The organism is Chitinimonas prasina (assembly GCF_030160395.1).
In the GTDB taxonomy this organism is placed as follows: domain Bacteria; phylum Pseudomonadota; class Gammaproteobacteria; order Burkholderiales; family Chitinimonadaceae; genus Chitinimonas; species Chitinimonas prasina.
In genome coordinates this window covers 1,474,990-1,530,965 of the sequence record NZ_BSOG01000001.1, presented here as the reverse complement: position 1 = coordinate 1,530,965, position 55,976 = coordinate 1,474,990, and the positions used below count along the sequence as shown (strand labels likewise).

The 55,976-nt window shown below is 63.7% G+C and carries 55 protein-coding genes, 2 tRNA genes and 1 other RNA gene (2 of these 58 only partly in view); 24 read left to right on the top strand and 34 right to left on the bottom strand.

Going from position 1 to position 55,976, the window contains the following annotated elements; genetic code table 11:
• From ftsA to mraZ, 14 genes are all read right to left on the bottom strand, one after another.
• Positions 1–271, bottom strand: partial view of a cell division protein FtsA gene (gene ftsA / locus QQK16_RS07080; RefSeq protein ID WP_284195724.1) — the 5' end (the start) only. 968 nt of this gene lie to the left of the window's left edge; 271 of the gene's 1,239 nt are visible here — the first part of the coding sequence; it begins with the start codon at positions 269–271; its stop codon lies beyond the left edge, outside the window.
• Positions 272–338: 67 nt separating this feature from the next.
• A complete protein-coding gene (locus QQK16_RS07075; protein ID WP_284195723.1) occupies positions 339–1,073 on the bottom strand; it encodes a cell division protein FtsQ/DivIB in 735 nt (244 codons plus the stop codon).
• A gap of 445 nt (positions 1,074–1,518) precedes the next feature.
• Positions 1,519–2,439 carry a D-alanine--D-alanine ligase gene (locus QQK16_RS07070; RefSeq protein ID WP_284195722.1) on the bottom strand — a complete coding sequence of 307 codons (921 nt, stop codon included), beginning with the start codon at positions 2,437–2,439 and terminating at the stop codon, positions 1,519–1,521.
• The gene (murC, locus tag QQK16_RS07065; RefSeq protein ID WP_284195721.1) at positions 2,436–3,830 is read right to left on the bottom strand and encodes a UDP-N-acetylmuramate--L-alanine ligase; all 1,395 of its coding nucleotides are present in this window, start codon (positions 3,828–3,830) and stop codon (positions 2,436–2,438) included. Before murC ends, QQK16_RS07070 begins: the two co-directional genes overlap by 4 nt.
• Before the next feature lie 99 nt (positions 3,831–3,929).
• Positions 3,930–5,021 (bottom strand): undecaprenyldiphospho-muramoylpentapeptide beta-N-acetylglucosaminyltransferase, encoded by a 1,092-nt coding sequence (gene murG / locus QQK16_RS07060; RefSeq protein ID WP_284195720.1) that lies wholly within the window; start codon positions 5,019–5,021, stop codon positions 3,930–3,932.
• On the bottom strand, positions 5,018–6,178 hold the full coding sequence (gene ftsW / locus QQK16_RS07055) for a putative lipid II flippase FtsW (protein WP_373322444.1): 1,161 nt from the start codon (positions 6,176–6,178) through the stop codon (positions 5,018–5,020). Before ftsW ends, murG begins: the two co-directional genes overlap by 4 nt.
• 9 nt (positions 6,179–6,187) lie before the next feature.
• Positions 6,188–7,561 carry a UDP-N-acetylmuramoyl-L-alanine--D-glutamate ligase gene (murD, locus tag QQK16_RS07050; protein WP_284195718.1) on the bottom strand — a complete coding sequence of 458 codons (1,374 nt, stop codon included), beginning with the start codon at positions 7,559–7,561 and terminating at the stop codon, positions 6,188–6,190.
• 136 nt (positions 7,562–7,697) lie between these two features.
• Positions 7,698–8,783: a phospho-N-acetylmuramoyl-pentapeptide-transferase gene (gene mraY, locus QQK16_RS07045; RefSeq protein ID WP_284195717.1), complete on the bottom strand. Its 1,086-nt coding sequence runs from the start codon at positions 8,781–8,783 to the stop codon at positions 7,698–7,700.
• Between the two features lies 1 nt (position 8,784).
• A complete protein-coding gene (locus tag QQK16_RS07040) occupies positions 8,785–10,161 on the bottom strand; it encodes a UDP-N-acetylmuramoyl-tripeptide--D-alanyl-D-alanine ligase (RefSeq protein WP_284195716.1) in 1,377 nt (458 codons plus the stop codon).
• An 8-nt stretch (positions 10,162–10,169) separates the two neighbouring features.
• Positions 10,170–11,666: a UDP-N-acetylmuramoyl-L-alanyl-D-glutamate--2,6-diaminopimelate ligase gene (locus QQK16_RS07035; protein ID WP_284195715.1), complete on the bottom strand. Its 1,497-nt coding sequence runs from the start codon at positions 11,664–11,666 to the stop codon at positions 10,170–10,172.
• Entirely contained in the window at positions 11,663–13,402 is a 1,740-nt protein-coding gene (locus QQK16_RS07030) for a peptidoglycan D,D-transpeptidase FtsI family protein (protein WP_284195714.1), read from the bottom strand. The genes QQK16_RS07035 and QQK16_RS07030 overlap by 4 nt, the downstream gene beginning before the upstream one ends.
• Positions 13,402–13,677: a cell division protein FtsL gene (ftsL, locus tag QQK16_RS07025; RefSeq protein WP_284195713.1), complete on the bottom strand. Its 276-nt coding sequence runs from the start codon at positions 13,675–13,677 to the stop codon at positions 13,402–13,404. Before ftsL ends, QQK16_RS07030 begins: the two co-directional genes overlap by 1 nt.
• Positions 13,678–14,637, bottom strand: coding sequence for a 16S rRNA (cytosine(1402)-N(4))-methyltransferase RsmH (gene rsmH / locus QQK16_RS07020; protein WP_284195712.1), 960 nt, complete (start codon positions 14,635–14,637; stop codon positions 13,678–13,680).
• Positions 14,634–15,080 (bottom strand): division/cell wall cluster transcriptional repressor MraZ, encoded by a 447-nt coding sequence (gene mraZ / locus QQK16_RS07015; RefSeq protein ID WP_284195711.1) that lies wholly within the window; start codon positions 15,078–15,080, stop codon positions 14,634–14,636. Before mraZ ends, rsmH begins: the two co-directional genes overlap by 4 nt.
• Before the next feature lie 287 nt (positions 15,081–15,367).
• On the opposite strand from mraZ, the gene QQK16_RS07010 reads away from it, so the two are divergent.
• From QQK16_RS07010 to msrP, 3 genes are all read left to right on the top strand, one after another.
• Positions 15,368–15,703 (top strand): hypothetical protein, encoded by a 336-nt coding sequence (locus QQK16_RS07010; RefSeq protein WP_284195710.1) that lies wholly within the window; start codon positions 15,368–15,370, stop codon positions 15,701–15,703.
• Positions 15,704–15,727: 24 nt separating this feature from the next.
• Positions 15,728–15,913: a protein MIGRI gene (locus QQK16_RS07005; RefSeq protein WP_284195709.1), complete on the top strand. Its 186-nt coding sequence runs from the start codon at positions 15,728–15,730 to the stop codon at positions 15,911–15,913.
• A 103-nt stretch (positions 15,914–16,016) separates the two neighbouring features.
• Entirely contained in the window at positions 16,017–16,952 is a 936-nt protein-coding gene (gene msrP / locus QQK16_RS07000) for a protein-methionine-sulfoxide reductase catalytic subunit MsrP (RefSeq protein ID WP_284195708.1), read from the top strand.
• A gap of 59 nt (positions 16,953–17,011) precedes the next feature.
• On the opposite strand, the gene rnpB is transcribed toward msrP, so the two are convergent.
• Positions 17,012–17,439: RNase P RNA component class A (gene rnpB, locus QQK16_RS06995), an RNA gene on the bottom strand.
• A 92-nt stretch (positions 17,440–17,531) separates the two neighbouring features.
• Complete coding sequence (pyrC, locus tag QQK16_RS06990; protein WP_284195707.1) at positions 17,532–18,569, bottom strand: dihydroorotase; 1,038 nt, start codon at positions 18,567–18,569, stop codon at positions 17,532–17,534.
• A gap of 224 nt (positions 18,570–18,793) precedes the next feature.
• On the opposite strand from pyrC, the gene QQK16_RS06985 reads away from it, so the two are divergent.
• The gene (locus tag QQK16_RS06985; protein ID WP_284195706.1) at positions 18,794–19,222 is read left to right on the top strand and encodes a DUF1801 domain-containing protein; all 429 of its coding nucleotides are present in this window, start codon (positions 18,794–18,796) and stop codon (positions 19,220–19,222) included.
• Here the strand turns inward: QQK16_RS06985 and QQK16_RS06980 are convergent.
• A complete protein-coding gene (locus QQK16_RS06980; protein WP_284195705.1) occupies positions 19,219–19,455 on the bottom strand; it encodes a sulfurtransferase TusA family protein in 237 nt (78 codons plus the stop codon). The two genes, QQK16_RS06985 and QQK16_RS06980, sit on opposite strands and share 4 nt — an antisense overlap.
• Positions 19,456–19,507: 52 nt before the next feature.
• Entirely contained in the window at positions 19,508–20,092 is a 585-nt protein-coding gene (locus tag QQK16_RS06975) for a HutD/Ves family protein (protein WP_284195704.1), read from the bottom strand.
• Positions 20,093–20,154: 62 nt separating this feature from the next.
• Here QQK16_RS06975 and QQK16_RS06970 point away from each other — a divergent pair, with 62 nt between their 5' ends.
• The 10 genes from QQK16_RS06970 to QQK16_RS06925 all read left to right on the top strand — a co-directional run bounded on the left by QQK16_RS06970 (position 20,155) and on the right by QQK16_RS06925 (position 28,392).
• Complete coding sequence (locus QQK16_RS06970; protein ID WP_284195703.1) at positions 20,155–20,484, top strand: hypothetical protein; 330 nt, start codon at positions 20,155–20,157, stop codon at positions 20,482–20,484.
• The gene (chrA, locus tag QQK16_RS06965; RefSeq protein ID WP_284195702.1) at positions 20,481–21,671 is read left to right on the top strand and encodes a chromate efflux transporter; all 1,191 of its coding nucleotides are present in this window, start codon (positions 20,481–20,483) and stop codon (positions 21,669–21,671) included. The genes QQK16_RS06970 and chrA overlap by 4 nt, the downstream gene beginning before the upstream one ends.
• A 48-nt stretch (positions 21,672–21,719) precedes the next feature.
• Positions 21,720–22,463, top strand: a complete 744-nt coding sequence (locus QQK16_RS06960; protein WP_284195701.1) for an NRDE family protein — start codon at positions 21,720–21,722, stop codon at positions 22,461–22,463.
• A 3-nt stretch (positions 22,464–22,466) separates the two neighbouring features.
• Positions 22,467–23,453, top strand: coding sequence for a cation diffusion facilitator family transporter (locus QQK16_RS06955; protein ID WP_284195700.1), 987 nt, complete (start codon positions 22,467–22,469; stop codon positions 23,451–23,453).
• A 114-nt stretch (positions 23,454–23,567) separates the two neighbouring features.
• Entirely contained in the window at positions 23,568–23,867 is a 300-nt protein-coding gene (locus QQK16_RS06950) for a putative quinol monooxygenase (RefSeq protein WP_284195699.1), read from the top strand.
• Between the two features lie 58 nt (positions 23,868–23,925).
• Positions 23,926–25,080: a glycosyltransferase family 4 protein gene (locus QQK16_RS06945; protein WP_284195698.1), complete on the top strand. Its 1,155-nt coding sequence runs from the start codon at positions 23,926–23,928 to the stop codon at positions 25,078–25,080.
• Between the two features lie 111 nt (positions 25,081–25,191).
• Positions 25,192–25,608, top strand: a complete 417-nt coding sequence (locus QQK16_RS06940; protein ID WP_284195697.1) for a CoA-binding protein — start codon at positions 25,192–25,194, stop codon at positions 25,606–25,608.
• Between the two features lie 78 nt (positions 25,609–25,686).
• Complete coding sequence (dapF, locus tag QQK16_RS06935) at positions 25,687–26,520, top strand: diaminopimelate epimerase (RefSeq protein WP_284195696.1); 834 nt, start codon at positions 25,687–25,689, stop codon at positions 26,518–26,520.
• Positions 26,521–26,790: 270 nt separating this feature from the next.
• Positions 26,791–27,447, top strand: coding sequence for a DUF484 family protein (locus tag QQK16_RS06930; protein WP_284195695.1), 657 nt, complete (start codon positions 26,791–26,793; stop codon positions 27,445–27,447).
• Between the two features lie 48 nt (positions 27,448–27,495).
• Entirely contained in the window at positions 27,496–28,392 is an 897-nt protein-coding gene (locus QQK16_RS06925) for a tyrosine recombinase XerC (protein WP_284195694.1), read from the top strand.
• Between the two features lie 28 nt (positions 28,393–28,420).
• Here the strand turns inward: QQK16_RS06925 and QQK16_RS06920 are convergent, their stop codons facing one another.
• From QQK16_RS06920 to QQK16_RS06905, 4 genes are all read right to left on the bottom strand, one after another.
• Positions 28,421–29,926, bottom strand: coding sequence for a tripartite tricarboxylate transporter permease (locus QQK16_RS06920; RefSeq protein ID WP_284195693.1), 1,506 nt, complete (start codon positions 29,924–29,926; stop codon positions 28,421–28,423).
• 41 nt (positions 29,927–29,967) lie between these two features.
• Positions 29,968–30,429, bottom strand: coding sequence for a tripartite tricarboxylate transporter TctB family protein (locus QQK16_RS06915; protein ID WP_284195692.1), 462 nt, complete (start codon positions 30,427–30,429; stop codon positions 29,968–29,970).
• A gap of 86 nt (positions 30,430–30,515) precedes the next feature.
• Complete coding sequence (locus QQK16_RS06910) at positions 30,516–31,487, bottom strand: tripartite tricarboxylate transporter substrate binding protein BugD (RefSeq protein ID WP_284195691.1); 972 nt, start codon at positions 31,485–31,487, stop codon at positions 30,516–30,518.
• A 142-nt stretch (positions 31,488–31,629) separates the two neighbouring features.
• The gene (locus QQK16_RS06905) at positions 31,630–32,631 is read right to left on the bottom strand and encodes a TRAP transporter substrate-binding protein (protein WP_284195690.1); all 1,002 of its coding nucleotides are present in this window, start codon (positions 32,629–32,631) and stop codon (positions 31,630–31,632) included.
• A 309-nt stretch (positions 32,632–32,940) separates the two neighbouring features.
• Between QQK16_RS06905 and QQK16_RS06900 the strand changes: the two genes are divergently transcribed.
• Positions 32,941–35,256, top strand: a complete 2,316-nt coding sequence (locus QQK16_RS06900) for a PAS domain-containing sensor histidine kinase (RefSeq protein ID WP_284195689.1) — start codon at positions 32,941–32,943, stop codon at positions 35,254–35,256.
• Positions 35,257–35,284: 28 nt separating this feature from the next.
• Positions 35,285–35,890, top strand: coding sequence for a response regulator transcription factor (locus QQK16_RS06895; RefSeq protein ID WP_284195688.1), 606 nt, complete (start codon positions 35,285–35,287; stop codon positions 35,888–35,890).
• 83 nt (positions 35,891–35,973) lie between these two features.
• Here the strand turns inward: QQK16_RS06895 and secA are convergent, their stop codons facing one another.
• Both secA and QQK16_RS06885 read right to left on the bottom strand, forming a co-directional pair.
• Entirely contained in the window at positions 35,974–38,682 is a 2,709-nt protein-coding gene (gene secA, locus QQK16_RS06890) for a preprotein translocase subunit SecA (protein ID WP_284195687.1), read from the bottom strand.
• A 171-nt stretch (positions 38,683–38,853) separates the two neighbouring features.
• A complete protein-coding gene (locus QQK16_RS06885; protein ID WP_284195686.1) occupies positions 38,854–39,762 on the bottom strand; it encodes a M23 family metallopeptidase in 909 nt (302 codons plus the stop codon).
• Between the two features lie 108 nt (positions 39,763–39,870).
• Here QQK16_RS06885 and QQK16_RS06880 point away from each other — a divergent pair, with 108 nt between their 5' ends.
• Positions 39,871–40,317, top strand: a complete 447-nt coding sequence (locus QQK16_RS06880) for a DUF721 domain-containing protein (RefSeq protein ID WP_284195685.1) — start codon at positions 39,871–39,873, stop codon at positions 40,315–40,317.
• A gap of 38 nt (positions 40,318–40,355) precedes the next feature.
• On the opposite strand, the gene QQK16_RS06875 is transcribed toward QQK16_RS06880, so the two are convergent.
• Genes QQK16_RS06875 through waaC form a run of 3 tightly spaced genes read right to left on the bottom strand, consistent with a single transcriptional unit; the run spans position 40,356 to position 43,570 of the window.
• On the bottom strand, positions 40,356–41,312 hold the full coding sequence (locus QQK16_RS06875) for a ribonuclease Z (protein WP_284195684.1): 957 nt from the start codon (positions 41,310–41,312) through the stop codon (positions 40,356–40,358).
• A gap of 42 nt (positions 41,313–41,354) precedes the next feature.
• Positions 41,355–42,614 (bottom strand): lipid IV(A) 3-deoxy-D-manno-octulosonic acid transferase, encoded by a 1,260-nt coding sequence (waaA, locus tag QQK16_RS06870; protein WP_284195683.1) that lies wholly within the window; start codon positions 42,612–42,614, stop codon positions 41,355–41,357.
• Positions 42,611–43,570 carry a lipopolysaccharide heptosyltransferase I gene (gene waaC, locus QQK16_RS06865; protein WP_284195682.1) on the bottom strand — a complete coding sequence of 320 codons (960 nt, stop codon included), beginning with the start codon at positions 43,568–43,570 and terminating at the stop codon, positions 42,611–42,613. The genes waaA and waaC overlap by 4 nt, the downstream gene beginning before the upstream one ends.
• 216 nt (positions 43,571–43,786) lie before the next feature.
• Here waaC and QQK16_RS06860 point away from each other — a divergent pair, with 216 nt between their 5' ends.
• Together QQK16_RS06860 and QQK16_RS06855 are read left to right on the top strand one after the other, a co-directional pair.
• Complete coding sequence (locus QQK16_RS06860) at positions 43,787–44,551, top strand: glycosyltransferase family 2 protein (RefSeq protein WP_284195681.1); 765 nt, start codon at positions 43,787–43,789, stop codon at positions 44,549–44,551.
• Positions 44,548–45,519, top strand: coding sequence for an NAD-dependent epimerase/dehydratase family protein (locus tag QQK16_RS06855; RefSeq protein WP_284195680.1), 972 nt, complete (start codon positions 44,548–44,550; stop codon positions 45,517–45,519). Before QQK16_RS06860 ends, QQK16_RS06855 begins: the two co-directional genes overlap by 4 nt.
• Before the next feature lie 19 nt (positions 45,520–45,538).
• Here QQK16_RS06855 and ybaL read toward each other — a convergent pair whose 3' ends face one another.
• Together ybaL and QQK16_RS06845 are read right to left on the bottom strand one after the other, a co-directional pair.
• Positions 45,539–47,257 carry a YbaL family putative K(+) efflux transporter gene (ybaL, locus tag QQK16_RS06850; protein WP_284195679.1) on the bottom strand — a complete coding sequence of 573 codons (1,719 nt, stop codon included), beginning with the start codon at positions 47,255–47,257 and terminating at the stop codon, positions 45,539–45,541.
• 59 nt (positions 47,258–47,316) lie between these two features.
• Positions 47,317–48,723: a TAXI family TRAP transporter solute-binding subunit gene (locus QQK16_RS06845; RefSeq protein WP_284195678.1), complete on the bottom strand. Its 1,407-nt coding sequence runs from the start codon at positions 48,721–48,723 to the stop codon at positions 47,317–47,319.
• Between the two features lie 201 nt (positions 48,724–48,924).
• On the opposite strand from QQK16_RS06845, the gene QQK16_RS06840 reads away from it, so the two are divergent.
• The gene (locus tag QQK16_RS06840; RefSeq protein WP_284195677.1) at positions 48,925–49,407 is read left to right on the top strand and encodes a VOC family protein; all 483 of its coding nucleotides are present in this window, start codon (positions 48,925–48,927) and stop codon (positions 49,405–49,407) included.
• 99 nt (positions 49,408–49,506) lie between these two features.
• On the opposite strand, the gene QQK16_RS06835 is transcribed toward QQK16_RS06840, so the two are convergent.
• The 5 genes from QQK16_RS06835 to QQK16_RS06815 form a co-directional block, all read right to left on the bottom strand.
• A tRNA-Lys gene (locus tag QQK16_RS06835) sits at positions 49,507–49,582 on the bottom strand.
• Between the two features lie 22 nt (positions 49,583–49,604).
• Positions 49,605–49,680, bottom strand: a tRNA-Lys gene (locus QQK16_RS06830).
• Positions 49,681–49,881: 201 nt separating this feature from the next.
• The gene (locus QQK16_RS06825; protein WP_284195676.1) at positions 49,882–50,301 is read right to left on the bottom strand and encodes a VOC family protein; all 420 of its coding nucleotides are present in this window, start codon (positions 50,299–50,301) and stop codon (positions 49,882–49,884) included.
• A 150-nt stretch (positions 50,302–50,451) separates the two neighbouring features.
• A complete protein-coding gene (locus tag QQK16_RS06820; RefSeq protein ID WP_284195675.1) occupies positions 50,452–51,096 on the bottom strand; it encodes a thiol:disulfide interchange protein DsbA/DsbL in 645 nt (214 codons plus the stop codon).
• 48 nt (positions 51,097–51,144) lie between these two features.
• On the bottom strand, positions 51,145–51,795 hold the full coding sequence (locus QQK16_RS06815; RefSeq protein ID WP_284195674.1) for an SPOR domain-containing protein: 651 nt from the start codon (positions 51,793–51,795) through the stop codon (positions 51,145–51,147).
• Between the two features lie 210 nt (positions 51,796–52,005).
• Between QQK16_RS06815 and argH the strand changes: the two genes are divergently transcribed.
• From argH to QQK16_RS06795, 4 genes are all read left to right on the top strand, one after another.
• Positions 52,006–53,394 carry an argininosuccinate lyase gene (argH, locus tag QQK16_RS06810; protein WP_284195673.1) on the top strand — a complete coding sequence of 463 codons (1,389 nt, stop codon included), beginning with the start codon at positions 52,006–52,008 and terminating at the stop codon, positions 53,392–53,394.
• The gene (locus tag QQK16_RS06805; RefSeq protein ID WP_284195672.1) at positions 53,394–53,852 is read left to right on the top strand and encodes a GNAT family N-acetyltransferase; all 459 of its coding nucleotides are present in this window, start codon (positions 53,394–53,396) and stop codon (positions 53,850–53,852) included. The genes argH and QQK16_RS06805 overlap by 1 nt, the downstream gene beginning before the upstream one ends.
• Positions 53,853–53,879: 27 nt before the next feature.
• Complete coding sequence (hemB, locus tag QQK16_RS06800) at positions 53,880–54,881, top strand: porphobilinogen synthase (protein ID WP_284195671.1); 1,002 nt, start codon at positions 53,880–53,882, stop codon at positions 54,879–54,881.
• A 212-nt stretch (positions 54,882–55,093) separates the two neighbouring features.
• A protein-coding gene (locus QQK16_RS06795) for a sensor domain-containing diguanylate cyclase (protein WP_284195670.1) crosses the window boundary here: on the top strand, positions 55,094–55,976 show its 5' portion. The gene runs 1,043 nt beyond the window's last position; the window shows 883 of its 1,926 coding nt (coding positions 1–883); its start codon is at positions 55,094–55,096; the stop codon falls past the right edge of the window.

The following is a 55,976-nucleotide window of genomic DNA, read 5'->3' as shown; positions in this document are numbered from 1 at the left end:
TACGGATATGGCTGCCGGCGATGCCGGTCAGCACTTCGCGTATCTTGCAATCCGCCATCAGCTCGGCTTCTTCCAAAGCCCGCTGTATGGCGCTCACGGTGGACTCGATATTCACCACCACGCCCTTTTTCAGGCCCTTCGAGGGAGCCTGACCCAGGCCGATGATCTCCATGCGGCCATCAGGCTGCACTTCAGCCACCAGCGCCACGATCTTCGAGGTACCGATATCGAGGCCGACCAGCAGGTTCTTTGTTGTACTCGGTTTATTCACCGTATTTCTCCAGACTGCTTTGCCTTGTTCGCCGCGCCTGTCATCGCGGCGTCGTTCCTAATCATCTTCATGCGGCCACCTCGGGCGGCTTGACGAGCGGTACCATGCCCGGCGGCACCCGCACCGAAAAGCCGTTGGGGTAGCGCAGATCCACATAGCTGACCGGTCGCTTGATGACCGCCAGCGTGGTGGGGTAGGCCTTGATGAACTTGCCCAGGCGGGCGTCCACATCATCACGGCCTATCTCCACCGTCAGGCTGTGATCCAGCTGCACCCGCCAGGCCCGGCGTGCCGACAGCCACACATGGGTAGGCTTGCGCTGCACTACCGCCAGCCTGTCCCGAAAACTCACATAACCCTTGGCCATGTCCGCCTCGCTGCCCTCCGGCCCTTCCAGCACCGGCAAGGGCTCGTTGGTGGCAGCGTCAAAGCGTTCGCCCAAGGTGTTCACCAGGCCCACCGACCCCCAGCGCGCAAGCGCCACATGCTCCTCTATGGTGACGTCCAGCCTATCGGGCCAGCGCCGCCGCAGATTGACCTGGCGTACCCAAGGCAGTTTCTCGAAAGCCTGCCGGGTCTTGTTCAAATCCAGGGTAAAGAACGTGCCTTTCAGCTCGTTCTTCACGATGTATTGCAATTGCTCGCGCGTCACATGGGCCAGGCTGCCATCCACCTTGATCTGCCTAACCGGAAACAGCGGCGAATGCACCACGACCAGCAGGGCGGCATACAGGAACAGCAGCACGGCCAGGCCGAACAGCAGATTGGCCAGCCAGTTGAGGGCCTGGGGCTTATCCCACATCGCGATGTCCCCTCTGGGTTAACCGCAGCTTGCGACAAGCAAAGCTTGCCGGGATAGACCGTCGTGGCAGCGTCGCGATGTGCCCTTGATGGACTCCCACTCCCCCCGCCCTCGCCCGCTGGCGAGGGAGCCTCGCTGCGCTCGTGGCGGCGCAAACATCCCCCTGAGTTAACTGCCGTGCGCGACAAGCAAAGCTTGCCGGGATAGACCGTCGTGGCAGCGTCGCGATGCGCCCTTGATGGACTCCCACTCCCCCCACCCTCGCCCGCTGGCGAGGGAGCCTCGCTGCGCTCGTGGCGGCGCAAACATCCCCCTGGGTCAAGCACTGCTTTGCCGGTTGCGGCCTGCAAGGCGCGTGCGCGGGTGCGCCGTACCGGCTGGTACGGGTGGCACACACATCAGGCCTTGTCTTTACCGCAATGCTCACGTTCTGCCTTTCAAACACTTACAGCGTCGTATCCAAGATCATCAGCACCACATCCTCATAGCTCATGCCTGCGGCACGGGCGCCCATGGGGAAGAGGCTATGGCTGGTCATGCCGGGGGCGGTGTTGACCTCCAGCAGATAGGGTTTACCGGCTTCATCCATCAGGAAATCCACCCGCGCCCAGCTGCGGCCGCCTATGGCCCAGAAGGCCTTTTCCACCAGGGCGGCGATGGCGGCCTCCTGCTCTGCAGGCAGGCCGCAAGGGCAGCGATATACCGTGTCGTCGCGGAAATACTTGGCCTGATAGTCATAGAACTCGGTAGCCGGCTCGATCTTGATGGCCGGCAACACGGTGTAGCCGCGCACGGCATCGCCCAGGATGGGTGCACTGTATTCACCGCCGCCGATAAAGCGCTCTGCCAGCACCACCCTGTCGTACTTGCGGGCCTCCTCAAAGGCAGCCTTCAGTTCGCCCGCAACCTTGACCTTGGTCACGCCTATGCTGGAACCCTCGATATTCGGCTTCACGAACAGCGGCAGGCCCAGCTTCTGCTCGATGGCGGCAAAGTCGCTGTGCTCGTCCACCAGCTCAAAATCCGGCACTGGCAGGCCCAAAGCACGCCAGATCAGCTTGCTACGCAGCTTGTCCATGCCTATGGCCGATGCCATCACGCCGCAGCCGGTATAAGGCATACCCATGGTTTCCAGCGCGCCCTGCAGGGTGCCATCCTCGCCAAAGGGGCCGTGCAATATCAGAAAGACCCGGTCAAAGCCTTCCGTCTTGAGCGCCGACAGGGGCTGGTCACGCGGGTCGAATGCATGCGCATCCACCCCGCGGGATTGCAGGGCACCCAATACGCCGGCACCACTCATCAGCGAGACCTCGCGTTCCGCGCTGGTTCCGCCCATCACGACGGCGACTTTTCCGTACTTGTTCATGCCTTACCTACCAGTTTTGCGGGTACGCCACCGATGGTGCCTGCGCCCATGGTCACGATCACGTCCCCATCTCTTGCGTGTTCCAGAATGGCTGCCGGGAGTGCATTGATATCCTCCACGAACAACGGTTCCACCTTGCCCTGCACGCGGACCGCACGGGTCAGCGCCCGGCCGTCTGCCGCCACAATGGGTGCCTCGCCGGCGGCATACACCTCGGTCAGCACCAGGGCATCCACCGTGGACAGCACACGGGCGAAATCTTCAAAGCAATCACGGGTGCGGCTATAGCGATGCGGCTGGAAGGCCAGCAACAAGCGGCTGCTGGGGAAGGCCCCCCGCACAGCGGCCAACGTGGCGGCCATCTCCACCGGGTGATGGCCATAATCGTCGATCACCGTGGCACTGCCGCCTGCAGGCAGGCTGGCCTGGCCATAGCGCTGGAACCGCCGCCCCACCCCGCCAAACTCGCTCAAGGCCTTCTGGATAGCGGCTTCGGATGCCCCCACTTCCAGGCAGACGGCGATGGCCGCCAGGCTGTTCAGCACGTTGTGGTGGCCTGCGGCATTCAGTTCGATGGGTATCCGGCTTTCCACACCATTGCGCCAAACCGCGGTAAAGCGCATACGGCCGCCAGGCAGGGCCTCGATATGCTCCGCGCGTAGCATGGCGTCTTCGCTCACCCCATAGGTCGTCAGCGGCTTGCCTACCTGGGGCAGGATGGCGCGCACATTGGGGTCGTCCAGGCAGACTGCCGCCCGGCCATAAAACGGCAGGTGGCCAAGAAAATCGAGAAATGCCTGCTTGAGCCGCTCGAAGTCATGACCATAGGTATCCATATGGTCGGCATCGATATTGGTGATGACGGCCAACACCGGCTGCAGCATCAGGAAGGAGGCATCCGATTCGTCGGCCTCCACCACGATGAAATCGCCCTTGCCCAGCTTGGCATTGCTACCGGCGGCGGTCAGCCGGCCACCGATCACATAGGTCGGGTCCAGCCCCGCCTCGGCCAGGATGGAGGCGATCAGGCTGGTGGTGGTGGTCTTGCCATGGGTGCCCGCCACGGCGATGCCCTGGCGGAAGCGCAGCAACTCGGCCAGCATCATGGCACGTGGTATGACCGGCACCTGCCGGGCGCGGGCCGCCACCACCTCGGGGTTGTCTGCCTTCACTGCGGTGGAAGTCACCACCACATCGGCATGCTGCTGGTGGGCTGCGTCGTGCCCCAGGAACACGGTGGCACCCGCCGACCGCAGCCTTGCCGTGGTAGCAGATTCGCCCAGGTCGGAACCCGATACGGTAAAGCCCAGGTTGAGCAGCACCTCGGCAATGCCGCTCATGCCGGAACCGCCTATGCCGACGAAATGTATGCGTTTGACCTTGTGTTTCATCTCTCTACTCGTGCCACGCAAGGGGTGCTGCGCCACCGCGCCACCGTGGTGAAAGAGGGCTTGAGCTCACTTTTCACGTTCCACCCCTTGTCTGGCGCCTTAGGCGCCCAGTTCTTCAATCACATCTGCCACAACGCGGGTTGCGTCGGGCAAGGCTCGGGTCCGTGCTGCCTCGGCCATGGCCAGCAGGCGGGTACGGTTCATCTCTTTCAGTTGCTGCGCCAGCCACGCCGGGCTCAGCTCCGACTGCTGGCGCAGCACGGCCGCGCCAAAATCCGCCAGGTAGGCGGCATTGCCGGTCTGGTGGTCATCCACCGCGCTGGGGTAGGGCACTAGGATGGCAGGCACGCCCACGGCGGACAGCTCAGACACCGTCAGCGCACCAGCCCGGCAGATCACCAGGTCAGCCTCGGCATAGGCGCTGGCCATATCATCGATAAAGGGCACGCAAACGCCGGCCACACCAGCCTCGCTGTAATGCGCCCGCAGCTGTTCAAGCTGTTTGCTGCCGGACTGATGCGTCACCAGCGGCCGTTCGGCCGCATCCATCAGCGCCAGCGCCTTGGGCACCACTTCATTCAGTGCCGCTGCGCCCAGGCTGCCGCCCACCACCAGCAGTCGCAACGGGCCGCTACGGCCACGAAAGCGCTCGGCAGGCGCGGGCAGGGCCGCGATGTCCTCGCGTACCGGATTGCCCACCACTCGCCCCTTGCCGGCAAAGGCCGAAGGGAAAGCAGTCAGCACGCGATCAGCCAGCAGGGCCAGCACCTTGTTGGTGAGGCCGGGCACCGAATTCTGCTCATGCACGATCAAGGGCTTCCACAGCATGGTGGCTGCCAGGCCGCCTGCAAAGCCGGTAAACCCGCCAAAGCCGATGACCGCATCGGGCCGGTGGCGGAAGATGGCGGCCACGGCAAGCCACAGCGCCACAGCCTGCTCAACCGGCTGCACCAGCTTGCGTACCAGTCCCTGGCCGCGCACGCCACCTATGGGCAGCAGTTCGATGGCGATATGGTGCTTGGGCACCAGTTCTGCCTCCATCTTGCCGCGCGCGCCCAGCCACACCACCTGCCAGCCACGGGCCTGCATGGCCTTGGCCACCGCCAGGGCGGGGAAGATATGACCGCCCGTACCACCGGCCATCACCATCAGGGTGCGCCGGGCCTGCGGCGTGGATTTCACCTGGCTCATACCGTGTACCCCCGCATCATTTGCCGGTTTTCCCAATCCACGCGCAGCAGGACAGCCAGGGCAATCAGGTTGAACAGAATGCCGGACCCGCCAAAAGACAGCAGCGGCAGGGTAAGACCCTTGGTGGGCAGCAGGCCGACGTTCACGCCGACATTGATGAAGGTCTGTATGCCTAGCCACATACCTACGCCCTGGGCCACCAGGGCCGAGTAGTAGCGCTCCAGCTTGGCCGCCTGTATGCCGATGGCGAAGGCGCGGAACACTACCCAGGCAAACAGCACCACCACGACCGCCACGCCGACAAAGCCGAATTCCTCGGCAATGATGGCCATCAGGAAATCGGTATGAGCCTCGGGCAGGTAGCTGAGCTTCTCCACCGAGCCCCCCAGACCCACACCGGTCCATTCGCCCCGGCCAAATGCAATCAGGCTGTGACTGAGCTGGTAGCCTTTGCCATAGGGGTCCTGCCAGGGGTCCATGAAGCCGATCACCCGCGCCATGCGATAGGGCGAGGTGAGAATGAAACCGACAAAGCTGATCAGCAGCATGACCACCAGACCGGCAAACAAGCGCCAGTCAAAGCCACCGAGGAACAAGGTGCCCATGGCAATGGCGGTGATCACGGCCAACGCGCCGAAGTCGGGCTCGGCCAGCAACAGCACACCCGTCACCAGCATCACCACGAACATGGGCACAAAGCCCTTGACCAAGCTGTGCATGTAGGCGGCCTTGCGTACCGTGTAGTCGGCGGCATACAGCACCACAAAGAACTTCATGGCCTCGGAGGGCTGGAAGTTGACCACGAACAGGCTGAGCCAGCGCTTGGAGCCATTCACTTCCCGGCCTATGCCCGGTATCAGCACCATGATCAGCAGGGCGATACCCAACAGGAACAGATAAGGCGCGTACTGCTGCCAGATGCGTATGGGGATCTGGAAGGCCACAAAGGCGGCCATAAAACCCACCCCCAGGAAAATGCCGTGGCGCCAGAGGAAATAGCTGGAGCGAAAACCCGTGTCCTTATCCACTTCAGCCGCCGCGATGGAAGCCGAATAGACCATCACCAGGCCGATGGCGAGCAGCGCCAACACGGCCCAGACCAGGGACTGGTCATAGCCATGCATGGCGGGGCGGCGCTTGAGGGCCTGATAGAACAGCTTCACGTCTTATTGCTCCAACGCCTTCACCGCCGCGATGAATACCTCGGCGCGATGAGCGTAGTTCTTGAACATATCCAGGCTGGCGCAGGCCGGCGACATCAGCACAGCATCACCGACCTGGGCCTCGGCTGCCGCCAGGGCAACCGCTTCTTCCATGCTGCCAGCCGTGATCAACTTGACCCCAGTGCGGGCGAGGGCGGCGGCCACCTGCGGGCCATCCCGGCCTATCAGCACGGCGGCCCTGACCTTGCCCTGGCAGGCTGCGGCCAGTGGGCTGAAGTCCTGCCCCTTGCCGTCGCCGCCGGCGATCAGCACCACGGCTTGGCTCATACCCTTGAGGGCAGCCTCGGTGGCGCCGACATTGGTTCCCTTGGAGTCGTCGTAGTAATTGACGCCGCCGATCTCGGCCACCCACTCCACCCGGTGTGGCAAGCCATGGAAACGTCGCAAGGCCTGCAGCAAGGGCAAGGTGGGCAGGCCGATGGCCCGCGTCAGCGCTAGGGCAGCCAGCGCGTTGGCGGCATTGTGCAGACCCGCCAGCGGCAGCTCGGAGGCCAGCATCAGCGTAAAGTCGCCGCACACCAGCTCATGGCCCGAGCCAAAAGCCTTGAGGCCGTATTCGGTAGGCGAGCGCGGCGCGTCCAGGCCAAACCAGAACACCTGCCGGCCTGGCCGGGCCATGCCACGGCAGTAGCCATCCTCGCGGTTCAGCACCATGGCGCCCAGGCCTTCAAAGATGCGCGCCTTGGCCATGGCGTAGTGCAGCATGGTGTCGTAGCGGTCCAGGTGGTCTTCGCTCACGTTCAGCACCGTCGCCGCATCGGGCGCCAGACTGCTGGTGGTTTCCAGCTGGAAGCTGGACAGTTCCAGCACCCACACATCGGGCAGTGGCCGTACCTCGGTTTCTATCTCCAGCAGGGCATCGAGCACCGGCAGGCCGATATTGCCGGCCACCACGGTGCTCAGTCCGGCGGCCTCGCACATGGCGCCCACCATGCTGGTGACGGTGGACTTACCGTTGGAACCGGTAATGGCGATGATCTTGGCGCGGGACTGGGTCGTCGCATGGGCGCGAGCGAACAGCTCCACATCGCCGATGGCTTCGATGCCACGGTCCACCGCAGCCGCAATGGCCGGCTCGGCCAGCGGCACGCCCGGACTCACCACCAGGTATTCCGCACCGGCAAAAGTCGTGCTGGTAAACGGCCCCAGCTTGACCGGCACCTGTGGCAAGGCGGCCTGCAGCTCGCTCAGGCCAGGCGGATTGCTACGGCTGTCGGCCACGGTCACGACCGCCCCATGGCGGGCCAGCCAGCGCGCAGCTGAAAGTCCAGTGGCCCCCAGGCCTACCACGGTGATGTGCTTTGCTTCCCAGTTCATTGCCTCTCTCCAACCGCAACGCTATTTGGCAGGACATCACGGGCCAGACCGGATGCAAGGCCATTGCGCCGCCCCGCTCCTTGTTTGCCCAGGCTGCTTTGCAGCCGATGATGTCCCACGTTCTGCATGTTTCTTCTCAGCGCAGTTTCAGCGTGGCCAGACCGGCCAGCACCAGCAGCATGGTGATGATCCAGAACCGCACCACCACCTGCGTTTCCTTCCAGCCCTTGAGCTCGTAGTGATGGTGCAATGGGGCCATTCGGAAAACCCGCTTGCCGGTCAGCTTGAAACTGGCCACCTGTATCATCACGCTGAGTGCTTCCATCACGAACACACCACCCATGATGAACAGCACGATCTCCTGCCGGACGATCACTGCCACCGTGCCCAGGGCCGCGCCCAGCGCCAGTGCGCCGACATCGCCCATGAATACTTCGGCCGGGTAGGCGTTGAACCAAAGGAAACCCAGCCCAGCTCCGGCCATGGCGGCACAGAACACGGCCAGCTCGCCGGCACCGGGGATATGGGGCAGCAGCAGGTAGCTGGCGAACTTGGCGTTGCCAGCCACATAGGCAAAGATCGCCAGTGCGCTGGCCACCATCACCGTTGGCATGATCGCCAGGCCATCCAGGCCGTCTGTCAGGTTCACCGCATTGCTGGTGCCGACGATGACGAAATAGGTCAGCACCATGAAGCCTATGCTGCCGAAGGGGTAAGCCACGTGCTTGAAGAAGGGCACGATGAACTCGGTATTGGCCGGCAGGGTGGCGGTGTTGGCCAGGAAGTAGCCGGTGGCAATGGCGATGATGGATTGCCAGAACAGCTTCTGCTTGCTGGACAGGCCCTTGGGATTCTTCAGCGCCACCTTCTTGTAGTCATCCACAAAGCCGATGATGCCGGTGCCCAGGGTGACGCCCAGCACCACCCAGACAAAGCGGTTGCTCAGATCCGCCCACAACAGGGTGGTCAGGCCTATGGCCAGCAGGATCAGGGTGCCACCCATGGTAGGAGTGCCGGCCTTGACCAGATGGGTTTGTGGGCCGTCGTCGCGTACTGCCTGGCCGACCTTCAATTCGGTCAGCTTGCGTATGACCCACGGCCCCAGCAGGAAGCTGATGAACAACGCGGTCATGGTGGCCAGCACCGCCCGCAGGGTCAGGTAATTGAAGACATTGAAGGCCCGGACATTCTCTCCGAGCAGGTTGGCGAGCCACAGCAGCATCTCAGGCTCCTTTGCTTTCTGCCGAGGTCAATGCCTCGACGATCTGTTCCATGCGCATAAAGCGCGATCCCTTGACCAACACCACCGTATCGGCAGTCACCCGAGGCTTGAGCGCGGCCAGCAGCTCGGCATGGCTCTCGAACCAGGCGCCACCGTCGCCAAATGCCGCCACGGCATGGCGCATGCCTTGGCCAGTGGCGTAGAGCGTTTCCAGCCCCTTGGCCTTGGCATAGCTGCCCAGCTCGGCATGCCGCTTGACCACGTCGTCGATCTCGCCGGTATCGCCCAGCACCAGGTAGCGCGGTGCCGGCAGGGCAGCCAGTACGTCGATGGCAGCCTGGATGGAACTGGGGTTGGCGTTGTAGCTGTCGTCTATCAGCAAGGCACCGTTGGCGGCGCGCTTTTGCTGCAGCCTGCCCTTGGCACCGGCAAATGCCGCCAGGCCGGCAGCAATCTCGCCGCAGCTCAGGCCCAGCGCATGGGCGGCCGCAGCCACCGCGAGTGCGTTACGCACGTTGTGCAGACCGGGCGTTGGCAGGTGCACCGGTGCTTCGCCGGTGGGCGTATGCAGGGTGAAGCGGCTGCTCAATGGCTGCATCTCCACCTCTCGAGCCTGTATCTCGCCTTGCAGCAGCCCAAAGCCCAGGCGCACCCGGCTTTTGTTCAGGCTTTGCCAGTAGCCGGCGAACTCGTCGTCCAGGTTGATCACGGCCGTACCGCTATCGGCCAGGCTATCAAATATCTCGCCCTTGGCCTGCGCTATGCCGGCGGGCGACCCCAAGAACTCAATGTGGGCAGTACCGGCATTGTTCACCAAAGCCACCGTGGGGGCAGCCAGGCCGGAGAGATAGGCAATCTCGCCGAAATGGTTCATGCCCATCTCGATCACGGCATAGCGATGCTGCGCACAGAGGCGCAGCAGCATCAGCGGCACGCCGATGTGGTTGTTCAGGTTGCCGGTGGTGGCCAGTACCGCGTCGTGTCCCGCCTTGAGCCGCAGCACGGTGGCCAGCATCTCCTTCACCGTGGTCTTGCCGCTGGAGCCTGTCACCGCCACCACGGGCAGTTCAAACTGCCGGCGCCAATGGGCCGCCAGGCGGCCCAACCCAGCCAGGGTATCGTCCACCAGCAGCAGGGGGGCCGTCTCGGGCAAGGCCGTCAGGCAGGCATGGCCAGTCTCCACCATGGCCATCGCCGCACCACGGGACAGCACATCAGCCACAAAATCGTGGCCGTCGAAACGCTCGCCCTTGAGCGCCACGAACAGGTCGCCCGGCTGGATATCACGGCTATCGGTCGTCACTCGCAGAAAAGCGACGGCGCCGTCGCCACGCCAGGTGGCATTCAGCGCGGTGGCCGCAGCGGCGAGAGTCAGCATGACGTTGTTCACTTCAATGGCTTCCAGGCTGCCAATGCAGCCCTTGCTTGTTGTTCATCGCTGAACGGCGCCTTCACACCGTTCGCGTCCTGGTATTCCTCGTGGCCCTTGCCGGCGATCAGTACCACGTCGCCGGGCTCGGCCAGCTCGATGGCGGCGGCGATGGCCGCGGCGCGATCACGCTGTACGCTGTAGTCGCCGAAATGTGGGTTCTTGGCCGAAGCGCCGTCCACGCCATCCAGAATGTCGTGGATGATCTGCTTGGGGTCCTCGGTACGTGGGTTGTCATTGGTGATGATCACCGTATTGGCCAGGCTGCAGGCGATACGGGCCATCTCGGGGCGCTTGCCCCGGTCCCGGTCGCCGCCACAACCAAACACGCAGTACAGGCGACGCTTGCCAGGCATGATCTCGCGCAGGGTGGACAAGGCCTTCTCCAGGGCATCCGGCGTGTGGGCATAATCGACCACCACCAGCGGCAGGTCACCACCACCCAGGCGTTGCATGCGTCCCTTGGCCGATTCGATACGGCCCAGCACTGCGGCGGCATCTGCCAGCGCTACCCCGCTGCTGAGCAATACACCCAGGCAGGCCAGCAGGTTATAGGCATTGAAGCGCCCCACCAGGGGGCTGTTGATCTCGGTCCGGCCCCACGGTGTAGCCACCGCCAGCCTGAGTCCGGCCAGACTGGTTTCCACCGTGTCCGCGCGGATATCGCCGGCATTCAGGCCATAGGACAAGCCTAGCCCCGCTGGCAGCTGGGCCAACAGTTGGGCGCCAAAGCTGTCGTCGGCATTGATTACGGCAGCCCGCAAGCCCTCCCACTCGAACAGCCTTTGCTTGCTGGCGCCATAGGCTGCCATGCTGCCGTGGTAGTCCAGGTGGTCGCGGGTCAGATTGGTGAACACGGCGGTATGGAAGGCCACCCCATGGGCACGCGCCTGCTCCAGCCCATGCGAGCTGACTTCCATGGCCAGGTGGCTGGCGCCTTCGCTGCGATAGCGGGCAATCAGGTTCTGCAAGCGGACGGCATCAGGCGTGGTGTGGCTGGCTTCTTCCAGCTGCGGCAGGAAGCCATAGCCCACCGTGCCGATCAAGGCCGCCTTTTCGCCCAGCAGGGTATAGGCCTGGGCCAGCCAATGGGCACAGCTGGTCTTGCCATTGGTGCCCGTCACGCCCACGCAATGCAGTGCCTGGCTGGGATTGCCCAGCAGGTGGGCCGCCACGATGCCGGCCAGTTCGCGTAGCCGGGGTATGGCCAGGTTGGGCACTGCAGCCCATTCAGTGCGCCAGGCGTAGTCCTCGGCTTCCCACAGTATGCAAGCCGCACCGGCACTGATCGCGTTGGCGATATGGTCGCGGCCGTCGCTGTATTCGCCCTTGTAGGCAAGGAATACATCGCCGGGCTGTATCTGCCGACTATCGGCCAGCACCCGCCGGCCTGCTGCGATCGCGTCTATAGCAGCCCAATCGGGCGAAGGGAGAAGCCAAGTGCCTGGTTTCACATTTCCTCCTTCACAAGGTCGCCCAACATATCCAGTTGCGGCACGTTCTGCGGCGCATCGGGTGGTATGCCCATCACCCGCAGGCTGCCGGCCACCACGGCACTGAATACCGGTGCAGCCACGTAGCCACCGTAGTAACGCCCAGGTATCGGTTCGGGTTCGTCTATCATCACCGCCACGATCAGCCTGGGGGCCGACATGGGTGCGATACCCACGAACGAACCCACGTATTTGTCAGTCGCGTACGCGCCGCCCGCCAGCTTGTGCGCCGTCCCGGTCTTGCCGCCCACGCGATAGCCCGCCACTTGGGCGCGCAGCGCAGTACCTCCAGGTTGGGTCACCATCTCCAGCATCTTGCGTATCGCCTGTGCCGTTTCCGGCTTGATTACCGACCGCCCCGGCAAGGGAGCGACCAACTTCTGAAAACTGATGGGCCTGATCTCGCCATCCGTGGCAAAGATCTGATAGGCCCGCGCTATCTGTAGCAAACTCACCGAGATACCGTGGCCATAAGACATGGTGGCCTGATCTATCGGTACCCAGTTCTTCCAGGGCCGCAAGCGGCCCGCTACCTCACCGGGGAAGCCGCTACGTGGCAGCTGTCCAAAGCCCAGGCTGTCGTAGAAGGTCCACAGGTACTCCCTGCCCATGTCGAGCTGCAGCTTGCTGGTGCCTACATTGCTGGAGCGCTGTATCACCTGCTCCACCGTGATGGCACCATGCGGCCTGGTGTCATGCACGGTAGCGGGGCCGATGCTGTATCTGCCGTTGCCGGTCTGCACCACCGTCTGCGGCGTGACATTGCCCGTCTCCAGGGCCGCCGCCACCGTGAACGGCTTCAGGGTGGAGCCCGGTTCGTACACATCGGTCAACGCCCGGTTGCGGCGGGAGGCCGGATCCAGCTTCTCGCGGTTATTGGGGTTGAAGCTGGGCATGTTCGCCAGCGCCAGCACCTCACCAGTATGCGAATCCAGCACCACGATGCCGCCCCCCTTGGCATTGGTGCTCTCCACCGCCTTCTTCAGCTCGCGGAAAGCCAAGTACTGGATCTTGCTGTCTATGCTCAGCGTCAGCGTCTGGCCGTCACGTGGCTTCTCTATGCTGGTCACATCCTCGACGATGTAGCCGCGCCTGTCCTTGATCACCTGGCGACTGCCGGGCTTGCCCGCCAGCATGGATTCACGGGTCAGTTCAAAGCCTTCCTGGCCCTTGTTGTCTATGCCGGTAAAGCCGATCACATGCGCCAGCACCTCGCCTGCCGGGTAGAAGCGGCGGTACTCGGTCTGCTTGGCGACACCGGGAATGCCCAGGCCCAGCACACGCTCGGCGGCATCCGGCGGCATCTGCCGGCGCAGGTAGACGAAGTCGCGCTTCTTGTCGGCCAGCTTGCGCTTCACCTCGGCCGGCTTGAGCCCCAGGGCACGCGCCAGATTGGCCAGCTGCGTGTCGGTCAGCTTGGGCACGTCCGGTGGGCTGGCCCAGACCGACTGCACTGGGGTCGATATCGCCAGCGGCTCGCCGTTGCGGTCGGTAATCATGCCGCGATTGGCTTCCAGCACCAGCCGGCGGCTGTAGCGGGCTTCGCCCTGCTCGCGCAGGAACTCTTCCTTGTAGCTCATCAGGTAGGCAGCACGCCCCACCAGCACCAGGAACAAGGTCAGCAAGCCGCCCAGCACCAGCCAGGCACGCCACATCTGCAGCTTGAGGGCGAGGTTCTTGTTGGTGCGATAGGCCATTACTGCGCGCCTCCGGCCACCGGAGCCAGCTGGGTATGGGCGCCATCAGGCACTCGCATGTTCAGCCGGGTCGAGGCTTCCCGTTCTATCCGCGAATGCATGGCCCAGGTGCTTTGCTCCAGCTGCAACTGGCCCCACTCCACATCCAGACGGCGTGCCTCGGCCTGCGCCTTCTGCAACTCGATATAGGCTCGCCGGGCTTTATGCTGTGAGGTAACGACCCCCAGCGCACAGGCGATAAGGACAAAGAGCAACAACAAGTTCAACCGCGTCACTTAAGCGCTCATCCCTTTGGGAATGGGCGCACCTGTACGCTCTGCAATACGCAGAATGGCGCTGCGGGCGCGCGGGTTTTCATCCACTTCGGCTTGCGATGCTCGCACCGGCTTGCCGATCAACTTCAGCGGCGCCTCGCCGATATCAGCAGCCCGCACCGGCAGGCGCGAGGGCAGGCGATCGGCCTTGGCGGCGTCCTGCATGAAGCGCTTGACGATACGGTCTTCCAACGAATGGAAGGCAATGACGGAAAAACGACCGCCCGCTGCCAAGCGGCCCAGGGCCTGGGGCAAGGTCAGCGACAGCTCCTCAAGCTCACGATTGATGTAAATCCGTATAGCCTGGAAGGTGCGCGTCGCCGGATCCTGGCCCGGCTCCCGGGTGCGGACGGCCTTTGCCACGATCTGGGAAAGTTGTCCTGTTGTGACGACAGGGTTTTCGACCCGAGCCGCAACAAGCGCGCCTGCAATCTGTTTAGCAAACCGTTCTTCGCCATAGTCCCGTATCACCTCTGTGATGTCTGCCTGCTCGGCCGTTGCCAGCCATTCCGCGGCCGTTTGGCCCCGGGTCGTATCCATGCGCATGTCCAGCGGGGCATCAAAGCGAAAGCTGAAGCCACGGCTGGCGTCATCTATCTGGGGGGAAGACACACCCAGGTCCATCAGCACACCGTCGACCAGGCCCACGCCCAATTCATCCAGGCCGCTGTGGAAGGCGGCATAGGGCTCATGCACGATGCTGAATCGGGGGTCGGCAATGCTGCGGGCATTGGCGACGGCCTGCGGGTCCTTGTCGAACGCGATCAGGCGCCCAGCTGGTCCCAGACGGGAAAGAATCAAGCGGGAATGGCCGCCACGGCCATAGGTGCAGTCCACGTAGCAACCATCGGGCTTGATGGCCAACCCGTCCACCGCTTCGGTTAGCAGCACCGTGCGGTGGAGAAAGTCAGCGGCGCTCACAGCACGAAACCGTCAAGTTGGGCTGCAATATCGGCTGGCGACATGGCCAGCGCTGCAGCGGTTTGCGCATGCCAGCGCGCTTCATCCCACAACTCGAACTTACTGCCCAGGCCAACCAGGGCCACGGCCTTGTCGAGTTGGGCAAAGCTGCGCAGGGTGGTAGACAGCAGGATGCGGCCGGCGGAATCGATCTCCACCTCCTCCGCATGGCCCAGGATCAGGCGCTGCAATGCGCGGGCCTGGGGATTGAAAGCAGGTAGATTATTCAGTTTGTCACGCACAGGTTCCCAGGCAGGCTGGGGATAGATCAGCAGGCACTGGCTGGGATCGACCGTGACCGTCAGCCGCCCGCCGCAACCCTCAAGCAGGGCGTCGCGATGCTTGGCCGGTATGGCCAATCGCCCTTTGCTGTCGAGGTTAAGGAGTGCTACGCCGCCAAACATGATTAACGCCAAGTTCCCGCATTGGGGGAGAAAGCCCGACTTAAAGCCTTCCAGGAAAAATCCATTCGTGGGCGGATGAAACACTTTTCACCACTTTTTCCCACTACACCCCACTATATGGCAAGGAATCAAACCGGGTCAAGCTAACGCTTTGGGATTTTTTGTTTTTGCTACAATCACTTACGGCTAATTTGCCAAGTAGTACCCTAATGCAATAATCCTTTGCAAATAAGGGTTTATGTTAAAACCTGAAAGTAACGTCTCAACTTCGTTCGGAAAACGCCTTCATGTCCAACCGCATTCTTGCCCTACTAATACCGATGTCATTGCTGTTATCCGCCTGTGCGCAGCTCCAGCAGACCGGTCAGGCAGTGGCAGAAAACAACGGCGTGCTGCAGGACAGCGACACCCGCTATCTCGGTCAAAAGAAGTACCAACTGCGTGTCACCGGCTCCTCACTACTGTTTGACGGCCAGGCCGAGCAGTTTTTCCGTCGCCGCGCCGATACCTTCACCCAGAAGCTCGGCTGCAAGAGCTGGCAGCTGCTGAGCTACAAGTCCGGTACCGAGAACACCCTGCTGGGAGCACGCCAGTACGCCGAGGGCGTGGTGCAATGCCTGTAGGCGACTCGGCAGGAGGTGGCTGAGATGCTGGTCAAACTGATACGGCTGGGCCTGTTCCTGGCCGTGCTGTTGCTGCTTTGGAATGCCGTCCTCAAGCCCGAGACACGCCAGCGCTTCCGTGGCCATATCGTCACCCTGGCCTATGCCATGCTGCTTGCCTCCTGCATCATGGGAGGCTGGCACTGGTGGCGCTATGGCAGCAGCGCCTAGGGCAAGGCTAGCGGGCTAGTTATCCACAGCCCGGCGCCCCGTCAGAAATGCCGAACCGGTACGACCAAGGTGGGTCCAAACCCCGTACCCAGCAGGAGTCGCCATGTCCGCCTATCGTCCGCCCCATATCGCCCCCAGCGAGATCACGCCGGAAGACCTCTACCTGAGCCGCCGTGCCTGGATGCAGGGCGCAGCGGCACTGGGTGCGGCGGCCTTGCTGCCCGAGGCCGTCGCCGCCCCGCTGGAGAAGCTGCCCACCTTCTACAAGAGCCGCTACAGCAGCAGCGAGCCGCAGAACAGCCTGGGCCAGATCACCAGCTACAACAATTTCTACGAGTTCGGCACCGATAAGGGCGATCCGGCCGACCATGCCCACACGCTCAAGACCGATCCCTGGGTGGTGGAGGTTGGCGGCGAGGTGGCCAAGCCACGCCGCTTTGATATCGACAGCCTGCTCAAGCTGGCCCCGCTGGAAGAGCGCATCTACCGCCTGCGCTGCGTTGAGGGCTGGTCCATGGTCATCCCCTGGGTAGGCCTGCCCTTGAGCGCCTTGCTCAAGCAGGTGGAACCCACCAGCCGGGGCAAATACCTGGAGTTCACCACCCTGTTGGCACCCGAACAGATGCCAGGCCAGAAGACCTCGGTGCTGGACTGGCCCTATGTGGAAGGCTTGCGCCTGGATGAGGCCATGCACCCGCTCGCCATCCTGGCGGTGGGCCTCTATGGCAAGCCGCTGCCGCGCCAGAACGGCGCGCCGGTCAGGCTGGTGGTGCCTTGGAAGTATGGCTTCAAGAGCATCAAGTCCATCGTCAGGATACGGCTGGTAGAGAAACAGCCCATCAGCAGCTGGACCCGCGCCGCACCCACCGAGTACGGCTTCTACTCCAACGTGAACCCCGAAGTGGATCACCCGCGCTGGAGCCAGGCCAGCGAACGCCGCATAGGCGAATTCCTCAAGCGCAAGACCCTGATGTTCAATGGCTATGCCGACGAGGTAGCCGGCTTGTACAAGGGGCTGGATCTACGCCGGCACTTCTAGTGCCCGCAAGCCAGCAAGCAAAAGACGCAGCACAGGGCTGCGTCTCTTGGGGGTATCAAAGGCGAAGTCGGCCTGTAAGCCGGGTCCTGTGACGCAGCGGTTGCCCGCTGCCGACAGTCATTCCTCTAGGACGTACATTGCTGCACGCCTCAAGCAACCTACCCGCAAGCTCAGGGGGCCCCGTCAACGCTTGCCTATTTGGTCTTGCTTCGGATGGGGTTTAGCCTGCCTCGAGCTGTTACCAGTCGAGCGGTGCGCTCTTACCGCACCTTTTCACCCTTACCTGTGCTGCCCTTGCCCGGCTTGCGCCTGGTTCGGGTACAACCACACAACCCTTGCGGGCCATGCAGTCCAGCCATCGGCGGTTCAGCTCTCTGTTCCACTTTCCGTCGCCTCACGACGCCCGGCCGTTAGCCGGCATCCTGCCCTATGAAGCCCGGACTTTCCTCCCCCCGCTTGCGCGGGCGGCGACTGTCCGGCCAACTTCGCCCTGCTAGTCTACCACCCCGGTCAAGCCCCCTGCAGGCAAGTTTGGCTTTGCCGCCTGATTGCCAGGTATCGCTGCCCAGCTATCTGCGCTCAAGCCTGCAGACGCCAGCCTACGGTTTCACCGGCACGCAAGGGCACCAGGGTGTCGCTACCGACATAGGGCAGCTCCAGGGGCACCGGCGTGGGCTCCTTGACCAGGGTGATATGGTCAGGATTGGCCGGCAGGCCATAGAACAGCGGGCCAAAGCGGCTGGCGAAACCTTCCAGCTTGTCCAGCGCCCCCACGGCATCAAAGGCCTCGGCATACAGCTCGATGCCATTGTTGGCGGTATACATGCCGGCACAGCCGCAGGCGGCCTCCTTGGTGGATTTGCCATGCGGCGCACTGTCGGTGCCGAGGAAGAATTTGGGGCTGCCACTGACCGCCACATCCATCAGCGCCTGGCGATGAATCTCGCGCTTGAGTACAGGCAGGCAGTAATGGTGCGGTCGTATGCCTCCCTGGAACAGGGCATTGCGGTTCATCAGCAGATGATGGGCCGTAATAGTGGCCGCGACATTGTCGCCGGCGCTCCAGACGAAATTGGCCGCTTGCTTGGTGGTGATGTGCTCGAACACCACCTTGAGCCGGGGCAGCTTCTCCAGCAAGGGCTTCATGACCTGATCGATGAACACGGCTTCGCGGTCGAATACATCGACCGCCGTATCGGTGACTTCACCGTGCACCAGCAGGGGCACGCCAAGCTCGGCCATGGCCGCCAGGGTGGGCAGCACCTTGTTCACATCGGTCACGCCGGCATCCGAGTTGGTAGTGGCGCCAGCGGGGTAGAGCTTGAGCGCCTTGACGAAGCCACTGGCCTTGACCCGCTCTATTTCTTCGGGCGGTGTCACATCGGTCAGGTACAGGGTCATCAGCGGCTCAAACGCCATGCCAGCCGGCACGGCCGCCAGGATGCGCTCACGGTAGGCCGCTGCCTCTGCCACCGTACGCACAGGTGGTTTCAGATTGGGCATCACGATGGCGCGGCCAAAGCGGCGAGCTGTGTCAGGCAGCACTGCTTTCAAGGCATCACCGTCGCGCAGGTGCAGGTGCCAGTCATCGGGGCGGATAAGCGTAATTTGGGTCATGGCTCAGGGAAGCAGAGTGGCGGTAAGCTGCAATTATCCCGTGAATCCAAGGCCTTGTGGAGAATGTCGCACACCCGGCCTCCGCCCTGGCCCCACCGGTTTTGCCTACACTACACTGGCGCATTATCGGTAAGTGCCTGGCGTATCAGGGCAGCTTAGGCGCCTGCTCTAGCTGTTACGGTCCATCATTGACTTGTGTTCAAGCAGGCCCCAGGGAGCCCCACATGAGCAGCACCACCAAGACTCGCCCCAGCGGCGAGACCATCGCGGAATTCCTGGCGGGCATAGGCGATCCGCAGCGGCAGGCCGATTGCCGCACCCTCACCACCCTGATGCAGGAGATCAGTGGCTATCCACCGGTCATCTGGGCCAGCAGCATGGTGGGCTTCGGCCAATATCACTATCGCTACGCCAGCGGCCATGAAGGCGATATGTTCATGCTGGGCTTCTCACCCCGCAAGCAAGATCTCACGCTCTACCTGCTAGCTGGCTTCGACGAGCATGCCCCCTTGCTGGCCCGCCTGGGCAAGCACAGGCTGGGCAAGAGCTGCATGTATCTGAAGTCGCTGGCACAGGTGGACATGGCTGCGCTGCGGGAACTGGTCACCCTGTCGCTACAGCGCATGCATGCCCTGCAGGCCAGTACGCATTAACGCCGGCGTATCCAGAACAGGAACTTCCCGTCGGCCGGCTCCTGGTGTGCCAGCTCATGGCCCGTCTGGCGGCAGAATGCCTCAAAGTCGCTGGGTGTGCCGGGGTCGGTGCAGACAAGGTGCAGCACCGTGCCGCTGGGCAGATCGGCCAGGGCCTTCTTGGCCCGCAGTATGGGCAGGGGGCAATTCAGGCCGGAAAGATCGACGGTCAACTGGGCTTCAGGCGCGGTCATGGTGCAGGATTCCAATGGTGATACAGCGAAAATCGGGGCAAGCCCGGATGGTTCAAGGGCTGGGAATGCAAGCGCGCGGCGCCGCCACCACCCTGATATAGCGGCAGGCTGTGGTGGCGGTCAGGGTCTGCGCAGCCTCCTGCAGCAGCAGGAGCTGGCCGGGCAGCAATGATCCGTCCGCGTCGTCCAGTTGCCCCTGCAGCAGGTAGACCAGCACCCTGGAACCATCCAGCGTCACCGACTGACCGGCAGCCAACTGCTCCACCGCCAGGCTGGCCTCGCCCCAGTCGCGCGCCACCATCAGGTTGAAGTCCCGCAGGCTGCCACCCAGCAGGCGGCAGCTTACGGCCGCCTCACCGGCAAACCGCAAGGGCTGCAGCGGTTCGGACAGCAGCACCTCCTCGCCAGCCTCAAACTGCAGCGCCATGCCATCCCCCTCCAGCAGCAGCAGGGTGCGGTCGACCAGAGGAAAGCTGGAAAACGGCCCGCCCTCAGCCACGGTGGCAATGGACAGCCGCAGGGCAAAATCATCGGGGCGCTGCGGATGAGGCAGGCGATACAGCTCGCAGGTACTGCCCCCGCCGTTCCGCCAGGGCATGGCCCGGAAATCATCGCCCGTCAGTACGCGTCTTGTCATCTGGCCTTGCCTTTCATTGCGGCATAATGCCGCCAGCCCTTATCTGCGACAAGACATCCCCCATGGAACCCAGCCTTTTCCAGGCCGGCAAGCTCGCCCTGGTAGACCTCACTGGCCTCTCCCGCGACAGCCTCCACCTGCACATCGGCCTCTTGGTATGGCTGCTGGCCATGCTGCTGGGGCGCCGTTCCCCGCGTTCCTTACTCCCCCTTGCCATGGCCGCACTGGCCGCTACGGCCGGCGAGCTGCTGGACAGGCACAACGCACTCAGCCTGCTGGGCCATTGGCACTGGCAAGCCAGCCTGCACGACTGGGTCAACACCCTGCTCTGGCCCTCCCTGCTATGCCTGCTGGCACGCAGTGGCCGGCTCGATACGGCGTTGCGTACATGACGCCCCCCAGCCTGGCAGTCGCCAGCCGCTTCTGGCTCAAGCTGGGCTTCATTTCCTTCGGCGGCCCTGCCGGCCAGATTGCCTTGCTGCGTGAAGAACTGGTGGAGCGGCGAGGCTGGATAGACAGCGAGCATTTCAACCATGCCCTGGCCTATTGCATGCTGCTACCAGGGCCGGAAGCACAGCAGCTGGCCACCTATCTGGGCTGGCTGCTGCATGGCCGGCGGGGTGGCATCATTGCCGGCCTGCTGTTCATCCTGCCCTCCCTGCTGCTGATGCTGCTGCTGGGCTGGCTGTATGTGCGCTTTGGCCAGAGCCCGGCAGCCAGCGCCATCAAGCTGGGGGTGCAACCCGTGGTCATCGCCCTGGTGGCCATGGCGTTGTGGCGCTTCGGCAGCAAGAGCCTGCATGGCCCGCAGGCCTGGTCGCTGGCACTGGCGGCCTTCGCCATCGCCTGGTGGGCCTTGCTGCCCATACCCCTGTTGCTGCTGATTGCAGCCGGCCTGGGCTGGTGGCAGCGACCCGCCGCCGCAACCAACACCCCAAAGCCAGCGCTGGCACTAAGGCGCCGGCTACTGTTCATACTGGTCTTCGTCGCCGCCTTCCTCGGGCTGGCTGTCGCCCTGGCCCCCACCGGCCGGCTGGGCGAGATCGCCAGCGTCTGTGGCAAGGCCGCACTGGTCAGCTTTGGCGGCGCCTACGCCGTGCTGCCCTATTACTTTGATGCCGCAGTGCGCCAGTACCAGTGGATAAGCGCCCCGCAGATGCTGGACGCCCTGGCCCTGGGCGAAACCACGCCCGGCCCCTTGATCATGGTCCTGGCCTTCGTCGGCTACCTGGCCGCACCCGCCGGGCAGGGCTGGGCCGGTGCACTGGTGGCCACGCTGTTTACCTTCCTGCCCTCCTTTGTCTTTATCCTGGCTGGCGCGCCGCTGGTCGAGGCCACCCGCCACCTGCCCAGCGTGCGTGCGCCGCTGGCCACCATGGCCGCCGCCATCGTCGGCCTGATAGCCCAGCTGGCGCTGCTGCTGAGCCTGCATGTGTTGCTGCCGCAAGGCCGGCCCGACTGGCCTGCCCTGCTGCTGGCCCTGGCGGGCTTTGTGCTGCTGTGGCGTGGCTGGTCGGTGCTAAAGGTCCTGGCCCTGGGCTTGTTGGCAGGCCTGCTCCGCACTGCACTGGCCATCTAGCCAGCGGCAATACCCCCAAGCGGGCATCATTCGTCATAAACTGAGGGCATGTGCCTGATTGCCTTTCGTTGGGACCCCGCCCATACCACCCCGCTCGTGGTAGCCGCCAACCGCGACGAGTTCTACGCCCGCCCCACGGCCGCTGCCGACTGGTGGGAGGACGAGCGCATACTCGGCGGGCGCGACCTGATGGCCGGAGGTAGCTGGATGGGCGTGCGGCGGGATGGCCGTTTCGCCGCCCTGACCAACTTCCGCGATCCCAGCCGCCACCTTGCCGATGCGCCCTCGCGGGGTGCCCTGGTGGCAGACTTCCTGCAGGGTGAGCACTCTGCGGGCGAGTTCCTCGCTACGCTGCGCCGCGACATTGCCCGCTACAATGATTTCAACCTGCTGCTGTACGACGGCGAACGCCTGCTCGGCTATGAAAGCCGCCACGACACCGTGTTGCGCTTTGGTCGAGGTGTGCATGCCGTCTCCAACGCCCGCTTCGACACCCCCTGGCCCAAGGCCGAGCGGCTCAAGGCCGGCCTGGCCCGGCATGGCGAGGACGATGAAGCGCTGTTTGCCCTGCTGGCCGACCCAGCCCTAGCACCGGACGAGCAACTGCCGCGCACCGGTGTACCGCTGGAGTGGGAGCGTGCGCTATCTGCCGCATTTATCCGCACCCCGCAGTACGGCACCCGTGCCAGCAGCGTACTACGGCTGGGGCGGCAGGCCATCAGCCTGACCGAACGCCGCTTCGAGCGGGGCGAATTTGTCGCCACCGCCCATTTCGACTTCTCCCCGAGCTGAGCCATGGGCCACGACCATCATCATCACGATCTGCACAACGCCAGCCGCAAACGCCTGCTGCTGGCCCTGTTGCTGACGGCTGGCTACGCCGTCATCGAGGCCCTGGGCGGATTGTGGACAGGCTCGCTGGCACTGCTGTCGGACGCGGGCCATATGCTGACCGACGCCGCCGCGCTGGGCCTGGCACTGTTCGCCCAGATGGTGTCGCGCCGTCCTGCCTCAGCCCGCAACTCCTACGGTTATGCCAGGGCCGAAGTATTGGGCGCACTGGTCAACAGCCTGTTCATGCTGGCCATCGTGGGCTGGATCGCCATCGAGGCACTGGGCCGGCTGGTCAGCGCCAAGCCGGTGGATGGCCTGGGGGTCACGGCCATCGCCAGCGTAGGCCTGGTGGTCAACATCATTGCGGCCTGGCTGCTGTCGGGCGACAGCCACAATATGAACTCCCGCGCCGCAATGATGCATGTGCTGGGCGACCTGTTGGGCTCGGTCGCCGCCATCGTTGCCGGCCTGGTGATCTGGGCCACCGGCTGGGCACCGATAGACCCCATCCTGTCCCTGCTGGTCGTGGTGCTGATACTGCGTTCCACCTGGGCACTGGTGCTGCAATCGAGCCATGTACTGATGGAGGGCGTGCCGGCCCATCTCGACCTGCTCGCCATCGGCACCTCGCTGGCGGCACTGCGCGGCGTGCAGTCGGTGCACGACCTGCATGTCTGGCACCTGGGGCCGGAACGCGTGGCCCTGTCGGCCCACCTTGTGATAGACCAGCCGGAGAGCTGGCCGCGCCTGTTGGCCGCTGGCCAGACCATGCTGGCCAAGGACTACGGCATAGACCACGTCACCCTGCAGCCCGCCTGGCCCGGCCAGCTCCCGGCCGGCAAGATCATCCCCCTGACCGCGGTGACCGAAGCCGGCCAGCCGCAGCACGACCACGAGCACAGCCACGGCCACCACCATCACGATCACCACCACGGCCACTCGCACTAGTGGGCAGAGCCGGGCATCATGCCCGCCAACCCAGCCACTTGATATCCCCGGAAGAAGGCCTCAACTATCAGCCTCAAATTGCCAATAGGCTGTTTTCAATCCGGAGGAAAATGCATGTTCAAGTCAGGCTATTACATCACCGCCGAGCTGCGGCTAAAGCACCCAGGCAAACTGGACGAGGCCAAGGCCGCCTTGGCGCTGCTTTGCCAGCAGTCGCTCACCGAACCGGGCTGCAGCCTGTTCACCGCCCACCACGATGCCGGCCAGCCCAACCGCTTTGTGCTGTGGGAGCGGTTTGACGATGAGGCCGCCTTCAAGTCCCACTTCGATGCCCCTCACACCCAACACTACATCGCCCAGGACCTGACCGAGGTGGTGCAGTACTTCCAGACCGATACCCTGCCCAGCCATTAACAAACTCTTCACGCCGCCGTCACGCGAGCGACATGGCCGCGCAGCTAGTCTGTGCGGCATGGATAACCGCCCCCTGCATCTTGCCCTGATCACCGAAACCTTTCCGCCCGAGGTCAACGGCGTCGCCATGACCGTGGGCCGCATGGCGCACGGGTTGGCGGCAAGGGGGCATAGGGTAGCGCTGGTACGCCCGCGCCAGCATCACCACGAAGCCAGCGGCCGCGACGAGCTGCTGGTCAGCGGCCTCAGGGTGCCGCGTTATCCTGATCTCAAGTTCGGCCTGCCTGCCACCGGACAGCTTCTGCGGCGCTGGCGCACGGACAGGCCCGACCTGGTCGTCGCCGTCACCGAAGGGCCACTAGGCTGGAGCGCCTTGCGGGCTGCCCGCAAGCTGGGCATACCGGCCATCTCCGAGTTTCACACCAACTTCCACAGCTACAGCGCCCACTACGGCATGGCATGGCTGGAGCGACCGGTACGCGGCTACCTGCGGCGCTTCCACAATCGCAATCTGGCCACTCTGGTACCCAGCGAGGACGTACGCAAGCGGCTGGCCGAACAAGGCTTCTGCAATCTGGAAGTGGTGGCTCGCGGGGTCGATACCCAGTTATTCGACCCCTCCCGCCGCTCGGCAGACTTGCGCAGCAAGTGGGGCGCGGGCGAACAGACCCAGGTGGTGGCCTATGTAGGACGCATGGCGGCCGAAAAGAACCTGCCGCTGGTCCTGGCCGCCTTCCGCCAGATGCAGGCCATACGGCCGGACAGCAAGCTGCTGTGGGTGGGCGATGGCCCCGAACGGGCCGCCCTGCAGGCCAACCACCCGGAGCAGTGCTTTGCTGGCATGCAACGGGGCGTCGCGCTGGCAGATCACTACGCGTCGGCCGATGTCTTCCTGTTCGGCAGCACCACCGAAACCTACGGCAATGTCACCCTGGAGGCCATGGCCAGTGGCCTGGGCGTGATCAGCTATGACTACGCGGCCGCCCGCACCCATGTGCGCCACCATGAAAACGGCCTGTTGGCGCGCTTTGACGACGATGCCGACTTTGTCGACCAGGCCCGCTATGCGGCCAGTTACCCCAGCGTGATGCGGGCCTTGGGCCAGGCCGCCCGCCAGACCACCCTGCCGCTGGGCTGGGAGGCCATCGTCCACCGCTTCGAAGATGTCGCCCGCGCCGCCCTGGCGCGTGCAGGCGCGGGCGCACCCAGCTAGGCAGCAGGTGGGCGCGGCCAGCTCGCGCAACAACACCAGAAGGTTTTGTCAGCGACGCCAATTCAGGCCGCCCCAATCCCCGGCTGGCCCTGCCTATGGCATCATCAGGCCATGTTCCAGAATCCCCCCGACACCGTACTGCTGGCCTTGCTGCAGGCCCGCCCCCGCATCGCCGTGGTAGGCCTGTCACCTCGGCCCGATCGACCCAGCTATCGCGTTTCGCGCCAGATGCAGGCCTGGGGTTTTGACATCGTGCCAGTCCGGCCCATGTTGGCCGAGGTGCTGGGCCAGCCCGCCTACGCCAGCCTGGAAGCCGTGCCCGGCCGCATAGGCCTCGTCAATGTGTTCCGCAATGCCAACGAAGTGGATGCCGTGGTCGACAGCGCCATTGCCATCGGCGCCCCAGCCATCTGGATACAGCAAGGCATCATCAACCACCCAGCGGCCTTGCGCGCCCAGGCGGCCGGCCTGACCGTAGTGATGGATCGTTGCATCATGGTCGAGTACGCCCGCTTGGCCACTGCCTGAGAGCCTGTTCAAAACGCCGACCGGTTGACGACGCTGGCTGCAACGGTTAAACCATGGCAACCCCCAAGGGAAACCATCATGAAACTTCGCTTCACCAAGATGCAGGGCCTGGGTAACGATTTCGTCGTGCTTGATGGCGTCAGCCAGGCCCTGGCACTGAGCCCCATACAACTGCGCCAGTTGGGCGACCGCCACTTTGGCGTGGGCTGCGACCAGATTCTACTGGTGGAGAATCCCCACCATCCCGATGCCGATTTCCGCTACCGCATCTTCAACGGCGCCGACGGTGGCGAAGTGGAACAATGCGGCAATGGCGCCCGCTGCTTTGTCCGCTTCGTGCATGATCGAGGCCTTACCGGCAAGCGCACCATCCGGGTAGAGACGGCGCGCGGCCTGATCACCCCCAGGCTGGAGGATAACGGCCTGGTGACCGTGGACATGGGCGCACCGCGCTTCAATCCGGCCGAGATCCCTTTTATTGCCGAGCATGAGGCAGTCAGCCACAGCATCAAGGTGGCGGCACGTATGGTGGAGATCAGCGCGGTGTCCATGGGCAATCCGCACGCGGTACAGGTCGTGGAGAACGTCGACAACGCCCCGGTGGCGCTAGAGGGGCCCATCATCGAGCACCATCCGCTATTCCCCGAGCGGGTCAACGCCGGTTTCATGCAGATTGCCAGCCGTAGCGAGATACGCCTGCGGGTGTACGAGCGAGGTGCTGGTGAGACACTGGCCTGCGGCACCGGCGCCTGTGCCGCCGTGGTAAGCGGCATACGCCGTGGCTTGCTTGACTCTACCGTGCGGGTACACACCCGGGGTGGCGAGCTGAGCATCAGTTGGGCAGGCGAGGGCCAGCCTGTGCTGATGACCGGGCCTGCCGTCACGGTGTTCGAGGGTGAGATCGAACTTTGAGCCCGTGTTATGTACTTACGTTGCTGAAAACCTGCACCCATTCAAAACCATGACGGGCACCCGCAAGGGCAGGGGTCTGGATTCAATCATTAGCGAGCCCACTGCTGCAGGCTGCGCAGACATGCCGCAGCAGGGCTGCCCAGTCCTTTACCGCCCCGCCACAACCTGAGTTCAGCCACAGGCACTAAGCCGGTGCTTGCGATACGACGACTTTCGCCCTAATACTTGCAAGCGCCAAGGCCCTGAATCCTTCCTTACCCGAGACCCGACATGACGATCCAATCCACCGACGTAGCAACCTGGCTGCAGGCCCATCCCCAGTTCTTTGAGGAATACGCCGACCTGGTGGCGGAGATCTTCATTCCCCACCCCCATGGTGGTCGCGCCATCCCCATTGCCGAGCGGCAGATACTGACCCTGCGCGAGCGGAACAAGCTGATGGAAAGCAAGCTGGGTGAGCTGCTGCAGTTTGGCGAAGAGAACGACCAGATAGGCGACAAGGTGCACAGGCTCACCGTGGCGCTGCTGCAGTCGCGCGATCTGGCGGGTGTGCTGGGCACGCTCAACTACCATCTGCAGGAGAACTTCCGCGTGCCCCACCTGGCCGTGCGCCTCTGGGGCGGCGAGGTGGACGAGACCCTGAGCGAGTTCTCTCCCACCAGCGACGATATCAAGACCTTGGCGCAAAGCCTGAATACCCCCTATTGCGGCCCTTATGTCACCGATGAAGTCATGGCCTGGCTGGGTGAATCGGCACCGCATCTGAAGTCGTTCGCACAGGTGGCCCTGAAGAACGACGGCGTTCCCTTTGGCATCCTGGTACTGGCCAGCGAAGACCCTCAGCGCTTCTACCCTGAAATGGGCACGCTTTACCTGGCCCGCATCGGCGAGCTGTCGGCCGCTGCGCTGAGCCGCTGCCTGGATTAAGCCCATGCCGCTCCGGCCACCCTGCAGCCAGCCCGACGGGGCCAGCCGATGACGCCGCTGGAGCGCCTGGACCGCTACCTGACCGGCGAGCAAGGCAAGTCGCCCGCCACCCGGGCTGCCTACCTGGCAGATGCCCGGCTGCTGCTTGCGCTGGCCGGCGACACGGCCATGGAAAACCTGACCCCGCGTGAAATCCGCGGCTTTGTCCGGCGGATGAAATCGCAGGGCCACGATCATCGCAGCATCGCCCGCCGCCTGTCGGCCTGGCGTGGCTGGTTCAAGCTGCTGGTGCGTGAAGCGGGCTTTGCCACCAACCCGGTCGAAGGCATCAAGGCGCCCCGCGCGGCCCGCAAGCTGCCCCGCCCCATCGGCGTGGACGAAGCCCAGGGCTTTCTGGAGAACCTGGACGAGGACGACCCACTTGCCCGGCGCGACCGCGCCATGTACGAACTGGCCTACTCGGCCGGCTTGCGGGTATCCGAGCTGGTCGGTGCCGGGTTGGCGGATTTTCGCGACGAAGGGCGGACGCTGCAGGTACTGGGCAAGGGCGGCAAATCACGCCAGGTACCGGTAGGCGATTACGCCCGCCAGGCCTTGGACAACTGGCTGATGGATCGCGCCAGCCTGGTGCAGCCTGGCGAAACCGCCCTGTTTCTCAACCAGCGTGGCCGCCGCATGAGCACCCGGGCCGTGCAGCTGCGGCTGGCGGAATGGTCCACCAAGTTGGGCCTGGCCGACCGCCTCCACCCCCACCGCCTGCGCCACGCCTGCGCCAGCCACTTCCTGCAAGGCAGCCAGGATTTGCGCGCCACCCAGGAACTGCTGGGCCACAGCAGTATCGCCACCACCCAGGTCTACACCCGGCTGGATTTCCAGCATCTGGCCAGCGTCTACGACGCCGCCCATCCCCGCGCCCACACCAGCGACGACGAAGCCGATATCTAGGCTGCGCAAACTGCCGCAAGGCCCTCGCTTACTCCTCTTCCTGGAAGGCTTCCTCGCGCTTTTTGCGTATGGCCGGCAACAGCACCACGGCCATGGCTGCGGCTGCCATCAGCAACATCACCAGGCTGCCTGGGCGCTGCAGGAACACCAGCGGGTCGCCGCGCGACAACAACAGGGCACGGCGTAGGTATTCCTCCATCAAGGGCCCCAGGATAAAGGCCATCAGCATGGGCGCCGGTTCGCACTCCAGCTTGGAGAACACATAGCCGGCCACCCCAAAGCCCGCCATCAGCCAGACATCGTATTCAGCGTTATTCACGCTGAATACCCCAATGGCGCAGAACACCAGTATCACGGGGAAGAGCAGGTGATAGGGCACCGAGATCATCTTCACCCACAGGCCTATCAGCGGCAGGTTGAGGATGATCAGGAAGAAATTGCCCACCCACATCGACGCGATCAAGCCCCAGAACAACTGCGGCTGTTCGGTCATCACTGCCGGCCCTGGGCTGATGCCCTGGATGATCATGGCGCCTATCATCAAGGCCATGACCGGGCTGGAAGGAATGCCCAAGGTCAGCATGGGGATGAAGGAGGTCTGCGCACCGGCATTATTGGCCGACTCCGGCCCCGCCACCCCCTCGATGGCGCCCTGGCCAAATTCCTCGGGATGCTTGGACAGCTTCTTTTCCAGTGAATAGGCAGAGAACGACGCCAGCACGGCCCCGTTGCCGGGCAGGATGCCCAGCAGTGAACCGAGGCCGGTGCCCCGCAAGATAGGCCAGAGCATGCGCTTGAAATCCGCCTTGCTGGGCCACAGCCCGGAGACATGCTTGATCATGGCCTCGCGCGTGGATTCGTGCTCCAGATTGCGGATGATCTCGCCCAGGCCGAACATGCCCATGGCCAGCACCACGAAACCTATGCCATCGGCCAGGCGTGCCTCGCCAAAGGTAAAGCGCTGCTCGCCCGAGTTGACGTCGGTGCCCAGGGTACCCAGCAGCAGCCCCAGCAAAATCATGCCAAAGGCCTTGAGCAATGAGCCATGCGCCAGCACGATGGACGCCACCAGCCCCAGCAGCATCAGCGAGGCGTACTCGGCAGGGCCGAACTTGAGTGCCAGCTCGGCCAGCGGTGGAGCGGCCACCGCAATCAGCACGGTTGCCACCGTACCTGCCGCGAACGAGCCTATTGCCGCCGTGGCGAGTGCCACCCCGGCGCGGCCCTTGCGTGCCATCTGGTGGCCATCCAGCGCCGTCACCACCGACGAAGCTTCGCCAGGCAGATTCACCAGGATGGCGGTAGTGGAACCGCCGTACTGAGCGCCATAGTAGATACCGGCCAACATGATCAGCGACGATTCCGGCGGCAGGGTAAACGTCATCGGCAGCAACATGGCGATGGTGGCGATGGGGCCCAGCCCCGGCAGCACACCGATCAGCGTGCCCAGAAAAACACCGCCCAGGCAGTACAACAGGTTCTGCACCGTCAGCGCAGACTGGAATCCCAGTCCCAGATTACTCAACAGCTCCATGGCGGCCTCTCAGGCTAGGGTAACGATGCAACACGGGCAGTTCAGAAGCCGAACCAGGGCCCCAGTAACTGCATGGGCAGGCCCAAGCCCTTGATGAAGATCAGCCAACTGAACACACACATGCCCAGGGCCAGCGGCACGGTGGCCTTGAAGCTGAAGCGCTCGCTGGCATAGGCGCTGACCATCACCAGCAGCACGATGGCCGGCACCAACCCGGCATCGCGTATCAGGATGCCGAAGCAGGCTATCGGCAGCACCACCAGCAACATGGGTTTCCAGGCCAGCCGGCCTATGGGCGTGCCGTCGGTCCTGAAGGAGCGCACAAGGCAGATCAGGCCCACCAGCAGCAAGCCGCCCGCCAGCACGCTGGGGTAATAGCCGGGCCCCATGCGCAGCAGGGTACCCATCTCGTAGTCGCGGGCCAGCACCAGGGCGGCACTGCCTATGGCGGTGAACAGCAGCCCGCTGAAGAAATCCTTGGTATTGCGTATCGTCGATGCCACGCAGTGCTCCTCATGCCGTTACAGCGTAGCAAGGGCGGCCAACCCAGCCGCCCTGCCCATCAACACAGTCTGCAGACACCAGGCTGTCAGTCAGCGTACACGCCGGCCTTCTTGATGACCGGGCCCCATTTGTCGATTTCAGCCTTGAGGTGGCTGCGCAATGCCTCCGGCGTCATGCGGTTCTGCGCTGCCGGGTCGGTGCCCAGGTCATCCAGCCTTTGCTTGATGGTGGCATCGCGGCCGGCTATCTGTAGAGCTTGCACCAGTTTGTCGACTATGGGCTTGGGGGTGCCCTTGGGTGCGTACAGGCCATGCCATACCACCACTTCAAAGCCGGGCAGGCCGCTGCTATCCAGCGTGGGCAGATTCGGCAGGGATTCCACCTTGGTCTTGGTGGTGACGCCATAGGCCTTGATCTTGCCGCCCTTGATCTGTCCGGTGGTGTTGGTGGTCTGGTCACACATGAAATCCACCTGTCCGCCCAGCAGGTCGTTCATGGCCGGGCCGGTACCCTTGTAAGGCACCGTGGTCAGGTCGGTCTGCAAGGCGCTCATGAACAACAGGCCACACAGGTGCGATGCCGAGCCGAGGCCGGCATTGGCATAGGTCACCTTGTCCTTGTTGGCCTTCACATAGGCCAGCAGCTCCTTGAGATCCTTGGCTGGGAAATCCTTGCGGGCCACGAAGGTCATGGGCACGTCGGCCACCAGGCCGATGGGCTCGAAGTCGGTTACCGCGTCATAGCTGAGCTTGCGATACAGCGCGGGGGCCGTGGATTGGCCGATATGGTGCAGAAAGATGGTGTAGCCATCGGGTGCCGAACGCGCTACGCGGGCAGCCCCCAGCGTGCCACCAGCCCCCCCCACGTTCTCCACGATCACCTGCTGCTTCAGGGTATTGCTCATGGACTGGGCGAACAGCCGGCCCACGGTATCAGTAGGGCCGCCTGCGGCGAACGGAATCACCATGGTGATGGTCTTTTCCGGGTAGGCCGCCTGGGCAATCCCGATGGCAGCCAGCGCGGAGGCGGCCCAGAGTTTGGCGTAGCGTGAGGTCATGTGTTGTCTCCTGTTTTATCTGACGGGTGTTGCAACAGGCTGGCAGGCCATGGGCAGCCTAGCAGCCTAAGGGAATAGCACCATCCGGGACATGCCTGCCCCCCGGACACAGCGCCGGGTAACCGGGCGCGCAGCTGGCGGGCTAGGGATTGGCCGCCACCTCGCGGGCAATCTTGTAGGTGCCCAGCACCAGATCACGCCCGATGACATCCATGAATTGCGTATGTACCGGCAGCATGCGCTTGCGCAGCACTTCACGGTCGGCGGTGGGCAGCAAATAGATCTCGGTGGTCTTGGCAGCGCGGATGGCCTCCAGCGCCTTGCGGTTCTCCTGATCGGCCAGTTGCCGCTCAAACACCGTGGTCTCGCGCATGGCTTCGCCCAGTTGCTGCCGAATTTCTCCCGGCAAGCCATCCCAGAAGCGCTTGTTGACCACCACCGCATAGCCCAGATAGCCATGCTGCGACAGCGTCAGGTGGGTCTGCACCTCGTACATGCGCTGGCTGTAGAAATTCGACTCGGGGTTTTCGGTGCCATCCACCACGCCCTGTTGCAGTGCGCTATGCACCTCTGAGAATGCCATTACCTGCGGTTTGGCGCCCAGCGCCCGCATCTGCGCCTCCAGCACCTTGGATGATTGCACCCGCATCTTCACACCCTTGAAGTCATCGGGCTTGCGCAGGGGCTTGTTGGCCGAGAAATGCTTGAAACCATTATCCCAGTAAGCCAGGCCGACCATGCCACGGGGCTCCAGTTGCTTGAACAGGCGCTGGCCTATTTCGCCATCCATCACGCGGTACAGCACCTTGTCACTGGGGAAGATATACGGCAGGTCGAACAGCTCAAACTGGCGCAGGCCCAGGGGGCCGAACTTGGACAGGGACGGCGCCAGCATCTGTACCGCATTGATCTGCAGCGCCTCCAGCTCCTCCCTGTCCTTATAAAGCTGGCTATTGGGATAGACCTGCACCTTGACCTTGCCGGCCGTCAGCTTCTCGGCCAGTTCCTTGAACTTCTCGGCAGCACGGCCCTTGGGTGTATCTGGCGCCACCACATGGCTGAATTTGATCAGGATGGGGCCATCGGCATGGGCTAAACCGGTGGCGGCCAATAGAGCGGCGAGCAACAGGGGTGCCAAGCGCATGGTATGTCTCCGGATAGTTTCAGATAATCTAGATGAAATCGACGTCCCTGCGTCAGCTCAATTGCCGATTATCAGGGAAAGCCCCAAGCGGCAGCGCCGTAGCATCACCATAAGGTTAGTACCCGGCGGAGACGCCGCCTGCACTCCCTGGCGACCAGGAGAAGCCCATCACGCGCTGGCGTCCCCTGCGGCCCGGCTCGTGCTGAGCCTCTCCCTGCCCAGGTGTTTCAGGCCGCCTCGCCCCCGGCCCGCTTGGCAACCTACCCTTGCTGCATGACCCAATAAGGCCCACCGCTGCTGAACAGGAACATGAAACGCCAATCCCATCTGCCCCGGCCGGATCGCTGGCTCTGGGCCATGCCTAACCTGGCGCTGATCTGCTTCCTTGCAGTCGGCGTGGCCTTGCTGCTGTTTATCCGCCATAACGAGCGTGAACGCCAGCACGATGAGCTGATCGAAGACGTACTTTGGCAGGAGCAAGCCCTGCGCAGCGAGCTGGTGGGCCGGCAGAATCAGTTGGAGACCCTGGCGCACGACTATGTCCGGGGCGATCTCAGCGAGGGCTCCTTCTACGGCCGCGCCAGCACCATCATGGCTGCCAACAGCGAGATCCTGGCCATCGCCCTCACCAACGAGTACGGCGACGCCATCTGGAGCTACCCCGCTCAGGCCATGGAACCGCTGCAGCTGCACCCTGCCGCCATCGAGCCCTTGCAGCGCTCCGCCCGTATCGGCCTGGCCGCCAGCACCCCGCCGTTCGACTATCCCGGTGCGGGCCAGGCCATCGCCCTGGCCGTGCCGGCCGTACAGGGCAACAGCACGCTGGGCTCGTTTGTCGCCGTGGTGTCGCTCAAGGGCCTGCTGCGCACCTATGTGCCGTGGTGGATCGCCAAGCGCTACCAGATCGGCTTTGTCGATATCGAGGGCCAGACCCTGGCAGCCCGGCCAGAGCAGGCGGTGCCCGATGCCGGCCCGCTGTCCTACGACATCGCCTTCGACCCGCCCGGCTATGGCCTGCGCCTGCGCGCCAAGGTGTTCCAGACTGGCTGGCCGTTCTGGCAGCACGCGCTCTACTGGGTGCTGGCGGGCTTATCGGCCCTGATGCTGTGGTCGCTATGGGTACTCAAGCGCCATATGCGGGAACGCCTCAGCGCCGAGCGGGCCATGCTGCGCGAAATGAACATGCGCCAGGCGCTGGAGGACTCACTGGTATCCGGGGTCTTTGCCACTGACCGAGAGGGCCGGACCCTGCATGTCAACCGGGCCTTCTGCCGCATGGTGGGCTTCGATGCTGAGCAGTTGCTGGGGGGTATCCCGCCGTTTCCCTACTGGCCGGCCGAGGCCCGCAGCCAGTGCGAGCAGGTGTTTGCCGCCATCCTGCGGGGCGAGTGCCCGGTCAACGGCTTCTCGCTGCGCTATCAACGGCAGAGTGGCGAACGCTTTGATGTGCGGCTGTACTCCAGCCCGCTGATCGATGGCGACGGTCGCCATACCGGCTGGGTTGCCTCCATGACCGACGTCACCGAGCTGAAGCGCGAACGCGAAGCACTCAAGGCCTCGCACGAGCGCTTCGTGGCCGTGCTCAATGGCCTGGATGCCGCCGTGGCGGTGACCGATCGCCGCAATGGCGAGCTGCTGCTGTCCAACCGTGCCTTCCGCGAGGCCTTCCGCCTCAATCGGCCCGATGGCCCGCTGTGCGCACTGCCGCTGCGCCATGCCGAACCGGACGACGAATGGTACGACCCCATCCTGGGCCGCTGGTACCAGCACCATAGGCGCGAAACCCTGTGGGTGGATCAATCCAATGTGTGGCTCGATATCGCCACCGACGTCACCGAACGCAAGCAAGCTGCCGACCGCGAGCGGCAACAGACCGAGCGGTTGCAGCAGACCGCCCGCCTGATCGCCATGGGTGAGATCGCCTCCAGCCTGGCGCACGAGCTGAACCAGCCGCTGGCGGCCATCTCCAGCTATAGCACCGCCTGCCGCAACCTGGTCAGCAGCGGCCAGATCAGCCCGACCGAACTCGACGGTGCGCTGGAAAAAATCGCCGAGCAGTCACGGCGGGCCGGCGCCATCATCCGTGGCATACGCGAGTTTGTACAAAAGCGTGAACCCAAGCGCTCGGCCTGCGCAGTGGGAGACCTGCTCGACACCGTGCTGTCGCTGCTGGCCGCCCCGCTCAACCGCTACTACGTCCGGCTGGTGGAGCTGCGGCAGGCAGATGACACCGAGCTGTATGCCGACAAGGTCATGCTGGAGCAGGTGCTGTTCAATCTCTGCAAAAATGGCATCGAGGCCATGGTCGACAGCCCGCAGGAAAGCCGCGAGTTGACGGTGGAGACCCACCGCCGCGGTGAATGGCTGGACCTGATCGTAGCGGACCGTGGCCCCGGCATCCCGGCCGAAGAGGTAGAGAAGCTGTTCCGCCCCTTCTACACCACCAAGGCCGAGGGCATGGGCATGGGTCTCAATATCTGCCGCACCATCGTCGAACACCACCAGGGCCGTCTGGTCGTCGAGGCCCGCCCCGATGGCGGTAGCCGCTTCATCGTCAGCCTGCCCATTACCGAACGCCGTCCCGAGCCCAGCGCCGCCAACGCCTCGCTGGTGCATCGTCTATAAAGCCTACAACCCCAGCAGAGAGTCCATCATGCCGTCAGATCCCCGCATTGCCCTGGTCGATGACGACGCCGCCATCCGCGACGCCCTCAAATGGCTGTTCGCCTCGCGCGGCCACCAGCTTGCCTCCTTTGAATCCGCCGCCGCCTTGCTGGCCGACCGCGACCCCAGCCGCTTCGCCTGCCTGGTGCTGGATCTGCGCATGCCCGGCATGGGTGGGATGGAGCTGTTCCAGACCCTGATCGGCAAGGGCTATACCCCGCCCACCGTATTCCTGACCGGTCACGGCGACGTGCCCCAGGCCGTGGCAGCGCTCAAGCAGGGGGCCGTGGATTTCCTGGAGAAGCCGTTTGACGACAATGCCCTGGTCAGCCTGGTGGAGAACTGCCTGCAGCTGGATACCGAACGCCGCGCCGCCTGGGACAGCCGCCGCCAGATTGAACGCCGGCTGGCCGAACTGACCCCGCGCGAGAAGGAGGTCATGGCCCTGTTCCTCGATGGCAAGCTCAACAAGCAGATAGCCGACGAGCTCGACATCAGCATGAAGACCGTGGAAGTCCACCGTGCCCGCGTGCTGGAGAAGATGGGCGTGAAGTCGGCAGTGGAGTTGGCCAATCTGCTCAAGGAGCTTGGCTAAGAGCCTACACCTCTTGCCGGCGCCGCCTAGACCATGAAAAAAGCCGCCTCGAAAGGCGGCTTTTTTCATGCTGCAACATGGCCTCAGGCGAGCTTGCCGTGGCAGTGCTTGTACTTCTGGCCCGAACCGCAAGGGCAGGGGTCGTTGCGGCCTATCTTGTCGAAACCGCGTACCGACGGTACCGCCGCCTTGGGCTCGGCATTGGCGCTGGCCAAGGCTTCGTCGTAGTCGGCATGGTGGTATTGCATCTCAGGCTCTTCATGCTGCTCCAGCGCTTCCACATCGGCCTGCGAGCGTATCTGCACGGTCATCACCAGCAGCACCACTTCGCGGCGTATGCGCATCAGCAAGCCTTCGAACAGCTCGAACGATTCGCGCTTGTATTCCTGCTTGGGGTTCTTCTGGCCATAGCTGCGCAGGTGTATGCCCTGGCGCAGGTGATCCAGCGAGGACAGATGCTCGCGCCATTGCTGGTCCAGTATCTGCAACATCAAGGCACGCTCGAAGTGACGCAGCACTTCTACGCCCACCGTCTCGGCCTTGTGCTTGTAGGTGGCATGCGCCGCCTCGACCACGCGCTGGCGCACCGCTTCGATTTCCAGCGAGGTCTCGTCCTTCAGCCACTGCACCACTGGCACATCCAGCTGGAACTCGGCCAGGGCCTTTTCCAGGCCTGCCGCGTCCCACTGCTCTTCCATGCTGCCAGGCGGCATGTACTGGTCCACCAGCTCACCGATCACGCCCTCGCGCAGATTGGTAATGGTGTCGGAAATATCGGTCGATTCCAGCAGCTCGTTACGCTGGGCGTAAATGGCCTTGCGCTGCTCATTGGCGACATCATCGTATTCCAGCAATTGCTTGCGGATATCGAAGTTGCGGCCTTCCACCTTGCGCTGGGCATTCTCGATGGCGCGCGACAGCAGGCCCGACTCGATGGCCTCGCCCTCAGGCAGGTTCAGGCGCTGCATCAGCGAGCCGATACGGTCGGCAGCAAAGATGCGCAGCAGGGGGTCTTCCATGCTCAGGTAGAAGCGGCTGGAGCCTGGGTCACCCTGGCGGCCGGCACGGCCGCGCAGCTGGTTGTCGATACGGCGGCTTTCGTGGCGCTCGGTACCGATGATATGCAGGCCGCCAGCGGCCAGCACCTGGTCGTGCAGCTGCTGCCACTCGGCCCGCAGCTTTTCCACCGCCTGGTGTTTGTCGGCCTCGCTCAGGGCCTCGTCCACTTCAATGGCGCGGATACGCGGCTCGATATTGCCGCCCAGCACGATATCGGTACCCCGGCCGGCCATATTGGTCGCGATGGTGATGACACCAGGGCTACCCGCCTGCACGATGATCTCGGCTTCACGCGCATGCTGCTTGGCGTTCAGCACATTGTGGGCGTAACCGGCATCGGTAAGCTGCTTGGACAGCAGCTCGGAGTTTTCGATGGAGGTAGTACCCACCAGCACCGGCTGCCCCCTGTCCTGGCAATCCTTGATATCGAGCAGGATGGCGTTGAACTTCTCCTGCGCGGTGCGGAACACCTGGTCGTTCATATCGCGCCGAACCATGGGACGGTTGGTCGGGATGATGACGGTTTCCAGGCCATAGATCTGCTGGAATTCGTAGGCTTCGGTATCGGCCGTACCGGTCATGCCGGACAGCTTGGCATACATGCGGAAATAGTTCTGGAAGGTGATCGAAGCAAGGGTCTGGTTCTCCTTGTTGATCTCCACGCCTTCCTTGGCTTCCACCGCCTGGTGCAGACCTTCGCTCCAGCGGCGACCTGACATCAGGCGGCCGGTGAATTCGTCCACGATCACCACTTCGCCGTTCTGCACCACGTAATGCTGATCCTTGTGGTACAGCGCATGGGCCCGCAGGGCGGCGTACAGATGGTGCATCAGGCCGATGTTGGAAGTGGCGTACAGGCTGTCGCCCGGCACCAGCAGGCCTTCGGCGGCCAGCAATTGCTCGGCCTTCTCGTGGCCGGCTTCGGACAAAAGTACCTGGTGTGCCTTCTCGTCCACCCAGAAATCGCCTTCGCCGTCCTCGGTCTCCTGGCGGACCAACTTGGGGGCCACCAGGTTGATACGGCTGTAGATCTCGATGCTGTCTTCGGCCGGACCCGAGATAATCAGTGGGGTACGGGCTTCATCGATCAGGATGGAGTCCACTTCGTCGACCACGGCGAAGTTCAGGCCGCGCTGTACCCGCTCATTGGTGGCGAACACCATATTGTCGCGCAGGTAGTCAAAACCGTACTCGTTGTTGGTGCCGTAAGTGATGTCGGCGGCGTAGGCCGCCTGCTTCTTGTCGTGCTCCAGCTGGCTGAGGTTGATACCCACCGTCAGGCCCAGGAAGTTGTACAGCTTGGACATGGTCTTGGCATCGCGTTCGGCCAGATAGTCGTTCACTGTCACCACATGCACACCCTTGCCGGTCAAGGCATTGAGGTAGGTGGGCAGGGTGCCGACCAGGGTCTTGCCCTCGCCGGTACGCATTTCTGCGATGCGACCATCGTTCAGCACCATGCCGCCTATCAGCTGCACGTCGAAGTGGCGCATATTCATTACCCGCTTCGAGGCTTCGCGGCATACCGCAAAGGCTTCGGGCAGGATGGCATCAAGGGTCTCGCCCTTGGCCAGACGCTCCTTGAACTCGGGCGTCTTGGCCTGCAGCTCGGCATCCGACAGCGCCTGCATCTGGCTTTCGAGTGCGTTGATCTGGCGCACTTTGACGCCGTACTGCTTGAGTAGCCGGTCGTTGCGGCTACCGAATACTTTCTTCAGGAGAGAAGCAATCATCGTGTTTCCAGGCGGCCTGTCGGTCAGGCTTGTTCAAAGTCGTCGCGCAGGTGCGCAAAAACACGGCGGACCGGGAGTAAACCGATCCGCCGTGCAGTTCATGTTCCAGCGAAGCTGCCGAATCGCCCAACCCAGATGGGGGCAGGGCACGACAGATTCAATACAGCACAATCAATCTGCAGCCACATTGACCGTGGCGGGCTTGGCCAGTTGCAGGAAATACCGCGGATTCTGCGGCACATCCTTATAGCGTATCTCAAAGTGCAAATGCGGGCCGGTAGAGCGTCCGGTACTGCCCAGCAGCGCAATCCGCTGCCCGGTCTTGACCGTATCGCCTTCCTTGACCAGCAGTTGCGAGCTATGCGCATAGCGGCTGCTGATACCGTTGCCATGGTCTATCTCGACCATATTACCATACTCGCCATGGTACTCGGCACGGCTAACCTTGCCGCCCGATGCCGCCATGATGGGCGTACCCACATCCCCCACGAAATCAATACCTTCGTGAAAAGTCTGGCGCCCGTTGAACGGGTCCAGCCGCCAGCCATAGGGCGAAGACCGGACACCCGCCTCGGTGGGCAGATTGGCTGGCGCCTGAAAGGTGTTGAGCTTGCGCTGGACCAGTATGGTATTGAACAGGTCGTACTGGTCTATGGCGTCTTCAATGCGCTTGTCGGCGCTGCTCACCAGGGCCTGCAGCTCCTTCAGCTTCAGGTCACGAGCCGGCAAGGAGGAGCTCGCCCCACCCTGCGGTGCCGCCACCGTGCTCTGGAAAGGCTGGCCATCGATGCCGGTACGGTCGGCCACCTGGCGGGTCAGGCCATCAAGTCGCACCAGCTGTGCCTGCATCTGGCCCAGCCGCACCGCCAGCGCATCAATCTGCACCTGCTGCGAAGCCGGTACGCCAGGGATGGAGGGGAGGGTAATGCCGAAGGAACGGGTCAGGTTATACGTCGCCCAGCTGGCCAGGGTCAGCGACCCCAGCAATGCCAGCGCACAGAACACCGCTACCAGCCACAGGTGGCGGGGACCCAGCGTCACCGCCCGCGAGAGGCGATTGGAAACCAGAATGATATTCATGCCTGCTTATCGGCCCTTTGTCAGTTTTCTTCAGCCCGCCGGGCAATGTGCCCATATTTTGCACCGGCAAAATAGTGATTCACTGCGCCAGCGTGCACAATACAGCCTATGAGTACCCGCACCTTCCAGACCTTCCTCTCCAGCCCGGAACTGCAGCGCCTGGCCCGTGTGGCACAAGCACAACGCCAACTCGACGCCCAATGGCGCGCAGCGCTACCAGCCGGCCTGGCAGGCCTGAGCGAGGTAGTGGGTATACAGGGGGAGTGCCTGCTGGTGGCGACCCGCAGTGCCGCCGTAGCCACCAAACTCAGGCAGATGGAAACACGCCTGATTATGCAGCTGAATGATAAGGGCTTGAAAATTAACGCAATCCGTTGCCGAATTCAAGTAGAACCGCTACCTCACCAGCAAAAAGCGCCCAAGCGCACCCCGGTGATCAGCCCCAAAGCCCTGGCCACACTCAACGCCGCCGCCGAATCACTGCCCCCGTCACCGCTGCGCGATGCCCTCGCCGCACTGGTCGCCAAGCGGCGGCGGAAAAACAGCTTCGAATAAGCGTCGCCAACAAAACCCGCGATGCCATACCGCTGGCACTAGCCCACCAGGCTCAACTGCCCCGCCTTGTTCAAGCGATAGCGGGCAAAATCCTCTGCCAACCATAACTGGCCACGGTACTGCGCCGCCGCTTCGGCGCGGATATCGTCTATCGACGGAGAGGCACTGATATCGGCCTGATAGCGGGCGCTGAAATGGGTCAGTACGAGATGGGGCAGGCCGGCAGCTTCGGCAAAACCAGCCACCCTGGCGGCGGCGCTATGGCCCACATCGCCCACCTTGTCGGCCACATCCTGGGTATAGGTCGCCTCATGCACCAGCACCTGGGCTGTCGCGCAGGCCTCGGCCAGCAAATCGGGATTGTCATTGTCGCCACCCACCACGATGCGCCTGGGTGCCCGGGGCGGCAGCAGGTAGTCATTCCCCTTGAGCGTACGCCCTGCATGCACCGCCTCACCGCCCTTCTTCAGCAACCCCCACAGCGGGCCGGGTGGTATGCCCTCGGCAGCCAGGCGGGCGGTGTCCAGCGTGGCCTCTACCGTGGTCTCGGTAAAACAGTAGGCATAAGAGGGCACACGGTGCGACAGCGGTAGCGCCCTTACCGTCCAGTTGTTGTGCTGCCAGCTGCCCAGCTCCTCGACCGACAGAAACTGCAGGGTATAGGGCAGGAACAAGGCCGTCAGCTGCTGAGTGGCGCGTATCCAGTCCGCGACACCGGCTGGCGCAATGATGGTCAGGGGCTGCTTGCGCCCCAGCATGGCCGCGCTGGCCAGCAGACCGGGCAGACCATAGCAGTGATCGCCATGCACATGGGTAATCAGAATGGCCTGCAGGTCATGGACAGACAGGGCGGTATGCAGCAATTGATGCTGGGTCGCCTCGCCGCAGTCCACCAGATACCAGTTGCTGCCCGTCTCCTCCAGCAAGGCCAGGCCGGTGACGTTGCGCTGCTTGGTGGGAGTGCCCGAAGAGGTCCCCAAAAAAATCAGATCCATGATGTACTCGTTAACGCTGAAAATCCCTGCTCCAGAATGGGATCAGGGCAGTAGTGTCATTACCCGCGCCACCGCGCCACGATGCCCGGCCACAAAAGCCAGGCCCGCCTGAGCCATGCCCTGGCGGGCAGCAGGCGCGGCCAGCAGGCTGGCCACCCCCGCCACTACCGCGTCCGCGTCGGCACATTGCTGCGCCGCGCCCAGGGCCACAGCCTCGGCCACCGCATCGGCGAAATTGAAGCTGGATGGCCCCAGCAACACGGGCACGCCCTGGGCGCAGGGCTCAATCACGCTATGGCTGCCCAGGTCCACCAGGCTACCACCTACAAAGGCCAGATCGACGGCCGCATAATAGGCGGCCAGCTCGCCCAGGCTGTCGCCCAGCAAAACCTGTACTTGGGCCGGCACGGCGGCATCCCCCTGCCATTGGCTGCGGCGCAGATAGCGCAGGCCGCGCTGCGCCAACAGGTTGGCCACTTCGTCGAAGCGTTGCGGGTGGCGCGGCACCAGCACCAGCAATACCTCTTCCGGCAACGGCTGACGAGCCAGGGCATCCAGCAGCAGCGCCTCCTCGCCTTCGCGGGTACAGGCAGCAGCCCAGACCGGCCGCTCGCCCATATGCTGCCGCCATTGCAGCCCCAGCTCGGTCAGGCCGCTATCCAGCCCAAAATCGAACTTGATATTGCCGCTCACCTGCACGGCCTTCGCCCCCAAGCTGGTCAATCGCTCCGCATCGCGTGGCCCCTGGGCTGCCACCCCGGCCAAGCGGGCCAAGGCAGGGCCCACCAGGCCGCTTACCCGCTGGTAGCCACGCAGCGATTTTTCCGACAGCCTGGCATTGACCAGGTAGAGCGGCACACCCGCATCGGCGCTGCCGTGCAACAGATTGGGCCATAGCTCCATTTCCATCAGCACGCCGAAGCGGGGCCGGAAATGCCGCAGAAAGCGCCCCACCGCACCAGGCAGATCGTAGGGCAGGTAGGCCACGGTCACACTATCGCCAAACAACTGTCGGGCCGTATCGCGGCCGGTAGGCGTCATCTGGGTCAGCACGATGCGGTGGTCGGGATGCCGCTGCCGCAAGGCGTTTACCAGCACCTGTGCCGCCCGTGTCTCACCCACCGACACTGCATGCAGCCAGATGACAGGGCCAGTGACGGTCTGCCGGTAAAACCCCAGCCGCTCAGGCCAGTCACGCCGGTATTCGGGCTGCCTGGCACCACGCCGCCACAGATAAGCAAAGGCCAGCGGCAGGGCCAGATACCAGGCCAGGCTGTAGAGCAGGCGCCACAGCCAGCTCATCGGGCCGCCAGGGCCGCGCTGACCACGGCTTGTACTTCGGCCACGCCGGGTGGCTGCTGCACCCCCCCCAGGCTTTGCGAGAAGGTACGGGCACGGGCACCCGCGTGGTGGGGGTCGGAATCGCAGAATATGCCCACCGTGGGGGTATCCACAGCAGCGGCCAGGTGCATGAGGCCGGTATCCACACCGATGGCAGCACGGGCATCGGCCAGCAGGCGCGCCCCCTCCACCAGCGAGAAGCGGGGCGGCACCACGCTGCCAGGCAGGGCGGCCGCCAGGCGTTGCGAGCGGGCTTTTTCCACATCACTGCCCCAGGGAAAGACCAGTTGCAGGCCCTGGCCCTGCAACCACTGGCCCAGCGCAATCCAGTTGGCCTCATCCCACAGCTTGGCGTCGCGGGCGGTGGCGGACAGGCAGACCACATAAGGCTGCTGCGGTTGCCAGTCCAGGCTCAGCTGCGGCGGCGCAATGCCGTAGTCCAGCCTGCCTTCGGGCTCATAGCCCAGCGCCCGCCCTGTCAGCATGCGGTTGCGCTCTATCACATGCACCGCCGGTATATCGAAGCGGCGGTCGTAGAACAGGCTGGCCAGCGGATCTCGCACCGTGTGGCGGGTGTAGCCCACCAGGGCGGCTCCGCTGAGTTTGCCCACCAGCGCACTCTTGAGCAGGCCCTGGCTGTCTATGGCCACATCGTATTGCGACTCGGCAATGGCCGACCTGAACGCCCGCATTTCGGCCCGATTGCCGCCGTTCCACAGCTTCTTGCGCCAACGCCGCAGTGCAAAGGGCACGATGCGGTTCACCCCGGGATGCAAACCCGCCAGGCCAACAAAGGCCTCCTCCACCACCCAATGGACGACCGCTTCGGGGAAATGTCGGCGCAGCTCGGTCACGGCCGGAAAGTTGTGGATGATGTCGCCCATGGACGACATCCGTATCAGCAGTATCTTGGACATGGACGGATTATAAGCGGCAGACCCTTGCCGGCCATCCCCGACCGCCACAAAGACAGCGCAAGGTGCATCTGCTCCCACTCCTTGGCGGGGGCGGGCAAGACCAAGCCCGCTGAAAACAACACAGACAACGCGAGAATGCGGTAGCAGATCGGGCTGGCGCGCTAGAATTGGCAGCGCCACTCCCTACCTCGCCCCCTACATAGTCAATTCGCAGCCATGCAAAAACTCAGTCTTGTCCTCATTACCAAGAATGCCGCCGACCAGTTGGGCCCCTGCCTCGACTCGGCCCAGGCCCTGGTGGACGAGATCATCGTGGTGGACTCGGGCAGCAGCGACGACACCCTGGCCCTGGCCGAGCGCTACGGTGCCCGTGTCACCCGGCAGGATTTTCTCGGCTTTGGCCCGCAAAAGCGTCTGGCCGTGAGCCTGGCCAGCCATGACTGGGTGCTGTGCCTGGATGCCGATGAGCGCCTGACACCGGAGCTGGCCGGCGCCATACGCACTGCGCTGGCCCAACCCAGCCACGGCGCCTACCGCATCGCCCGCCGCAACCGCTTTTTCGGGCGCTACCTGCGCCACGGTGAGGGCTACCCGGATTGGAATATCCGCCTGTTCGACCGTCGCCAGGCCAACTGGACCGAACATGCCGTGCATGAGCATGTGCTCTGCCCCAAGGGGGCAGGCGAACTGCGGGGCGACCTGCTGCACGACTCAGCCGAGCGCCTGGCCAGCTATCTGGAAAAACAGAATCGCTACACCGATATCCAGGCCCACGCCCTGTTCCAGCAAGGCCGCCGGGTCGGGCCGAGCAAGCTGCTCGGGGCACCGCTGGCGCGTTTTCTCCGCTTTTATCTGTTCAAGCGCGGCTGGCAGGATGGCGCAGCCGGCTTTGCCCATATCGCCATCGGCAGCTTCTTTGCCTTCGTCAAATACGCCAAGCTGATGGAGCACTGGCGCCAGAATGATGAGCGCAAACCATGAAAATCCTGCTGACCGGTGCCGCTGGCTTTATCGGCATGCACACTACCCTGGCCTTATGCCAGGCAGGCCATCAGGTGGTGGGGCTGGATAATCTCAATGACTACTACCCGGTCAGCCTCAAGCAGGCGCGGCTGGCACAGTTGCACACCCAGGCCGGCTTTCGCTTTGTCCGGGGCGATATCGCCGATGCACCTGCCTTGCTGGCGCTGTTCCGGCACGAAGCTTTCGACGCCGTCATCCACCTGGCCGCCCAGGCTGGCGTGCGCCACTCGCTGGTTGCGCCGCAAGCCTATGTGCAATCCAATCTGGTCGGCATGGCCAATGTGCTGGAGGCCTGTCGTCAGCACCCGGTGCGCCACCTGCTGTACGCCAGCTCGTCCAGTGTCTACGGCAACGCCCAGGCACCGTTCAGTGAGCAGGCCAGTACCGATCAGCCGCAGAGCTTCTACGCCGCCACCAAGAAGGCCGGCGAAGCCATGGCCTACAGCTATGCCCAACTCTATGGCCTGCCCTGCAGCGGCCTGCGCCTGTTTACCGTCTACGGCCCCTGGGGCCGGCCCGATATGGCGCCCTGGTTGTTTACCGAAGCCCTCCTGGCCGGCCGCGATCTGACGGTCTACAACCATGGCCAGTCACAACGAGACTTCAGCTATATCGACGATATCGTCAACGCCATGCTGGCCATCCTGCCGCTGGCGCCCAGCGGCCCCGGGGCGCCACATCGCCTGCTCAACCTGGGCCAGCAACAGGCCATACCTGTGCTGCAACTCATACAGCAGCTGGAGACCCTCACCGGCCGCACCGCCCACAAACGCTACCTCGACCTGCAAGCCGGCGATGTCCATGCCACCTGTGCCGACACCAGCGCCCTACAGGCCCTGATAGGGCCGCAGTCGCTGACCCCGCTCAGTACTGGGCTAGGGCGTTTCGTCGATTGGTTCCGCCAGTATCACGGCCACCCGCACTGACACCCACCTGCGCGGCGCCTCAGTCCTTGCCGCCGCCATGGCGCGCCAGGATATGCCGGGCCATGCCCAGGGCCAGTTGCTCCTCACCCAGGAACACCGTGCCGATGTTCTCCTTGCTCAGTAGCTCGGCCTCTTCCTCGTTGTGGCTGCGCACCAGTATCTCCACCCCAGGGTTCAGGGTCCGGGCCGTCTCCACCATCTTGCGCACCTTCAAGGTATCGGGCGTGGCTATCACCAGCGTACCGGCACGATGGATATGTGCCTGTATCAAGACCGCCGGGTCGGCCGCATCGCCACATACCGCCGCTACGCCGCGACCACGCAAGCGTTCCACGATTTCGCGGTTCTGTTCGGCCACCACATAGGCTATTTTCTGCTCACGCAAGGCCCGGGCGATACGTCGTCCCACCCGGCCATAACCCACCAGCACCACCTGGCCGGTCAACTGGGCCTGGTCGGTGCTCATCGGTAGCTCGGCCAGCGGATCGGTGCGGGCCTCCAGCTTGCGGGCCAGCTCGGAATGCTTGCGCAGCCAGTTCTGCAATGGCGAGATGGCCGAGAACACCACGGAATTCAGTGCAATCGAGATCAAGGCACCAGCCAGTATCAGGCTCTGCCCCTCTACAGGCAGCAAGCCCAGCGCCACCCCCAGGCCGGCCAGGATAAAGGAGAACTCCCCTATCTGCGCCAGGCTGGCGCCTACTGTCAGGGCGGTATTGAGCGGATAGCGGAAAGCAAGCACCAGCGCCATGGCCGCCACCGTCTTGCCCACGATGATGATGGCCGCGACGGCCAATACCTTGAGTGGCTCGTCCAGCAGCACCTGCGGGTCGAACAGCATGCCCACCGACACAAAGAACAGCACGGCGAACGCATCGCGCAAGGGCAGCGATTCATCAGCAGCACGGTGGCTGTATTCCGACTCCCGCATCATCATGCCGGCAAAAAAGGCGCCCAGCGCAAACGACACATCAAAAAGCTTGGCCGAGCCATAAGCCACACCCACCGCCGCTGCCACCACGCACAAGGTAAACAGCTCGCGCGAGCCTGTACGTGCCACCTGCCACAGCAGCATGGGAAACACCTTGCGCCCCACCACCAGCATCAGGCCTATGAACGCCGCCACCTTGGCCAGGGTAATGCCTATGGTGAGCCAGACACTGGTGCCGGCAGCCGCAGCGCCCTGCGCCGCCTCATCAACCTTGCCGCCCAGCAGGCCTGCCATCGGTGGCAGCAACACCAGCACCAGCACCATGATCAGGTCTTCCACCACCAGCCAGCCCACGGCAATCTGGCCGTTGACCGAGTCCAGCACGCCACGGGCCTCCAACGCCCGCAACAGCACCACGGTACTGGCCACCGACAGCGCCAGGCCAAACACCACGCCCGCCCCCAGCGACCAATCCCATAACCATATGGCCACCCCCATGCCCATGGCCGTTGCCACTGCAATCTGCACGATGGCGCCCGGCACGGCGATGCGCTTCACCGCCAGCAGGTCGTCCATGGAGAAATGCAGGCCCACGCCAAACATCAACAGCATCACGCCTATCTCGGCCAGCTGCCCGGCCAGCGCCACATCGGCCACATAGCCAGGGGTGGATGGGCCAATGATGATGCCAGCCACCAGATAGCCCACCAGGGGGGGCATGCGCAGGCGGGAGGCAATAAAACCCATGATCATGGCCAGGCCCAGGCCGGCGGCGATCGTCGTGATCAGATTGATGTCATGCGGCATGGTCACCTGTCGAAAGTAGGGTTGAAGCAAACTGAGAGCCTACCCCAGTGACGACCGGTTCAAGCCGGCTCGGTTCCCGCTTTTTGCGTGGCGTTGAATGCCAATCGAGACCGTACAAAGGCAACGTGCTCGCGCAACACATAAATCTGGTCAAGAAAGGCCAACGGCACCTTGAGTGCATTCACCCCCTGCTCTATCTCATCCAGCCGGGCCAGCAGGGCAGCCGTATCCTGCGCCGTCTCGTCACGCAGCCCCCGCTCCAGCGAGATCAGCGCCCCATACCAGGGGTAGATACGCGCCTGTATGCGCCAGCGGTAAAGCCAGGGCAGCAGGCGCAGGGCAGGGATCAACAGCACCGCCAACGGCAGCAATATGATCACGATGCGATCCAGCAGGCTGGCCAGCCAGAACGGCAGGTGGCGGTAGAAAAACCCCTTGCCGTACTGGTAATAGCGGGCGGCATCCTCGCTCAGGGCAAAATCGCTGCTCCGTGCCGCCGGAAACTCCCCCGCCTCCTGCAACAGACCGCGCCGGCCATGCACCTCCCGCGCCGCCTCGATCAGCAGATCCGACAGGGCAGGGTGCAAGTTCTCGCGCGCCACCAGCTCCACATTGGGGGCCACCAGGCTCACATCGGTCGGCGGAATATTGCGCGCCATGTCGATCGCCCCCATCGGCAGGGCCAGCTTGTTCAGCGCCCCCATGCGGCGGACCAGCGCATCAGCCTGGGAGAAGCTCATCAGCTTCACCTCCGGCGCCCGCATCAGCTTGCGGGTGATCTCCAGCGGCGCCGAATCCCCCATCAGTAGCACCGCATCGATTTCGCCCGCCATCAGCGCATCGACCGCATCGCCCGCCTCCAGCCCGCGCAACTGCGCATTGCGCCCCTGCTCGATACCATTGGCCTTGAACATGGCCGTCGCCAGCACCCGCGCACCGCTGCCGATGCGGCCTATCGAAATCTTCTTGTGCTCCAGCTCCGCCAGCCGGGTCAGCACCTGCTCGCCGCGGTAGAACACAAACACCGGCTGGTGCGACACACTGCCCAGCGACACCAGCCCCGGGCGCTCCGCCTCGGGCGATACCCCGTCTATCACAAAGCCGATATCCGCCCCACCCGCCCTCAGCCGCGCCAGATTCTCCAGCGAGCCTTCCGATTCCTGCACCACCAGCTTGATGCCATCGCGCGCCAGGATATCCCGGTACTTGATGGCATGCCGGTGAAAAGCGCTGCCCTCAGGGCCGGTGCTGATGGTCAGGGTCTTGGGCGGCGCCGGATTCAGCCACCAGATCGCCCCCGCCACCAAGCCCACCATCAGCAAGAGCACCGGCCCGATCACCAAGGCCATATCACGCCATGACACGGACTCGACCCGCGCATGAAACCGCGCAGGCAGCACCTTGCGCACCACCTTGCGGCGGAAGGTAAGCGGGGGATGGGTGCGATCAGGGCTGGGTTGAGGCATGCGGTTTCCTTCACTTTGCGCCAGTGTGCCACGACGCAGCCTGGATCAGGCTACCGGCAACACGGCCAATCGCCCTCTGCGTAAGCTCAGTTGTCTGCAGGCAGGTGGGCAAGCCGTCACATAACCGTCTACAACATGCACTAGCCTTTAGAAGCACCGCCCGCAAGATCACCCGGCAAAAACCCCATTCAGGAGGAAACCATGACTGTCAAAGCCATACCCGACGGCTACGCCAGCGGCATACCCTACCTCACCATCCAGGACACCGCCCGCGCTATCGACTTCTACAAGCAGGCCTTCGGCGCCGTCGAGCTGATGCGCATGCCCAGGCCTGACGGCAAAATCATGCACGCCGAGATCAGGATAGGCGAAGCCCCCATCATGATGGGCGAAGAGGCCGTCGAATGGGGTGCCCTCAGCCCCACCACCATAGGCAACACCGCCACCACCATCGTGCTCTACGTCCCCGACGTCGACGCCGCCATCGCACAGGCCGTCGAGGCCGGCGCCACCCTTACCATGCCGGTAGCGAACCAGTTCTGGGGCGACCGCAGCGGCGGCCTGTGCGACCCTTTCGGCCACAAGTGGATGCTGTCCACCCACATCGAGGACGTAGCCCCGGAAGAGATGCATCGCCGCATGGTGGCTATGTTTGCCGAGCAGCCTGGTAACGGTTGCGGCTAGCGCAGATCGGGCCGGCATGCGGAATGATCACCCGCCGGGCTGATAAGGTGCGCAGCAAAGCAAAAAGCCTGGATGCAGATGCATCCAGGCTTTTGTATTTGGTGGGGCGTCACAGATTCGAACTGTGGACCTACGGATTAAGAGTCCGCTGCTCTACCAACTGAGCTAACGCCCCAAATACTGCTTGTGAGTCCCTATGGTGGGTCGTGCGGGACTCGAACCTGCGACCAACGGATTAAAAGTCCGCTGCTCTACCAACTGAGCTAACGACCCCAGGGAGCCGCGCATTATAGCGATGCGGTTCGCTGTGTCAACACCTTTGTTGATCTCGGTGTTTGATCGGTACCGTTTTCGCGGTGCCGACACCTCGTCGTCAGGTCTCGAAGGCGGCATTCTGCCCAAACCAGGCGATTTAGGCAACCCTCTGCCGCAAACGCCTGCGGCTGGGTGGCGCCGCAGGCCGGATAGACCGCCTTACCAACTGCCAGTATTGCCCATGGAAGCCCAGGGCTCTGCCGGCGGCAGGGCATCGCCATCCTGCAGCAGTTCTATGGATATCTGGTCTGGCGAGCGCACAAAGGCCATGCGGCCATCGCGCGGCGGGCGCAGTATGGTCACGCCGTGGTCCATCAGTCGTTGGCAGGCTGCGTAGATATCGGGCACGGCATAGGCGATGTGGCCAAAGTTGCGGCCGCCGGTATAGACCTCGGGGTCCCAGTTATGGGTCAGCTCCACCTGGGCGTCATGGTCACCGGGGGCCGCCAGGTAAACCAGGGTAAAGCGGCCGGCCTCGTAATCCTTGCGGTGGACCAGTTCCAGCCCCAATGCATCGCGGTAGAACGCCAGCGAAGCATCCAGGTCGGTGACGCGCACCATGGTATGCAGGTATTTCATTTCCTCTCCCATTTTTATCAGTAAAACCGAGAGCATAAGGCCGGGCCGCCAGAATTCAAGCGGAACCGACCACTCGCGCCACTATCTGCCGGCCAGACCCATGAAAAAAGCGCCCGCAGGCGCTTTCCTCATGTCACGGCACTGGCCGGCTTATTTGGCGGCCTTTTCCTTGGCGATCAGGGCATTGATCACCTCGAAGAAGCGTTGATCGCCGCCAGCAACCTTGCTGGGCGAGGTTTTGTACTTACCGTTGATAACAAAGGAGGGCACGCCGTCGATATCGTAGTCATGGCTCATCTGCTTGGCGCGGGCCAGCAAGGCAGCCGTGCCGAAGCCGTTGTAAGCCGATTCAAACTGGGCGCGATTCAGCCCCTGCTTGGTGGCCCAATCCACGGCCACGGCGGGGTCGCGCAGCTCGATCTTGTCGCGGTGGACGGCATCGAACACCTTGGGGGTCAGGGCATTGACCTGGTTCATGGTCTTCAGCGCTACGAACAGGCGGGCATGGCCGTCCATATCGGTACGGCCATTCCATAGTACGTGCTCGCGGCGGAATGCCACCTCGGGCGGCAAGGTCTTGGCCCAGGCCTGCACGGCGGGCTCCAGGTGGTTGCAGTGGGGGCAGCCGTACCAGAAGAATTCCACCACCTCGATCTTGCCGGCCGGCTCGGTCGGCATGGCCTTGGGCAGGTAGTCGAACTCTACCCCTGGGCGGATATCGGCAGCAGTGGCCTGCAGGGCCAACACGGCGGCGGCCGATGCAATAAGGCGGGAAAACAACTGGGCGATGCGCATGCTTACTCCCTGGCTGGATGTTGGTTAGGGTGGGTGTGCCGTCAGGCACTATTGCTTGATCAGCGTAAAGTCGATGTTGTTGACGCGTAGCTGGGCGCGCACGCGGTCCACTTCCTCGGCCTGGGTCAGCGGGCCCAGGCGCACGCGGTGGAGCACGCCCTTGCCTTCCACCTCGCTGGTCTGGATGCTGGCTTCCATGCCCAGCAGGGCCAGCCTGGCCTTGAGGTTGTCGGCATCGGCCTCGCTCTGGAATGCCCCTACCTGCAGATAACTACCCCGCGCCGGCTGCACCGTGGCAGGCGGCACTGCATCGGCAGGCTTGGCCGGGGTTGCCGGTTTGGTCTCGGCAGCCGGCTCGGGCAGGATGTCGTAGAAGGTAAACGGCTGAGCGTCCTTGCCCTGGTTGGCAGGGGGCGTGGCCGCAGGCTGGGCCGGCCGCACCGGCAACTTGTTGTTGGAGCCGGTCGGCGCGAGTATCTCTGGCGCAACAGGTGTGGCCGCCGGTTTGGCCGGAGCCGGGTCGGGCAAGCGCCCGGCAAAGGGGTTGGGCGCCTTGTTCAGATAGAGCGCAGCCGCCACGGCGATGACAAGCCCCATGCACAGCCCGATAAACAGGCCGGCCAGGGTACCCCCTCCGCCTCCACCGCGCTTGCTGCTACTGGCTGCCGGACGCTTGCTACTCTTGTAATCCTTGCTCATGACCCACTCTGGTGCAGCGCGGCGAAGGCCACGCGAATCGCCGCATTATAGCGAGCAAGCCTGAACCGCCGCTTACTATCAAGGCCTTGGCAATGCAATATCTATCGCTTTCGTGACCAATACCGCGACATTACGGCTTTGCCGCACTGCGGCAAAAGTACCAATTGCCCTATAATCGGGCAATTCATCCCCATTCTGGAACTCGCGTTCATGCAAGACGCTGCCCCGAAAACCTGGTCTGGCCGTTTTTCCGAGCCTGTTGCCGAACTGGTCAAGCGCTATACCGCCTCGGTCTTCTTCGACAAGCGCCTGGCGGAATACGATATCGAGGGCTCGCTGGCCCATGCCCAGATGCTCAACAAGGTGGGCGTACTGTCGGGTGACGACCTGAACGCCATCACCGAGGGCATGGCCCGGATACTGGCATCCATCCAGGCGGGCACCTTTGAATGGTCGCTGGACCTCGAAGACGTCCACATGAATATCGAGAAGCGGCTGACCGACCTGATAGGCGATGCCGGCAAGCGCCTGCATACCGGGCGCAGCCGCAACGATCAGGTCGCCACCGATATCCGCCTGTGGCTGCGCCACGAGATCGACGCCCTGGTGCACCTGGCAGAAGACCTGCAGCACTCGCTGCTGGACCTGGCCGAGAAGCATGCCGAGACGGTGATGCCGGGCTTTACCCATCTGCAGGTAGCCCAGCCCATTACCTTTGGCCATCACCTGATGGCCTATGTGGAGATGCTGGCCCGCGATGTGGAGCGCCTGCGCGACACCCGCAAGCGCGTCAACCGCCTGCCACTGGGCGCTGCCGCCCTGGCCGGCACCAGCTACCCGATAGACCGCGAGTTCGTTGCCCGCCAACTGGGCTTCGATGCGGTTTGCGAAAACTCGCTCGATGCCGTCAGCGACCGTGATTTCGCCATCGAATTCACGGCTGCCTCGGCCCTGGTGATGACCCATCTGTCGCGCCTGTCCGAAGAACTGGTGCTGTGGATGAACCCGCGTTTTGGCTTTATCGACATGGCCGACCGCTACTGCACCGGCTCCAGCATCATGCCGCAGAAGAAGAACCCCGATGTACCCGAGCTGGTGCGGGGCAAGACCGGCCGCGTCAACGGCCACCTGATGGCGCTGTTGACCCTGATGAAGGCCCAGCCGCTGGCCTACAACAAGGATAATCAGGAAGACAAGGAACCGCTGTTCGACACCGTCGACACCCTGTCGGCCACCTTGCGCATTGTGGCAGACATGATGCGCGGCGTGGTGGTCAAACCCGATGCCATGCGCCGTGCCGTCAAGCAGGGCTACGCCACCGCTACTGACCTGGCCGACTACCTGGTCAAGAAGGGACTGCCCTTCCGCGATGCCCACGAGGCCGTCGCCCTGGCCGTGCGCTATGCCGGCGAACAGCGCAAGGATCTGGCCGAGCTGAGCCTGGTGGAACTGGGCACCTTCTCGCCCCTGATCGCCGGCGACGTGTTTGACGTCCTGACGCCCGAGGGCTCGCTGGCCAGCCGCGACCATATCGGCGGCACCGCACCCAGGCAGGTTCGCGCCGCCATCGCCCGTGCCCGCGCCCGACTGAGCGCCTGATGCTGCAGTGGCAATGGGCCACCCTGGCCGAGCTGAGCAGCCTGCAATGGCAAGAGGTGGGCGTGCTGCGGCAGACCGTGTTCGTGGTGGAGCAGACCTGCCCCTTTCCCGATCTCGACGCCAGGGATCTCGACAGCCACCACCTGCTGGGCCGCAACGCCGAAGGCCGGCTGGTGGCCTATCTCCGGCTGGTGCCGGCCGGCCATAAATACGCCACGCCCTCGCTGGGCCGCGTGGTGACGGCGGCCGAGGCCCGTGGCACAGGTGCCGGCAAGGCCCTGATGCTGGAAGGCCTGGCCGGCCACCAGCGCACTTACCCCGGCCAACCCAACACCATAGGCGCGCAGGCCTATCTGAGCGGCTTTTACCAGTCGCTGGGCTTTGTGCCCATCAGCGAGACCTATCTCGAAGACGATATCCCCCATATCGATATGGTGTGGACCCCGCCTGCCGCCTGACCGTCTCTCCCTTACCGGAACGCCACCATGCACAGCAACCGCCAGTACCCCAGCTACCGCCCCCGCCGCATGCGGCGCGACGAGTTCAGCCGTCGCCTGATGCGTGAGCATGTACTCAGCACCAACGATTTGATCTGGCCGGTGTTTATGCTGGAAGGGCAGGGCAAGCGCGAAGAAGCCGTGGCCTCCATGCCCGGTGTGGTACGCATGAGCCTGGAGGCGCTGCTGCCCAAAGCCGAGGAGGCGCTCAGCCTGGGCATACCGGCACTGGCCCTGTTCCCGGTGATACAAGGCCCCAAGACTGCCGATGGCGAAGCTGCCTGCGACCCGGCAGGGTTGATACCCACCGTGGTGCGTGCCCTGAAGTCGCGTTTTCCGGAACTGGGCGTCATTACCGACGGCGCCCTCGACCCCTATACCAGCCACGGCCAGGATGGCGTGATCAATGATGACGGCTATGTGATGAACGATGAAACCGTCGCCATCCTGGTTCGGCAGGCGCTTTGCCATGCCGAAGCCGGCGTCGATATCGTTGCCCCCAGCGACATGATGGACGGCCGTATCGGCGAAATCCGCAAGGGGCTGGATGCGGCCGGCTTTATCCATACCCGCATCATGGCCTATTCGGCCAAGTACGCGTCGTCCTACTACGGCCCCTTCCGCGATGCGCTGGGGTCGGCCGGCAACCTGGGCAAGGGCAACAAGTACAACTACCAGATGGATCCGGCCAATTCGGACGAGGCCCTGCACGAAGTGGCACTGGACCTGCAGGAAGGTGCCGACATGGTCATGGTCAAGCCTGGCCTGCCGTACCTGGATATCGTGCGGCGGGTAAAGGACGAGTTCCGTGTGCCCACCTATGTCTACCAGGTGTCGGGTGAGTACGCCATGATCAAGGCAGCAGCCCAGAATGGTTGGCTGGACGAGCGCGCCGCGGCCATGGAGGCGCTGACAGCGATGAAACGGGCGGGCGCAGATGGCGTACTGACCTACTTCGCCCCCCAGGCAGCAGCGTGGTTGCGCGGCTAAGTGCCTTGTCCGCTATCCGGCACTGCCCGGAACGCCAGGGCAAAAAAATCGTGAACAGGCTCTAAGAGCCTGACCCGCAGCGGGTACAGCAGGGGCAGTACCCAAGCCGCAGGGCCACGCCACCGTCGATACTGCAAACCGCCCGGCAAGCCGCCGGGTCGGCTTCTATACTTTGCAGCGTCAACTGTTGCAGGACCCGGCGACCACGCCCCATGTCCCAAACACGTTCATTACTGCGGCGGCCACGCCGGCTGGTGGAAATTCGCGAGTTCCTGCAGGCGCGGCGACGCCTGCTGAGCTGGTTGCTGGCGGCTGCATGTGTCATGAGTAGCCTGATCGCCTGGGAACTGGTGCTATCACATCAGAATACCCGCAAGGCCTCGCAACTGGCGGGCCATAACCTCAGCCTGCTGCTCAAGGAGCAACTGGACGGCGCCTTCCGCGAGACCGACCTGGTACTGCGCGACCTCGCCGGCCGGGCCGACACCCGCCAGCTGGCGCGCCTGCCCACCATCACAGCAGACGAGAAACTCAGCCTCTCCATCCTGCTCGATGACAAACTCTCCACCCTGCCGCAGGTCGAGTTCCTGGCCTTTGTGTCACCCGACGGCAGTACCGCGCTTAGCCCTGGCTACTATGGCCCAGCCGATGCCCGCCAGCGTGGCTTCTATCAGCAGTTGCAAGACAACCCCGGCCAGGAGCTGGTGTTCTCTCCCCCGATGCAGATACCGAACTCCATAGAACTGGGCTTTCTGATGGCGCGCCGCATTCCCTCGGGGGATAGGCAGATGGGTGGCATGGTGGTGGCGCTGGTCAAGCTGGAGTACTTCCATCAACTGGCACGACGGCTGGAGGCCGTCGAGGGCAGCGTGTTTACCCTGACCGACAACAACCTCCTGGTGGTGGCCCGCTACCCTGAAATTCCCGGTGCGATCGGCAAAGCCCCTGCCAACAGCCTGCAACTGAGCTCCTGGGTCGATGGCCGCAGTACCGGCTACACCGTCACCCGCTCTCCCTATGACGCCGTAGAGCGGGGCTATACCTTCCGCCGGCTGGAGCATTTCCCCTTCATCGTGCTGGTAGGCCAGCCCGAGA

Excerpts from the sequence above, each read along its gene's own strand:
- ybaL (WP_284195679.1), bottom strand. The coding sequence starts at position 47,257 with ATGCCGCATGACATCAATCTGATCACGACGATCGCCGCCGGCCTGGGC.
- QQK16_RS07030 (WP_284195714.1), bottom strand. The coding sequence starts at position 13,402 with ATGGCCTATCGCACCAACAAGAACCTCGCCCTCAAGCTGCAGATGTGG.
- QQK16_RS06945 (WP_284195698.1), top strand. The coding sequence starts at position 23,926 with ATGGATAACCGCCCCCTGCATCTTGCCCTGATCACCGAAACCTTTCCG.
- QQK16_RS06895 (WP_284195688.1), top strand. The coding sequence starts at position 35,285 with ATGCCGTCAGATCCCCGCATTGCCCTGGTCGATGACGACGCCGCCATC.
- QQK16_RS07005 (WP_284195709.1), top strand. The coding sequence starts at position 15,728 with ATGCTGGTCAAACTGATACGGCTGGGCCTGTTCCTGGCCGTGCTGTTG.
- QQK16_RS06975 (WP_284195704.1), bottom strand. The coding sequence starts at position 20,092 with ATGACAAGACGCGTACTGACGGGCGATGATTTCCGGGCCATGCCCTGG.
- waaC (WP_284195682.1), bottom strand. The coding sequence starts at position 43,570 with ATGTCCAAGATACTGCTGATACGGATGTCGTCCATGGGCGACATCATC.
- QQK16_RS06950 (WP_284195699.1), top strand. The coding sequence starts at position 23,568 with ATGTTCAAGTCAGGCTATTACATCACCGCCGAGCTGCGGCTAAAGCAC.
- QQK16_RS07070 (WP_284195722.1), bottom strand. The coding sequence starts at position 2,439 with ATGAACAAGTACGGAAAAGTCGCCGTCGTGATGGGCGGAACCAGCGCG.
- mraY (WP_284195717.1), bottom strand. The coding sequence starts at position 8,783 with ATGCTGCTGTGGCTCGCCAACCTGCTCGGAGAGAATGTCCGGGCCTTC.
- QQK16_RS06905 (WP_284195690.1), bottom strand. The coding sequence starts at position 32,631 with ATGCGCTTGGCACCCCTGTTGCTCGCCGCTCTATTGGCCGCCACCGGT.
- QQK16_RS06940 (WP_284195697.1), top strand. The coding sequence starts at position 25,192 with ATGTTCCAGAATCCCCCCGACACCGTACTGCTGGCCTTGCTGCAGGCC.
- QQK16_RS06960 (WP_284195701.1), top strand. The coding sequence starts at position 21,720 with ATGTGCCTGATTGCCTTTCGTTGGGACCCCGCCCATACCACCCCGCTC.
- QQK16_RS06805 (WP_284195672.1), top strand. The coding sequence starts at position 53,394 with ATGCTGCAGTGGCAATGGGCCACCCTGGCCGAGCTGAGCAGCCTGCAA.
- hemB (WP_284195671.1), top strand. The coding sequence starts at position 53,880 with ATGCACAGCAACCGCCAGTACCCCAGCTACCGCCCCCGCCGCATGCGG.
- QQK16_RS06955 (WP_284195700.1), top strand. The coding sequence starts at position 22,467 with ATGGGCCACGACCATCATCATCACGATCTGCACAACGCCAGCCGCAAA.
- msrP (WP_284195708.1), top strand. The coding sequence starts at position 16,017 with ATGTCCGCCTATCGTCCGCCCCATATCGCCCCCAGCGAGATCACGCCG.
- QQK16_RS06820 (WP_284195675.1), bottom strand. The coding sequence starts at position 51,096 with ATGCGCATCGCCCAGTTGTTTTCCCGCCTTATTGCATCGGCCGCCGCC.
- murD (WP_284195718.1), bottom strand. The coding sequence starts at position 7,561 with ATGAACTGGGAAGCAAAGCACATCACCGTGGTAGGCCTGGGGGCCACT.
- QQK16_RS06925 (WP_284195694.1), top strand. The coding sequence starts at position 27,496 with ATGACGCCGCTGGAGCGCCTGGACCGCTACCTGACCGGCGAGCAAGGC.
- murG (WP_284195720.1), bottom strand. The coding sequence starts at position 5,021 with ATGAGCCAGGTGAAATCCACGCCGCAGGCCCGGCGCACCCTGATGGTG.
- QQK16_RS06825 (WP_284195676.1), bottom strand. The coding sequence starts at position 50,301 with ATGAAATACCTGCATACCATGGTGCGCGTCACCGACCTGGATGCTTCG.
- QQK16_RS07040 (WP_284195716.1), bottom strand. The coding sequence starts at position 10,161 with ATGCTGACTCTCGCCGCTGCGGCCACCGCGCTGAATGCCACCTGGCGT.
- QQK16_RS06855 (WP_284195680.1), top strand. The coding sequence starts at position 44,548 with ATGAAAATCCTGCTGACCGGTGCCGCTGGCTTTATCGGCATGCACACT.
- pyrC (WP_284195707.1), bottom strand. The coding sequence starts at position 18,569 with ATGACCCAAATTACGCTTATCCGCCCCGATGACTGGCACCTGCACCTG.
- QQK16_RS06815 (WP_284195674.1), bottom strand. The coding sequence starts at position 51,795 with ATGAGCAAGGATTACAAGAGTAGCAAGCGTCCGGCAGCCAGTAGCAGC.
- QQK16_RS06970 (WP_284195703.1), top strand. The coding sequence starts at position 20,155 with ATGGAACCCAGCCTTTTCCAGGCCGGCAAGCTCGCCCTGGTAGACCTC.
- QQK16_RS06900 (WP_284195689.1), top strand. The coding sequence starts at position 32,941 with ATGAAACGCCAATCCCATCTGCCCCGGCCGGATCGCTGGCTCTGGGCC.
- QQK16_RS06880 (WP_284195685.1), top strand. The coding sequence starts at position 39,871 with ATGAGTACCCGCACCTTCCAGACCTTCCTCTCCAGCCCGGAACTGCAG.
- QQK16_RS06875 (WP_284195684.1), bottom strand. The coding sequence starts at position 41,312 with ATGGATCTGATTTTTTTGGGGACCTCTTCGGGCACTCCCACCAAGCAG.
- murC (WP_284195721.1), bottom strand. The coding sequence starts at position 3,830 with ATGAAACACAAGGTCAAACGCATACATTTCGTCGGCATAGGCGGTTCC.
- QQK16_RS06910 (WP_284195691.1), bottom strand. The coding sequence starts at position 31,487 with ATGACCTCACGCTACGCCAAACTCTGGGCCGCCTCCGCGCTGGCTGCC.
- QQK16_RS06980 (WP_284195705.1), bottom strand. The coding sequence starts at position 19,455 with ATGACCGCGCCTGAAGCCCAGTTGACCGTCGATCTTTCCGGCCTGAAT.
- QQK16_RS06860 (WP_284195681.1), top strand. The coding sequence starts at position 43,787 with ATGCAAAAACTCAGTCTTGTCCTCATTACCAAGAATGCCGCCGACCAG.
- waaA (WP_284195683.1), bottom strand. The coding sequence starts at position 42,614 with ATGAGCTGGCTGTGGCGCCTGCTCTACAGCCTGGCCTGGTATCTGGCC.
- chrA (WP_284195702.1), top strand. The coding sequence starts at position 20,481 with ATGACGCCCCCCAGCCTGGCAGTCGCCAGCCGCTTCTGGCTCAAGCTG.
- mraZ (WP_284195711.1), bottom strand. The coding sequence starts at position 15,080 with ATGTTTGGCGGCGTAGCACTCCTTAACCTCGACAGCAAAGGGCGATTG.
- argH (WP_284195673.1), top strand. The coding sequence starts at position 52,006 with ATGCAAGACGCTGCCCCGAAAACCTGGTCTGGCCGTTTTTCCGAGCCT.
- QQK16_RS07010 (WP_284195710.1), top strand. The coding sequence starts at position 15,368 with ATGTCCAACCGCATTCTTGCCCTACTAATACCGATGTCATTGCTGTTA.
- QQK16_RS06985 (WP_284195706.1), top strand. The coding sequence starts at position 18,794 with ATGAGCAGCACCACCAAGACTCGCCCCAGCGGCGAGACCATCGCGGAA.
- QQK16_RS06845 (WP_284195678.1), bottom strand. The coding sequence starts at position 48,723 with ATGCCTCAACCCAGCCCTGATCGCACCCATCCCCCGCTTACCTTCCGC.
- QQK16_RS06885 (WP_284195686.1), bottom strand. The coding sequence starts at position 39,762 with ATGAATATCATTCTGGTTTCCAATCGCCTCTCGCGGGCGGTGACGCTG.
- QQK16_RS06920 (WP_284195693.1), bottom strand. The coding sequence starts at position 29,926 with ATGGAGCTGTTGAGTAATCTGGGACTGGGATTCCAGTCTGCGCTGACG.
- QQK16_RS07075 (WP_284195723.1), bottom strand. The coding sequence starts at position 1,073 with ATGTGGGATAAGCCCCAGGCCCTCAACTGGCTGGCCAATCTGCTGTTC.
- QQK16_RS06930 (WP_284195695.1), top strand. The coding sequence starts at position 26,791 with ATGACGATCCAATCCACCGACGTAGCAACCTGGCTGCAGGCCCATCCC.
- QQK16_RS06840 (WP_284195677.1), top strand. The coding sequence starts at position 48,925 with ATGACTGTCAAAGCCATACCCGACGGCTACGCCAGCGGCATACCCTAC.
- secA (WP_284195687.1), bottom strand. The coding sequence starts at position 38,682 with ATGATTGCTTCTCTCCTGAAGAAAGTATTCGGTAGCCGCAACGACCGG.
- dapF (WP_284195696.1), top strand. The coding sequence starts at position 25,687 with ATGAAACTTCGCTTCACCAAGATGCAGGGCCTGGGTAACGATTTCGTC.